Consider the following 57,671-nt stretch of genomic DNA (forward strand, 5'->3'; position numbering starts at 1 on the left):
CCGGCCGCCACGCCGGCCCCGACCGCCACCGGCGACCCGGCCGCCACGCCGGTCCCCGCCGCGCCGGAAACGATCGCCGGCCTGCGCGGCCAGACCGCGAACCAACAGACCTGCTCGATCGCCTACAACTACTGACCTGACGATTGATCCGCCCTGGCCCGACCAGACCGGGTTCGGACGGAACTTTTCACGACTCCCCTCCGGTGCTATCGTCAACTAGCTAGGCTAATTGACTATCAGGAGGATGAGATGAAGCAGGGCAGCGACCTTCTCCGCCAAAGCATCGTGCTTGTCAGCGCGGTCCTGGCCATCATCGGCTCATTCATCGGTTCGGGCGCTGCGGGCGGTACGCCGATCCAGAACGCGTCGGGCGGTGCGCTCGCCGCCGACGCGACGCCGATCGCCCCCGCCGTTCCGGCCTTCGGCATCTGGACCCCGATCTACGTGGGCCTGATCGCCTACGCCATCTGGCAATTCCTGCCCACGCAGAAGACGGATGCCCGCCAGCGACGCCTCGGCTACCCCATTGCCGGATCGCTCCTGCTGAACGCGGCGTGGATCCTGAGTGTGCAGTTCGACCAGCTCTGGCTGAGCGTGCCGGTGATCGTGCTCCTGCTGGCCGTGCTGGTGCTGGCGTTCCGGATCACCCTGGCCTCCCGGCCGAAGAACCTGATTGAGACCGTCCTCGTCGACGGCACCATCGGCCTCTACCTCGGCTGGGTCTGCGTGGCCACCGCCGCGAACGTGACCGCGGCCCTGGTCGCGGCAGGCTTCGACGGCTTCGGCGCCTCGGCCGACCTGTGGGCGGTTGGCGTCGTTGTCGTCGCCGGACTCGTCGGCGTGCTGATCGCCGTCGCCGGCCGGGGGCGGCTCACTCCCGCCCTGTCCCTGTCCTGGGGGTTGGCCTGGCTGGCTGTCGCCCGGCTCACCGGCAGCCCGCTCTCCACCCCCGCCGCGGTCGCGGCCCTCGTCTCCGTCGCCGTCATCGTCACTCTCACCCTCTCCCTGCGCCTGCGCAGTGCGAAATCCGTCCCTCCTCGATTGGCCACCGCATGACCATCCCCACGTCAGACCGTGCAGCGCGATCCGCCCAGGTGACGGGGTCTCCCCGTCGCCGATGGGCCGGCCTGGTCTTCATCAGCGTCGCCGTCGCGCTGATCATCGTCGATTCCACGATCATCAACGTGGCCATCCCCTCGATCGTCGCCGACCTCGCCATCACCTCCACCCAGGTGCAGTGGGTGCAGGAGAGCTACACGCTCGTGTTCGCGGCGCTGCTGCTGGTGTTCGGTACCCTCGCTGACCGCTACGGGCGCCGCCGCATCCTGTTGCTCGGCGTCGTCGTCTTCGCCGCGGCATCCGTGCTCGCCGCATTCGCGGGATCGGGCGACCTGCTGATCGGCGCGCGACTGGTGCAGGGAGTCGGTGGGGCGATGGTGCTGCCGACCACGCTGTCGCTGATCAATGCCACCTTCCGCGGTCGCGACCGCGGCATCGCGTTCGCCATCTGGGGCTCCACCATCGGTGGCATGGTCGCCGTCGGACCGCTGCTCGGCGGCTGGCTCACCACCTATTTCTCCTGGCGCTGGGCCTTCGGAATCAACGTGCCGCTCGGGATCATCATCGTCATCGGCGTGCTCACCTTCGTGGTCGAATCCAAGGATGCCGGCGAGCCGCGCCGGGTCGACGTTGTCGGGGCGGTGCTCTCCGTGCTCACCAGCGCGTCGCTCGTCTTCGGGCTGATCGAGGGGCGCAGCTATGGCTGGTGGCTGACCAACAAGGCGATGGTGGTCGGCGACTGGACCTGGCCGTTCGAGCTGTCGCCGATCCCGTTCGCGTTCGCGATCACGCTCGTCGCCGGGGCGGCGTTCGTCGCCTGGGGGCTCTACCGTCAGCGCACGGGCCGCACCACGCTGCTCGCCTTCTCGCTCTTCCGGATCGCCTCGTTCCGCAACGGCAACATCGCGGCCATGATCGTTTCGCTCGGCGAGTTCGGGATCATCCTGTCCCTGCCGCTCTGGCTGCAGAACGTACTCGGCTACGACGCCCTGCAGACCGGGTTCGTGCTGCTCGCCCTTGCCCTCGGCTCCTTCGTGGCGAGTGGGCTCGCCGGCGCGTTCGGCAACAAGATCTCGCCGGAGACCATCGTGCGGCTCGGCATCGTCGCGGAGATCATCGGCGTCACCGGTCTCGGGTTCGTCATCTCGAAGGATGCCACCTGGCTGTCGGTCGTTCCGTTTCTCTTCGTCTACGGCATCGGCGTCGGCCTCGCGACAGCGCAGCTCACCGGGGTCGTGCTCAAGGACGTACCGGTCGAGAAGAGCGGCCAGGGCTCCGGCACCTCGAGCACCGCCAGGCAGATCGGCTCCGCTCTGGGCATCGCCGTTCTCGGCACCGTGTTGTTCACCTCGGTCGGTGCATCGCTCGACGCGAAACTTGCCGACGTCCCGGGCCTCCCGGCGGCCGCGCAGTCTCAGGTCGTCGACGCCGTCGTGGACAGTGCGGGTGCGGCGATCCCCGCGCTCGAAGCCCGGAGCCCGGCCCTCGCAGATGCTGCACGCGACGCGTTCAGCGAGGGCACCCGGTATTCCGCATTCGCTGCCGCCGGGTTTCTCGTGCTTGGCTTCCTCGCCACGCTGAGGCTGTCCGGTACGGCTCCGCACCAGGCGCCCCGAGAAATGGATGCCGCGTCGACCGGAGTCGGCTCTCCCGCGTAGGAGCGTCGGTCGGCGCGGCTCCGCGGTATCCGGCGCGGCGCGGCGCGGCGGTATCCGTCGCGGCGCAGCTCCGGGAAGCCGGCGCACGAAGTAACGTGCGCCGGCTTCCTCTGGGTGCGCCGCGAGCGGTGCGGCCGCCTAGATCTCGGAATCGTCCAGTCGCCCACCGAGATCGGGGTGCGGGTCGGGATTCCGCGGAGCTGTACTCTGGCCGGGACTGGTGGGTCCGGCGCGCTCCGGTCGGGCCGTGGGGCGGCGGGTGGGCTGCGGCCTCTGGAGGGAGAGCTCGCCGCCGAGCCGACCGCCGAACGGTCGACCGTGATCGGCGTACTCCTCCCGGAAGAAGGCCATCCGCCACGGTCCCATTTCGATCCGGGCACCGGTGCGCAGAACCTGTCCGCCGCCGTGCGGCTGGCCCATCCGAACCTCCCGCTTCGCGCCTCCGGCCACCGGGCCGAGGGGGAACAGGACGTATTCGTCGTCCCGATCGTGCCGGATTTCCGCGTGCAGCGGTTGCAGACCGTCCAGCCGGAGGTCGGAGTCCGGCCCGGACCCGATCGTGGTGACTCCGGGCAGCAGGTCGAATTCTCGCGGTGGCTGTCCGTTCCAATTCTCCGAGCCGACGACGAACACCAGCCGAGGTCGTCCGGCGCCCGGCGTGTAGTGCGTCGTCGTGATCCGGCGGCGGATCCGCCGGTCGAACGTCGGTGCCAGGGGAAACATGGTCGACGGCGGCAACGGCACGGTGGGGAGCGGTGGCGCCCCCCGGCGTCGGGACCTCCGCCGGAGCAGCGGCGCGAGTGCGGCCCTGCTGCCGAGGACGATATGAGACGACCCCGTCAGGACCCGCTGGAGTGGGGGCGGCGCCACCGCCCCCACACGAACGATGAGGCCATTCGGTCCGCTGACCGATACCGTCAGGCCGCGCTCGGCAAGATCCGACGCGATGCTCCGAAGGTCTTTCAGCCTCACCGCCCGGGAAACGAACAGCTCGGGCTGGCTGGCGAAGATCTCCACGTCCAGGCCGGCGGCCGTGACCGTGCCGGACATCGCCTCGACGGTCGGGCTCGGCTGGACCAGGGAGAAGGCCAGGTCGATGTCCAGCCGGGTGGTCGCGGTCATGGCTACTGGGGGAGGGATTCGGCGCCGGCGTTCTCGCTCGTGGTGACGCGCAGGGTCCCGTTCAGCTTCCAGGTCGCCCGTGGTGCATCCGGGCCGATGTCCCGAGGCACCTCCACGGTCATGTCGATGAAGCTGTAGTTGATGACGGCACTCTTGCCGGTGAGATAGGACCACATCTCCTTGCCGAGGTCGGTCCAGTCCTGGATGCTGTGGGCATCCGGAGCCTTCGTGTTGGTGCCGGCGGGGGAGGTCTGGTCTGTGGTCGAATCGTCGGTCACGGTGCACTCTCTTTCGGTTTCACCGGGATCAGCGTGGGTCAGTCAGAGGCAGAACCGTCCCGGATTCGGTTCCGTCTGCTCCGGCAACCAGCTGCGCTCCTGACTGCCGACAGGCTCAGGCTAGTTGAGGCCGGACCACCCGGAGCGAATACACAGCAGGCTCTCAGGGCGACACAGTCGGAGGGTTCGGTTAGCCTCGGGGGAGCACCCCTGGAGGCCACCGTGTTCCTGCTCGATTCCGGCACCATCGTCTATTCCGCGAGCGACCTCAGCGCAGCGGCCGGCTGCGAGTGGGCGTTGATGCGCAGGCTCGACGCGAAGCTCGGGCGGATCGGCCCGATCGCGGAGACCACCGACGCCATGCTCACGCGCACCGCCGAACTGGGCGACGCTCACGAACTGCGGATGCTCACCCGCCTGCGGAGGACTCGCCGGGTCGTCGAGATCGAACGCCCGGCCCTCGCCGAGATAGGCTCCGCCGTGCGGGCGAGCGAGGCCGCGCTCACCGGCGGCGCCGAAGTGGTGTTCCAAGCCGCATTCTTCGACGGCCGATTCCTCGGCTACGCGGACTTCATCATCCGGTCCGACGACGGCTCGACCTACGAGGTGTACGACACGAAACTGGCGCGCAAGGCGAAGATCACCGCGCTGCTGCAGCTCGCGGCATACAGCGACCAGCTCGAACGGATGGGCATCGCCACGGGGGAGCAGGTGCATCTCCTGCTCGGCGACGGACGCACGAGTTCGCATCGGCTGCGGGACATCCTGCCCGTCTTCCGCACTCGCCGGGCCAGGCTGGAACGCCTCGTCGACGAAAGACTCGCCGACACCGGGCCGACCGAGTGGGGCGACTCGCGCTACACCGCCTGCGGGCGGTGCGACGTCTGCGACGAACAGGTGCAGCGGCACCGCGACGTGCTGCTCGTGGCCAACCTGCGGCTCAGCCAGCGCGCGAAGCTGCGCGCCGCCGGCATGGCGACGATCGAGCATTTGGCGGCGGCGGCCGGCCCGGTCCCCGGCCTCTCGGATGCCACGCTGCACACGCTCAGCGAGCAGGCCAGGCTCCAGATCACGCAGCCGGACGCCGACCGGCCCGTGAACTGGGAGGTGATCAACCCGCTCGCACTTGCCGCGCTGCCTGCCCCCGACCCGGGCGACATCTTCTTCGATTTCGAGGGCGACCCGCTGTACCAGGAGGACACGGGGGGCGGCGAGGCCGGCCCGGCCGGCGTCGCCTGGGGGCTGGACTACCTCTTCGGCCTGGTCGAACCGGACGACACCTTCCGCTCCTTCTGGGCGCACAACCATGCCGAGGAGCGCCTGGCCCTGGTCGAGTTCCTGGACTACCTGCGGGAGCGGCGAGAGCGGCATCCGGGGATGCACATCTACCACTACGCGCCCTATGAACGCACCCACCTGCTCACCCTCGCGGCCAGGCACGGAGTGGGCGAGGACGCCGTCGACGGCCTGCTCAGGGACCACGTGCTCGTCGACCTTTACCCGGTCGTGCGGCAGGGCCTGCGCGTCGGCAGCCGCAGCTACTCACTGAAGAAGCTCGAGCCGCTCTACATGGGCAGTGACGAACGCGAGGGCGTCGCCAACGCCGCCGACTCGATCGCCGAATACGTGCGGTCCCGGGAACTGCTGGCGGACGGTGACCACGCCGCCGCGGCGGGCGTGCTCGCCGATATCGCCCGTTACAACGCCTACGACTGCCGGTCCACCCTGCGGCTGCGCGACTGGCTGCTGCGCCGCGCCGCCGAGAACCGGGTTCCGGCGGCGTCGACCGTGGACCTGGCCTTCGACCTTCCGGTGCGCGAGCCTGACCCCGTCTACCTCGAGCTTGCCGCCCTCCTCGCCGCGGTGGCACCCGCCGACCGCAACGCCGACCAGACCGCCCTCGCCCTGGCCGCCGCCGCGATCGACTATCACCGGCGGGAGCAGAAATCGTTCTGGTGGGACCACTATTCACGCCTCGGCTCACCCGTCGACGAGTGGGCGGACACCCGGGATGTGCTCATCGTCGACTCCGCCACCGTACAGACGGGCTGGCACCGGGAGGGCCGGCAACTGCTCGACCGGCGCCTGCTACGGCTGTCGGGTTCGCTGGCGCCGGGCAGCTCGCTCAAGGTCGGGCAGAAGCCGTTTCTGCTCTACGACCCGCCGTATCCGCCGATCCGGCAGAGCGCCGAGCCGGGCGCGCGCACCGCGCACGACAGGGCCACCATCGTCGAGGTGATCGACGAGTCGGTGTTCCTCGTCGAGGAGATCCTCGAGCGGGACGCACCAACCCACCACGAACTGCCGATCGCGCTGACCCCCGGCACCCCGCCGCCGGCCGGGAGCCAGGTGGGTGCGATCTCGGAGTGGGGCAGGGCCGTGCTCGGCGTCTGGCCGGTGCCGTTGCCGGATGCCGCGTTCGACCTTTTGCGGCGCCGGCCGCCGCGGCTCCGGCCGTCGTGGCGTCTGGCCGGCACGAGCGACGCACCCGGAGGCGACTCGGAGCCCGGCCTGGCCCGGCCGCGAGACGGCGACGTGCAGACGGCCATCCTGGACGGACTGCTCCGCCTGGACCATTCCTACCTCGCGGTGCAGGGCCCGCCGGGCACCGGCAAGACCTACGTCGGGTCGAGGGTGATCGTCGACCTCGTCGTCAAGCACGGCTGGACCGTCGGAGTTGTCGCCCAGTCCCACGCCGCAGTGGAGAACATGCTCCGCGCGGTGCTCGCCGCCGGCGTTGAAGTCGGCCTCAACCCCGACCGGGTGGGCAAGAAGGCCAGGCAGGGCGAAGAGAACAAGCCCGTTCCCTGGACCCTTCTCGACACGAAAACCTTCGGCACGTTCACCGACCGCCCCGGCGGCTGGGTGGTCGGCGGCACCGCCTGGGACTTCAGCAACGCCGACCGGTTGCCGCGCGGGTCCCTCGACCTGCTGGTCGTCGACGAGGCCGGTCAGTTCTCCCTGGCCGGCACGATCGCCGCAGCCGTCTCAGCGGAGCGGCTGCTGCTCCTGGGAGACCCACAGCAGCTGCCGCAGGTGAGCCAGGGCACCCACCCCGAGCCCGTCGACGAATCCGCCCTCGGCTGGCTCAGCGACGGGCACCGGGTGCTCCCGGCCGTATACGGCTACTTCCTCGCCACCAGCTGGCGGATGCACCCCGCTGTCTGCGCTCCGGTCTCGGCCCTGTCCTACGAAGGCAAGCTGCTCTCGCACCCGTCGGACCGCAGCCTGGCCGGGGTGGACCCCGGGCTGCACCCCCGGCCGGTGGCGCATTCCGCGAACGCCACCTCATCAGTCGAGGAGGCGGAGGAGGTGGTCGGGCTCGTGGCGGACCTGCTGGGGCGACCCTGGACATCCGCCGGTGTCACTGCCCCGCTCGGCCAGGAAGACGTCATCGTCGTGGCGCCGTACAACGCCCAGGTGGAACTTCTCCGCAGCCGGTTGACGGCCGCCGGCTTCGGCCTGGTGCCGGTCGGAACAGTGGACAAGTTCCAGGGCCGGGAGGCAGCGGTCGCGATCGTGTCGCTCGCGGCCTCGGCCGCCGAGGACGTGCCGAGAGGACTCGAATTCCTGCTTCTCGCGAACCGACTGAACGTCGCCATCTCCCGGGCACAGTGGGCGGCCTGGCTGGTCTATTCGCCGGCGTTGACCGAGTCCCTGCCGACCAGCATCGAGGTGCTTACCCAGCTGAGCGCGTTCATCACTCTGGTGACACCCGTCGCGGGCAGCGCCGGGAGGCCGACTCTGTCTGGCCTGGCCCGGCCTGCCGACTGACCGGGGTTGCCGACTGACCGGCCTGACGACTGACCGGGGTTGCCGCTTGACCGGGCTTGCAGCTCAACGGAGCGAGCACCGTCGTTCTGACAACGACGGTGCTTGTTCCGGGCCGGGTCGGGCCGGCCGAGGTCGGCGCGACCCGGCTGACCGGTGCGGTCTTACTCGGCGTCCAGGTCGGTTTCGAGGATCTTGACGAGGGCTTCGAGGGCCTCGACGGCGCCATCGCCTTCGGCGCGGAGCACAACCACGTCGCCGTTGGCGGCGCCGAGGCTCATCAGGCTCAGGATGCTCGAGGCATCCATCGCGTCTTCGACCGGGGAGGTCTCGAGGGCGATGGTGACCTCGATCGGGAGTTCACCGACGGCCGCGGCGAAGATGGACGCAGGGCGGGCGTGCAGGCCGACCCGGCTGGCGATGGTGGCTTTACGTTCGGACATGGTTCCTCCTATTTGGTGCTCGCCGGGCTGTGCCCGGCGACGGTGGTGCGCCGCGACGCGACGCGAAATGGTGCGTCGGGGCTCAGAGGCCCAGTTGCTCGAGGATCGGCAGTTCGGCGCGCACGCGGGTGCGCGCTTCGCCTGCGTTCCGGGCGGAGAGAGCCAGCTCGGCCAGGCGCTTCGCTTCGTCGAGGGTGACGCTCTTGAGCACCGCGCCGACGGCGGAGAGCGAACGGGCGGTCATCGAGAGGGACGCGACGCCGAGGCCGACGAGCACCACGGCGAGCACCGGGTCGGCCGCGGCTTCGCCGCAGACGCCGACGGGCTTGTTCTTGCCCTGCGCGATGGAACCGGCGACGGTCAGTTTGATCAGGTGAAGCACGGCCGGCTGCCAGGGCGAGTTCAGTGCGGCAAGAGTGCCGAGCTGGCGGTCGGCGGCCATCGTGTACTGGGTGAGGTCGTTCGTGCCGAGGCTGACGAAGTCGACCTCGCCGAGGATCCGGTCGGCGAGCAGTGCCGCGGAGGGCACCTCCACCATCACCCCGGGGATCTTGAGTCCGGCGACCCGGCACATCGCCGCGAAGTCGGCGGCCTCGTCGACGGTCGCGATCATCGGCGCCATCACCCACACCTCGGCGGGGGAGTCGGCTGCCGCGGTGGCGATCGCGGTGAGCTGGCGCTTGAGCACGCCGGGGGTGGTCAGATCAGTCCGGAAGCCACGCACGCCCAGGGACGGGTTGGGTTCGGTGCTGTCGGTCAGGAACGGGAGGGGCTTGTCGGCGCCGGCGTCCAGGGTGCGCACGACGACCTTCTTGCCCGGGAACGCGTCGAACACGCCTCGGTAGGCGACAACCTGCTCGTCGATCGTCGGTTCGGTGTCGCGCTCGAGGAAGCAGAACTCGGTGCGGAGCAGGCCGACGCCCTGGGCGCCGAGTTCGGCGGCCTTGACCGCGTCCACCGCGCCGCCCACATTGGCAAGCAGGGGCACGAGGTGACCGTCGGCGGTGCTGCCGGTGCCGCCAAACACGGCGAGGGTCTCCGCGGCGAGCAACCAGGCCGCGACCTGCGCCTGCTCGTCGGTGCCGGGGTCGACGCTGACGGTGCCGGCGGCCCCGTCGACATAGACCTCGGTGCCGTCGACGAGCTCGTCGACGCCGGGGGCGGCCACCACGGCCGGCAGGCCGAGGGCGCGGGCGATGATGGCGGTGTGCGACTGCGGACCACCGCCGGAGGTGACCAGGGCCAGGACCTTCGCCGGGTCGAGGGTGGCGGTGTCGGCGGGGGCGAGGTCCTCGGCGACAAGGATGAACGGTTCGGTGGACTGCGGAATGCCGGGCGCGGGCACCCCGCGGAGCTCGGCCACGATGCGCGCACGAACGTCGAGGACATCCGTGGCCCGGTCGGCCATGTAGCCGCCGAGGTTGTGCAGCATCTCGGCGACGGAGGCGCCGGACTCCCAGATGGCCCGTTCCGCCGAGGTACCGGTCGCGATGAGTTTAATTGCTGCCTTGATCAGCATCGGGTCCGCCGCCATCAGCGCCGTGGCCTCGAGGACTGCCTTGCTGGCTCCCGTTGCAGCGGCGGCGCGACCCTGGAGTTCGGCCTGCACGACCTTCGAGGCCGCGCGCAGGCCGGCCGTGGCCTCGTCCACTGTCGCTGACGACGCCAGCCGTTCACCTAATGGGGGTTCGCTGACCGGTTTCGGCATCTGTCGGACGGATCCGATGATCCGTCCTGGGCTGACGCCAACTCCAGAGTAATTCTGCACGGGATAACCTCATTTTCTTGCGCAGCGATCTGCCCGCGCTATTTCATGCTACGCGTCGGCCGCCATGCGTGTGACACGGCGGCCGACCCTTGATCAGGCGTTGACGAGTGCGGGGGTTTCCGCGTCGACGCTGGACTTCCTGACTGCATAGCGCTTGAGCACGATCACGACGAGCGCCGCGACGACGGTGCCGATCGCGATCGCGAGGGCCCACAGCGGGAAACTGTCGATGGCGAAGAAGACGAAGATGCCACCGTGCGGCGCCTTCGACGTCACTCCCCAGGCCATTGACAGGGCACCGGTGACGCCGGCGCCGATCATGCTGGCCGGGATGACCCGGAACACGTCGGCCGCGGCGAACGGGATGGCACCTTCGGAGATGAAGGATGCTCCGAGCAGCCAGGCCGCCTTGCCGTTCTCACGTTCGACCAGGCTGAACAGTCTCTTGTCGACCACCGTGGCCAGGGCCATCGCGAGCGGCGGGACCATGCCGGCGGCCATGACGGCGGCCATGATCTGCCACGGAGCCTGGTTGGCGATGGTTGCGGTGCCGAGTCCCGCGACGGCGAAGGCGTAGGCAACCTTGTTGACCGGGCCGCCGAGGTCGAAGCCCATCATCAGGCCGAGGATGAGGCCGAGGATGATCGCCGCGACGCCGCTCATGCCCGTGAGCCACGTGTTGAGCACCGATGTGAGCCACGCGATCGGTCCGCCGAGCACCAGGAACATCAGGCCGGAGGCGACGATCGAGGCCACCAGCGGGATGATGACAACGGGCATCAGGCTGCGGAGCCAGCGTGGAACGTTGAGCCTGCCGAAGCTCGCGGCAGCGACACCGGCGAGGAGGCCGCCGGCGATGCCGCCGAGGAAGCCCGCACCCATGAAGCCCGCGACGGCACCGGCGACGAAGCCGGGGGCGATCCCGGGACGGTCGGCGATCGCATACGCGATGTAGCCGCCGAGCGCGGGGACCAGGAAGCCCATTGACAGGGCGCCGATCTTGAAGAAGACGGCGCCGAGGTAGATCAGCAGGCCACCCTCCGGGAGATTGAACAGGCTGTTCTGCAGCACGACGACGTCGGCGACCTTGGTGATCTCGTAGCCGCCGAGCAGGAAGCCGAGGGCGATGAGGAGACCTCCACCGGCGACGAACGGGATCATGTAGCTGACACCGGTGAGCAGGGCACGTTTGACCTTCTGGCCGAAGTGCTCGTTCTTGGTGTCGGTCTCGACGACGCCGACATTGCCTCCCACGCGACGCGAGTTCGGGTTCTTGGCCGCGGCCAGCGCATCCTGGATGAGTTTGGCCGGTTCGTCGATGCCCCGCTTGACGGGAGCCTGGATGACCGGTTTGCCGGCGAAGCGCTCGCGTCCGCGCACGTCGACGTCAACGGCGAAGATGACGGCGTCCGCGGCGGCGATGACGGCCGGGTCGAGCATGGTCAGGCCGGCGGAGCCCTGGGTTTCGACCTGGAGGTCGACGCCGGCGGCCTTGGCCGCCGCGACAAGGGAATCGGCAGCCATATAGGTGTGCGCGATTCCGGTGGGGCAGGCGGTGACGGCGACGATGCGCTTGACCGCGGTCGAGGTGGAGGTGGACCTGGTACCGGCGTTGGCGTTCTCCGCCGCATCCGCACCCGTACCGACGGTGACCGGGGTGATGACGTTGCTGACGAGTTCGACGATGTCGACCGGCGACTTCGCGTCGCGCAGGGCGGCGGTGAAGTCGCTCTTCAACAGGGAACGGGCGAGCTTGGCCAGGATCTTAAGGTGTTCCTGGTCGGCCCCCTCCGGTGCGGCGATCAGGAAGACGAGGTCGGCGGGGCCGTCCTTGGCTCCAAAATCGACGGGCGAGGTCAACCGGGCCAACGCCAGCGTCGGCTCGGTGACCGCGGAGGAACGGCAATGCGGGATGGCGAGGCCGCCCGGGATACCGGTGGCCGTCTTCGCCTCGCGGGCGAGGGCATCCGCATAGAGGCCCTCGATCTCGGTGGCCCGGCCGGCGCCGACGATCAGCTCGGCAAGATGCCGGATTACGCTCGAAGGAGCGGCTCCGAGATTTTTATCCAGAGCAACAAGCTCCGGCGTGATCAGTGCACTCACTGGACATCCTCCTTTGGATGGGTAACAAGCGTCGTCACGGTGACGTCGCCCGGTCTGGTTTGGTTCACTGCCGGCACGGTCGAGCCCGGCAAGGACGCGGCGGCCGCCCCATGGGCGGCGGCCTGACGAAGGGAGTCGGGTGCGGACGCCCCGGCAATGGTGCTGAGCAGGAATCCGGCCAGCGAGGAGTCGCCGGCACCGACGGTGCTGGTGGCGATCATCGGCGGTGTCCGGGCGAGCCAGGCGCCGGCATCGGTCACCAGCACGGCGCCCTGGGCGCCGAGGGTGGCCAGCACGGCGCCGACCCCGGCGGCGACGAGGCGTTCAGAGGCCCTGGCGACCAGGGCCGGGTCTGCCTCGAGCGCGTCGGCGTCGGGGATGCCGGTGAGTTCGGCCAGTTCCTCGCCGTTGGGCTTGATCAGGTCGGGGCCCGCGGTCACGGCGGCGGCAAGCGGTGCGCCCGACGAATCGACGGCGACCTTCGGGGCGGCGGCGCCATATCGGGCCCGCAGCCGGCGGGTGATGTCGGCGTAGAAGTCCACCGGTACCCCCGGGGGCAGGGATCCGGCCAGCACGAGCCAGTCGGCACCGTCGGCCTGCTCCAGCACAAGCTCGATCAGCGCGTGCTGCTGTTCGGTGCTGAGCACCGGTCCGGGCACGTTGACCTTGGTCGTGGTGCCATCGGGTTCCGTGATCGCGACGTTGCTCCGAATCGCCGCGCCGATCGGCATGCCCAGGTGGGGTATTCGGGCCGTGCGCAGCCCCTGCAGCACAGGGTCCGACTCGTCGCCGGGCAGGATGGCGAGACTCGGCAGGCCGGACGCCTCGAGGGCGCGGCAGATGTTGACGCCCTTACCGCCCGGTTCCTCGTGTGAGGAGACGGCCCGCTGCACCTCGCCGCGGGCGAGCGGCCCGCTCAGCGCGATCGTGCGGTCCAGGCTCGGATTGGGGGTCAACGTGATGATCACGCGATCACAACCTCAACGTCGGCCGCAGCGAGGGCCGCGGCAAGTTCCAGTGATGGTGGGGCGTCCGTGATCAGCACGTCGATTTCGCCGAGGGCCGCGAAGCGGAGCAGGGTTTCCTTGTCGAGCTTGGAGGAATCGGCCAAGGCGACGACGCGCCGGGCCGAACGGACGATGGCTGTCTTCACGGCTGACTCGACCGCATCCGGTGTGCTGAAACCGAACTCGGCGTGCACTCCGTTCGCGCCGACGAAGCCGATGTCGGGGCGCAGGGCGTCGAGCTGGGCGATGGTGCTCGGCCCGACGACGGCCCGGGTGAGACCGCGCACGCGACCGCCGAGGATGTACAACTGGATGTCCTCGTTGCCGGCCAGCTTCGTGGCGATCGGGACGGCGTTGGTGATGACGAGGAGCTCGTCTCCCTGGTCGGCCGGGGCCCAGTCGACGAGGAGGTCGGCGAGGAGTTCCGTGGTCGTCCCGGCGTCGAGCAGGATCGAGCCGGTCTGGCTGGCGGGGATCAGGGTGAAGGCGGCGGCGGCGATCCTTACCTTCTGATCGTGGTGCTGGGTCTGCCGTTCCTCGAGGCTCAGCTCTGACATGCTCAGCCGGTCCAGGGCCACCGCGCCGCCGTGTACCCGGCGCAACTGGCGCGCGCCTTCGAGGGTGTCCAGGTCCCGCCGCACGGTCTCCGGGGTGATGTCGAAACGGGTCGCGAGTTCGCTGACCGTGACCCGACTCGAACTGGAGACCAGATTGATGATCAGGGCCTGACGCTCTTCCGCGAACATGAGACCTCCGGGGCGTTGAGTGACCGTGGCCACTGGTATGAATAATATTCACGCTACCTGTGTTTGGTTTTGTTTGTCAAGACAAACACAGACAAACAAAGAATAGATCTGGATGGCGGAGGAGCGATTTCACCGTCGTCGGCGGCCGCGAGGGCGATTCCCCGGAGGGATGTCTGCGGTCGCACGTAGCGTGGGGACCATGAAGATCCTGCACACCTCGGACTGGCATATCGGGCGCACCTTCCACACGCATTCCACCCTGGCGCACCTGGGCGCGGTGTTCGCGGCGCTGGTCGAGGTGGTGCGGGACCGGCAGGTGGATGTCGTCGTCGTCGCCGGTGACGTCTTCGACTCCGCGATGCCGTCGGCCGACAGCTACTCGCTCCTGGCCAGGGTGTTGCGAGAGCTCAGGGCGGCCGGCGCCGTGGTCGTGATGACCAGCGGCAATCACGACTCGGCCACGCGCCTCGGCTTCCAGTCGGAGTGGGCCGGCCTGGCCGGCATTCACGTCATCACCAGGCCCGACCAGTTCCTCGAACCCGTCACCATCGGCGACGCGAACGGCCCCGTGCACTTCTATGGCATTCCCTACCTGGAACCGGCGATGATCCGGCACCTGTTCCCTGGGGAGACGCTGCGAAACCATGAGCAGGTGCTCACCTTCGCGATGCGCCGGATCCGCGAGGACCTCGCCTTGCGCGGCGGACGCTCTGTGGTGCTGGCGCACTGCTTCGCGGCCGGGGTGACGCCGGCTGCCGAAGCGACCGAGGTCGAGCGGGACATCACCGCCGGAGGCCTCGACCTGGTGCCGGTCGCTGTCTTCGGCCCGGCCGACGACCCGCAGAGCGACGGGCCCGACTATGTCGCGCTCGGTCACATCCACGGCCGGGCCACGCTCACGGACCGGGTGCGCTACTCCGGGGCGCCCCTGCACTACTCCTTCTCTGAGGCAGGCAAGCCCCGCGGTGCCTGGCTCGTCGACCTCCGTGCCGACCGAGCTGCCGAGGTCCAATGGGTCGGGCTCCCCGTTCCCCGCAGGCTCTCCGTGCTCACCGGTGAGATCGAGGAGGTACTCACGGCCGACGAGTTCTCACGGTTCGAGTCCGACTGGGTGTCGGCCGTGATCACCGACCAGGTGCGTCCCCTCGACGGAATGCGCCGCCTGCAGAAACGGTTCCCACACTGCGTCACCGTCGAACACCGGCCTTCGGTCACCGTTGAAACGGATGCCGCCAGCTACGGCGAGCGTCTGCACCAGCAGAACGACCATGAGATTGTTGCCGGGTTCCTCGAGTTCGTGCGCAACGGGGTCGGCCAGACCGAGTTCGAACGCGACCTGGTCGCCGAATTGCTTGCGGCCAACACTCTGGGGGAGATCACGGCATGAAGATCAAACGACTGAGGATCGCCGGGTTCGGACCGTACAAAAACGAGCAGACCATCGACTTCGAGCGCTTCGACGACGATGGGATCTTCTTGATCACCGGCAAGACCGGGGCCGGCAAGTCCAGCATCCTGGATGCCATCTGTTTCGCGCTCTACGGCAACGTTCCCCGCTTCGAGGGCACGGAGTCCCAGTTGCGCAGCGACTATTGCGAGCCGGAGGACCCGACCTTCGTCGAACTCGACTTCGGGCTGGGCGAGCAGGACTACCGCCTCTATCGCACCCCGCGGTACGAGAAGGCCAAGAAGCGCGGCGCCGGCACGACCATGGCGCAGCCGGATGCCCGGCTCGATCGCCGCGGCAGTGAGGGCTGGCGCACCATCGCCACCCGGCCGGTCGATGTGGGCCATGAGCTGACCGGCATCCTGCCGCTCAAACAGGACCAGTTCCTCCAGGTGATCCTGCTCGCCCAGAACCGGTTCCAGAGATTCCTGCTGGCCAAGACGGACGACCGTCGAGCCGTGCTGCGGACCCTGTTCGGCACCATTAGGTTCGAACAGTTGGAGACCGGACTGATCGACCGGCGCAAGTCCCTCGATGACGAGCTGGCCGCCGTAGTGCTGCGTCTGGCCGGGCTGGCGGCGGCCGTGGCCGGCCAAGCGCAGTTCCAAGCGGCGGAGGGAACCGCCGACCGCGACTGGTTCGACCGGGCCCAACAGTGGCTCGACGGAAAATTCGACCTGGCGATCGACGCCGCCGAACAGGCCGACACCGTTGTGACCGCTGCCACCCTGCACCATCAGGTGCAGGAAGACCTGCGACGGCGTCAGGACAGGCGGGACACGGCGGCCGCGGAGGCGGCGGCCCTGGCCGGCCGGAGGGATTCCGTCGACGTCGACCGCGTTGCCGTGCAGGCCGCTACGCGGGCGGCGCGGGTGTGGCCGCTCCTCACGGCACGGCGACAGGCCGAGGAGGTTCTCGCCACGGCCCTCGCCGTTGAAACGGATGCCCGCCATCGGTGGTGCGCCCTCGCCGAGGAGGAACCGTGCGACGGTCCGGCCGACGTCGGAGCCGCCGGTACCGCATCGCATGAGGCCCTCGGTACGGTCATCGACGACCTGCTCGGGCGGCTCGGTTCCCTCAACGATGTGCTCGTCGCCGAACATATGCTGCCTGGCCTCGAGCGCGAGCTGGCCGAGGTGCGGGCCAGGCTCGCCCTGCACTTCGAGGCCCTCAATGCCGCCGCGGCCAGGGTCGAGCGGCTGCCCGGACAGATCGACACCGTCGACCGGGACCGCTCTGTTGCGGCCCTCGCCGCCGCTCGCGAGGCGGAGACGCGCGCCACGTTATCCCGGCTGGAGGCCGCCAGGGCCGCAACGGAAGTCGTGAGTGCGTGCGGCGTGGAGCTCGAAGGGGCTTTCCAGGCCGATATCGAGGCGGCCGCCGAGAACACCGCCGCCGCCGTTCACTTCCAAGTGCTGGTCGACCGCCGGCTCGCCGGCCACGCCGGCGAACTGGCTGAACAGCTCGTCGAGGGGAAGGCGTGCGAGGTGTGCGGCTCGACCGTCCACCCGGCCAGGGCAATCAGCAGGGGCGAACCGGTCACCGAAACCGACATCGAGGAGGCCCGGTTGCAGATGGTGGCAGGCCAGGCCGCGCTCGAACAGACCCGCGCCCGGATCCAGGAGATCAATCTGCGTCTGACCGAGGCCCGCACCCGGGCGGGCGACAGTGGCGTCGACGAGTTGGAGGCAGACGTCGCGGCCGCGGTCGGAGACCTAACGGCCGCGCGCGAGGCGGGAGCGCGTGAGGCCGCTCTGAAGACCGAGAAGGCTCGCCTGCGCGCCGAACTCGAGGAGGCCGGTCGGGCGCTGACAGAGGCGCGGCAGGCCAAAGAGCAGGACGCCACCCGGCTCACCGAACGCGAGAGCCAGCAGGCCGGGATCCTCGAACGGGTCACCGCGCAGCGCGGCCGGTGCGCATCCGTCACCGAACTCGTCGCCCGGTTACAGGGGGAGCTCGACGCGGCACGCACCCTCGACGACGCCCTCGACCGCAGCCGCGAGCACGCTGTGGTCTGCGACGCCGCGGCCGCAATGGCGCAGACCCAAATGGTTGCCGAAGGCTTTGCCGACGAAGCGGCCGCGGTCGCCGCCCGGCTCACCGAGGCGGCCCTGTTCCAGGTGGAGGCGCGCATCCGGCGCCACGACGGTGAGACGGCCGCCGCGCTCGCTGTGCTCGCCGAGCCGGAACTCGGCGGCCTTCCCGACGAACCCGTCGATCCGGCGCCGGCACGGCGAGACCTGGCCGCCGCCGCGGCCCTCCGCGACACGGCGATCGCCGACCGCGCCTCCCTGGCCGAGCGGGTGACCGTGACGACGGGCCTCCTCGGCGAGGCTCGGTCGTGCTTCGACGCGTCGGTTGAACTGCTGGCCACCCAGGCCCAGGTGCGGGCGCTTGCCGCGGTCGTGCACGGGGAGGAACCGAACATGAAACGAATGCGCCTGGAAACCTATGTGCTCGCCGCGAAGCTCGAGCAGATCATCGCCTCGGCGAACGGCCGGCTGGGCATCATGACCGGGGGCCGTTACGCACTCGAACACGACGATTCGCTGCAGTATCGGGGTAGCCAGTCGGGGCTGGGCCTGGCGATCAGGGACGAGCACACCGGGCGTGCTCGCCCGACCCAGTCGCTCTCCGGCGGCGAGACCTTCCTGGCCTCGCTGGCCCTGGCGCTCGGGCTGGCCGAGGTGGTCTCGAACCAGGCCGGTGGAATCGCCCTCGACACCCTCTTCGTCGACGAGGGATTCGGTTCGCTCGACAGCGCCACCCTGGAGACGGCGATGAGCACCCTCGCCGGGTTGCGGGCGGGCGGCCGCACCATCGGGCTGATCAGCCACGTCGACTCGATGAAGGAACAGATCCCCGCGAAACTGTCGATCATCGTGACCGACCAGGGCTGCAGTGAGATCGAACCCGCGCTGGTCCCCGTGTAACGGCGAGGGCATACTGGCCCCATGACCAAACACTGGACACCGCTCGCGCTCGTCTACCTGGCCCTGAGCCTTGCGGGGCTGGTCGGCACCTGGACGTTCAACGTCCTCGCGATCGTCGGGCTGCGGGACTTCATCGGCGACTGGGTGGGCAGTGGCCCGGCGGTCTCCTCCCTGACGGTCGACCTGCTCGTCGCCGCGGTGGCCGGCAGTATCCTGATCCTTGTCGAGGCACGCCGGCTCGGGATGAGGTGGGGCTGGGTGTACGTGGTGCTGTCGGGACTGACCGCGTTCGCGTTCACTTTCCCAATGTTCCTCGCGATGCGGGAACGCACTCTTCAGGCCGGCCGCGTCGCCGCGGCCAGACGCCCGCCCGGTGCCCGTTTCGGCGCCGGCTCACGGTGATTTCCCAGCCGCGGCATCACTGCTGGATGTTCCCCTCTCCGCCTGGTTGATCGTCTGTGGCGCCATCGCCGCGATGCTCGCCATCGACCTGTTCGCCCACCGCAACGCGCAGGTGATCGGGGTGCGCGAGACTGCTGCCTGGTCGGCGGCCTGGGTGCTCGTCGCGATCGGCTTCGGTATCTGGGTCGTCATCGGAGCCGAATTCGGCCAGCAGTATTTCACCGGCTCGTCTCGTGATCCGCCGCGGCGGAGTGCTCCTGGCCACCCCCTTGCTGGCCGTGCTGGTGCTGGTGCTGGTGCTGGTGCTGGTGCTGGTGCTGGTGCTGGTACTGGTGCTGGTCGAGGTGACCGACGTGGTCTTCGCGGTCGACTCGATCCCGGCCATCTTCGCGGTCACCAGCGAGCCGTTCATCGTTTTCGCCGCGGATGCGTTCGCAATCCTCGGCCTGCGAGCGATGTCCTTCCTCCTCGCCGACCTCATGCACCGGTTCGTCTACCCGAAGATCGGGCTCGCGCTGGTGCTGGTCTGGGTGGGCTTCAAGATGCTGCTGCTCGACCTGTTCCACGTCCCGACCGCGCTGTCGTTGTTCGTCGTCGCGTCGATCATCGCTGTCTCGGTTGTGCTCAGCCTCCGTGTGACGGCTCTCGACCGATCTGGGGAGCAGACTCACGCCGATCGCACACCAGGCGATCGCGACGGTGAACGCCTGGCGGCGCCGGCCCTAGAACGGGAACAGCAGCCGGTGCAGGAACTGGCGGGTGCGCTCCTGGGTGGGATTGCGCAGCAGCTGCTTCGGGTCGCCGTGCTCGACGATGGTTCCGCCGTCGACGAAGGCGACCTCGGTGGCGACCTCCCTGGCGAACTCCAGCTCGTGCGTGACGATCACCATGGTCCAGCCCTCGACCGCAAGTTCCTTGATCAGTCGCAGCACGTCGCCGACGAGTTCGGGATCGAGCGACGACGTCGGCTCGTCGAAGAGCAGCAGCTGTGGGCGCAGCGCGAGGGCGCGGACGATCCCGACCCGCTGCTGCTGGCCACCGGAGAGCTCGAACGGGTACGCACCCTGCTTCTCGGCCAGGCCGACCCGGTCGAGCAGGGTGAGTGCCTGCTCCGTGGCTTCCGCGCGTGGCCGGCCCTGCACGATGATGGGACCCTCGATCACGTTCTCGAGCACGGTCTTGTGCGGGAAGAGATTGTAGTTCTGGAAGACCATGGCCGAGCGGTCGCGCAGCGCGGTGAGTTCCTTCCGCACCGGTGCGGTGCCGAAATCGACGGAGACCTCCCCGCCGATTGTGATGGTGCCGCCATCGGCAAGCTCGAGACCGTTGAGGCAACGGAGGATGGTGGTCTTCCCCGAGCCGGACGGCCCGATCAGGGCGAGAACCTGGCCGCGGCCCACGGTGAGGTCGATCGATTCGAGCACCAGGCTCGAGCCGAAGCTCTTGCGCAGGCCCCGCACGGTCAGCAGCGGTTGGACTGCAGGAGCATCGGCGGGCGCCGCATCCGTCGGCAGGTCAGTGGGCGACATAGCGGTCCAATCGCTTCTCGAGCAGGCCCTGCACCGAAGAGAGGGCAAGGCAGATCACCCAGTAGACCAGGGCGGCCTCGAGGTAGAGCAGCATGAACTCCTGGCTGAAGGCGGCCACCTGCTGCGCCTGGCGGAAGAGCTCGGTGACCAGGATCAGCGAGGCAAGGGAGGTGTCCTTGACCAGACTGATGAAAGTGTTCGACAGGGGAGGGACGGACACCCGGGCCGCCTGGGGCAGGATGATTCGGGTCAGGGCGCGACGGTGGGACATGCCGATCATGTACGCGGCCTCCCACTGGCCCTTGGGCACGGACAGGATCGCAGCGCGAATCACTTCTGCGGCATAGCCGCCGACATTGATCGAGAAGGCGATCACCGCACTCGGCCAGGGGTCGATCAGCACTCCCAACGACGGCAGTCCGTAGAAGATCACGAACAACTGGACCAGGAGCGGGGTGCCGCGCACGATCGAGATGTACCCCCGGGCGATCGAGGAGAGCCACCGTCGCCGGGACAGCCGCATCAGCGCGAGCAGAAGGGCGAGGGCGAGGCCCACGGCGAACGACACCAGGGCCAGCGGGATCGTTCCGGTGACGGCACCCATGATGATCGGCCCGAGGGAGCTCAGGAACAGGTCCCAGGTGGATTGGTTCATGCGGAGAGGTCCAGGATCTTGCTCGAGGCTGACGGTGGGCGGCGCAGACTCAGGCTACTTTGAGACGTCGGCCCCGAAGTACTTGTCGGAGATCGTCGCCAGGGTACCGTCGGTGCGGAGCTCCTCGAGGGCTTTGTCGACGGCGCCGGCCAGCTTGGTGCCGCCCTTCGCGAACGCGAACGCGCTCTCGGACTGGTCCTTGGTGGTCGCGGCGACCTTGAGTCCGGCCGCGCCGGTCTGCTTCTTGTAGTCGAGGTAGGTGAGCGTGTCGTTCACCGTGGCATCCACCCGGCCCTGTTCGACGAGGGCAACCGACTGGGCCCAGCCCTCGACCGCCTGCACGTTCGCGCCGCTCTTCGTGGCGAGTGCGTTCCAGTTGCTGGTCAGCGACTGGGCGCTGGTCTTGCCGGCCAGCGTGGCGAACGAGGTGATCGAGGTGTTGTCCGATTTCACGACGATGACGCCAGTGGAATAGGTGTACGGCGTCGAGAACTCGTACTTCGCGGTGCGCTCCGGCGTGATCGAGACCTGGTTGGCGATGACGTCGAACCGGCCGGCTTCGAGCCCGGCGAAGATGCCGTCCCACTGGGTCTCTTCGAACCTGGCCTTGACGCCCAGCTTCGCGGCGACCTCCTGCACGACCTCGACGTCGTACCCGGTGAGTGATCCGGAGCCCTCGGCGTGGAACGAGAACGGGCGGTAAGTGCCCTCAGTGCCCACGGTGAGGGTGCCGGCCTTCTGCACGGACGACAGCGAGGTGTCGTTGCCCGTCGCGGCCGTCTTGCCCTGGCCTGCCCCGCCGGCGGAGCAGCCGGCCAGTGAAACGGCGACCGCTGTGAGAAGAACCGCCGACATGATCTTGAGCTTCATTATTTCTGGCCTAACCGGGATGCGGGTGGGAACGCCTGGGTGGCGACGGTCCCGAGTGACGAAATCGCAGGGTGCTGGATCTCCGTGGTGCGCCCGAAGACGACGTCCGAAGACTAACAAGCGTCCTGCTGCCGCGCATATTCCCGTGACGCACGGTTACGTGCACGGATCCGGGTCTGCAGTCAACGCCTTGCCGGTCGTTCCAAGCCGAAGTAGGCTGCGCCCGTCGACTCAACCCGAAGGAGTCCCCTGATGCTCACGCCTGCCCAACACGATCGATCGGCCGCTGTGCTCCTCGGCCTTGCCTGCGGGGATGCCCTCGGCGCAGGGTACGAATTCGCCGGCCCGCTTCCGGCGAACACCCCGGTCAGCATGCGTGGAGGCGGCGGCTTCCACTGGACTCTCGGGGAATGGACGGACTACACGGCCATGGCCGTGCCAATCGCGACCGCTGCCTCCAAGGACCGGAACCTCGCCGCCGATGCCGTACTCGATGAGATCGTGGCCGAATGGGCGGTCTGGGCAAGGTCCGCGCCATACACCGGGATCCAGCTCGGCGCGGTGCTCTCCGGCACCGAACCGACGGCGGCGGGGATCCGGCGGATGGCCAGGGAGCAGCACGACCGTACCGGGCGCAGCGCCGGCAGCGGCTCCCTCCTCCGCACCGCCCCGGTGGCACTGGCCTGCCTGGACGACCCGGCCGCGCTCGCCGAGGTCGCCCGCCTGATCAGCGAGCTGACCCATGTCGAGTCGGATGCCGGCGACGCCTGCGTGCTCTTCGGACTCGCCCTCCGGCACGCGGTGCTCGAGGGGGAGATCGACCTCCGAATCGGACTTGACCTGCTTCCGCCTGCCCGCAGGGACGTGTGGGCGGCGCGGCTGGCCGAGGCCGCCCAGAAGCGGCCCGCCGATTTCCCCCGGAACGGCTGGGTGGTGCAAACCCTGCAGGCTGCCTGGTCGGCGATCAGCCACACCGAGGCGGATGCCGGCCAGCTGCGGCGAGGCGTGGAGGCGGCCGTCCGCGGGGGCGGTGACACCGATGCGGTGGCGGCGGCGGCCGGTGCGCTCCTGGCCGCGCGCTGGGGGCTCGCGGCCGTGCCGGAGTCCTGGCGGCGCCTGGTCAAGGGCTGGCCTGGGCTCCGAGGGCCGGATCTGGTGAGCCTGGCCGTGCTCAGCGCCCACGGCCGCCGGTTCGGCGAGGACACCGAGCCCCTGCCGTTCCGGCTGCACGTGGTCCGTTAGGCGGAAGGCGTCGCCTGAGCAGACGGCGTCATCGCGGAAATGATCTCGTAGGCCACGTGGGAGGCTGCGACGGCGGTTATCTGTGCGTGGTCGTAGGCCGGGGCAACCTCGACGACGTCGGCACCGACCAGGTTGACGCCGCGCAGGGCGCGGATCATCGCCAGAAGCTCCCGGCTGGTCATGCCGCCGGCCTCCGGCGTGCCGGTGCCGGGCGCGTGCGCCGGGTCGAGCACGTCGATGTCGATGGACAGGTAGACGGGACGGTCGCCGAGCCGGGCGAGCATCCGCTCGATGGCGCGGGGGAGACCCTCGGTCTCGAACTCGTGGCTCGCGATGATCGCGAAGCCGAGACGTTCGTCGTTACGGAGGTCGTCGCGGGAGTAGAGCGGGCCGCGGATGCCGACGTGCAGGCTCGCGGTGAGGTCGATCAGGCCCTCCTCGGAGGCCCGGCGGAACGGGGTGCCATGGGTGACCGGGGCGCCGAAGTAGGTGTCCCAGGTGTCGAGGTGCGCGTCGAAGTGCAGCACCGCCACCGGGCCGTGCCGCTCGGCCACGACCCGCAGCAGCGGAAGTGCGATCGTGTGGTCGCCGCCGATGACGACGAGCCGTTTGCCGTCGGCGGAGAGCTCGGCCGCGGCGGCCTGGATCTGGGCGACGGCCTCGGTGATGTTGAACGGGTTGGCGGCGATGTCGCCGGCGTCCACGACCTGCTGGCTGGAGAACGGCTCGACGTCCTGCACCGGGTTGTACGGGCGGAGCAGGCGGGACGCCTCGCGCACGTGCGCCGGGCCGAAGCGGGCGCCCGGGCGATAGCTGACCCCGGAGTCGAAGGGCACGCCGACCACGGCGATATCGGCGCGCTTCACGTCTTCGAGGCGGGGGAGCCGGGCGAAGGTGGCGATCCCCGCGTAGCGCGGGACGAGGCTGGCGTCGACCGGACCGAGGGGTGCGTCTCCATTGACCATGGCGGTTCCTTGCTTATCAGTCGAGTGGTGGCACTGTGACGCATTTAAAAGTGTCTCAGAGGCAATATTGGTGTGGATCGAGTCTGCGGGCAAGCCTGCCCGTTGTCAAGGTAGTGCCGGCGCCAGGTCAGGAACGCAGGGCCAGCGCGAACGGGAGTACCGCGGCCACGCCGTGGCGGCGGAGCAGACGACCGGCCACCGTGAGGGTCCAGCGGCTGTCGGCGAGGTCGTCGACGAGCAGAACGGGCCGCCCGGCGAAGGGCGCGAGCGCCTCGGCGAGTGCCGGCCCGACCGCGAGCCGGTCCCAGACCGACGACAGCCGGTACGCGCTGTTGCCGCCCGGCGCGCCGATCGGGCCGCCGCCGACCAGGTCCAGCGCACCGAGCCAGGGCAACCGGCCGGCGTCGGCGAACGCCCGGGCGACCGAGTCGACCAGCAGCGGATGCCGCCGCGACGGGAGGCTGACCACCGCGGCCGGGCGTTCGTCCCAGTCCCAGTCGGCCAGCACCCGGAAACACGCGGCCGTCATGGCCGCGCTCGCCGGGGCATCCGGAGCGTCGACCGCGAACAGGTCGCGCAGCGGGCCACCCCAGCCGAGGTCGGTCAGCCGGGCCAGGGCCCGGCCGGTCGTCAGGCGTTCGCCGACCGGGATGTTGCCGCGCACGTCCACGCCGAGGCTCGCCACCCCGGTGGGCCACTGGGCCCGGGCCTCGAGGGCGACGCCGACCCGGTCGAGCGACGCCGCGGCCGCAGCTGTGGCCTCGTCGGCGACATCCGATGGGTACCAGGCTGCCGTGCAGCTGTCGCAGCGGCCGCAGGCCACGGCGGTGTCGTCGTCGAGGGCACGCTGCAGGAACTCCATCCGGCAGCCCGTGGTGCGTTCGTACTCGATCATCGCCTGTTGCTCGCTCAGCCGGGCCGCCGCGATGCGCTCGTACCGGTCCTCGTCGTAGACCCACGGCTGCCCGGTCGTGACCCAGCCGCCCGTGACCCGGCGCACGGCGCCGTCCACGTCGAGCACCTTGAGCAGCAGTTCGAGCGGGGAGCGTTTGAGGTCGACCCGTGCCTCCAGCGCCGGAGTGGAGAGCGGGGCATCGCCGTGGGCAGCGAGTGCGCTGAGCACGGCCTCCGCCTTGTGCCGGCTCGGCATCGACGAGGTGGCGAAATACTGCCAGATGGCCTCATCTTCGACCCCGGGCAGCAGGAGCACGTCTGCGTTCGCGGTGGCACGGCCCGCACGGCCGACCTGCTGGTAATAGGCCACCGGGGAGCTGGGCGCGCCGAGATGCAGCACGAAACCGAGGTCGGGCTTGTCGAAGCCCATCCCGAGGGCGCTGGTGGCAACGAGGGCCTTGACCTCGTTGCGCTTGAGCATGCCCTCGGACTCCTCCCGCTCTGCCGTGTCGGTCTGCCCGGTGTAGGCGCGCACCGGATGCCCGGCCTCCCGCAGCATCCGGGCGGTGTCCTCGGCCGCGGAGACGGTGAGCGTGTAGATGATGCCGCTGCCGGGCAGCTCGACCAGGTGGCTGAGCAGCCAGGCCAGCCGGGCGCGGGAGTCGGGGAGCCGGAGCACGCCCAGGCGGAGCGAGGCCCGGGCAAGCGGGCCACGGATGGTGACGACCTCCGTGCCCCCGCCGGTGGAACCCCCGCCGGTGGACGACCCGGTCGAGACCCCGGCTCCGACCTGCTCGGCGACATCCGTCACGACGCGGCTGTTGGCGGTCGCCGTGGTGGCCAGCACCGGCACGCCGGCCGGCATCTCGGCGATCAAGTCGCGCAGGCGCCGGTAGTCGGGGCGGAAGTCGTGGCCCCAGTCGGAGATGCAGTGTGCCTCATCGACCACGAGCAGTCCGACCCGGGCGATCAACGCGGGCAGTTGCTCGTCGCGGAACGACGGGTTGTTCAGTCGTTCCGGCGACACCAGCAGCACGTCGACCTCGTCGTCGTGGAGCTTCTGCAGCACCTCGCTCCACTCGTGGGCGTTGGACGAGTTGATCGATACCGCGCGCACCCCGGCACGGGCGGCCGCGGCCACCTGGTCGCGCATCAGGGCGAGCAGCGGCGAGACCAGGATGGTGGGTCCGGCTCCCTGGCGACGAAGCAGCAAGGTCGCCACGAAGTAGACGGCCGATTTTCCCCAGCCGGTGCGCTGCACCACCAGCGCACGTTTGCGCGCGTCGACCAGCGTCTCGATCGCCTCGAACTGCCCATCATGGAAGTCGGCGTCGTCGCGACCGACCAGGCTGCGCAGGATCTCGAGGGCGGCGGTGCGGGTGTCGGTCATCGGACCAGCCTTGCAGACGCAGGTGACAGTGCGCCCAACGCGCCCGGCGCCCCCAGCCCTGTGGGCGCCTGAACTGGGAGTGGCGGCGACGAGGATTCCCGCCGTAGCGTAAAGACCCGCGCAGTGTAGATTGTGCTTTCAACATTCGGGGGAATGATGCGTTCAATGCCGATCGCCGCGTTGGTGCGGACCGCCGCGGGGACCGCTTCGGCCACTGAACTTCCGTGCCGAGCACGGCCGCTGTGACGCGTCGTCGGAGGATGTTCACCTCGAACACGGTCATGGTGATGTACTCGACCCCGCGCCGGGGAACGCTGAGCTATGTGGGGCTGCTCATCTACATCGCCGGAACGACGATCTGCTGGGACCGCCTCGCGTTCTGGCCGTGGGTCGCGATGACCGGCGCTGCCGCTGTGGTGCTCTTCATTATGGGCACATTGTGGATCGCCCAGGACGACCGCGAAGCGCGGATGCGGCCCACAGACCGCTAGAGCGCGTCGAAGCGGGCGGCCACGTCAGCCGGGAAGCCGCCGGTGCCGATCGGGCTCCACCTTGTGGGCGTGACGCGGATCAGGGACTTGTCCTGCAGCGTCATGGCCGCGCGGTACTCAGCCCAGTCCGAGTGCTCGCCGGCGATGCAACGGAAGTACTCGACCAGGCCATGGCCGCCTCCGGCATGTGCAGCACCTCGGCGTCCCCGTCGACCTGGATCCAGCCTCCGTCCCAGTCGTCCGAGAGCACGAGAACGGATGCGCGCACGTCCCGTTCGGCGTTGCGGGTCTTGGCCCTGGCCGGGTAGGAGGAGATCACGATCCGGCCGGCCGGGTCGACCCCACCGGACACGGGCGAGATCTGCGGGCGGCCGTCGGCGCGCGTGGTCGCGAGCAACATCCGGTGCCGGGGTCGCACGAAATCGAGCATTCCGTCCAGGTCGACGACGGTGGTGGTTGCGATGCTTCTGGCCATGCACCGAGGCTACGGGAGGAACCCGTGCGCCGCCGGGGAGTCGCGCTGTCCCCTCGCCGGGCGTCGCTAGGCTCGCAGAGTGAAGGTGATTCAGGAACTCGAGACCCGCATGCACCCGGATGCCATCGCCGGCTTCCGCCTGGTGGTCGCCGAGGCCCGCGTTCCCGACTCGATCCTGCTCCCCGAGCGGGCGATGGCCCGGATGCTCGGCCAGGTGCAGTGGATCCTGCGCCGGGTCGGGGCCGACGGCATCCGCCTCACCAAGGCCGGCCACCTGCCGCCCGCCGTCGTGGTCCAGGCATCGACCGAATTCGACTGGGACTGGCCGACCGGGGCGAACCGGGAGTCGAACCTGCTCCCGCTGGCCGAACTGCGCGCCCACCTTCGGGCCGTCGGGCTGCTCCGGGTGAGCAAGGGCGTGCTGCTGCTGACCAGCCGGGGCCGGGCGCTCGCCGAGGCACCGAGGCAGCTGTGGTGGCATCTCGCGCGGACCATCCACCTCAGCCGGAAACCGGCCGACAGCGACGCGATCAACCTGCTGCTCGTGCTCATCGCCCGGCGCGGCTTCGACGAGGCGGAACTGTTCACCCAGATGCTCGCCCTCGGCCTCGAGACCCTGGGCTGGGTGGCCCCCGACGGCGCCCGGCTCTCGAGCCACGTGGCCATGGCCCTCGTCGCACCCAAGTGGCGGTTGCTCAACCAGCTCGGCGTTTTCGCACGCACCCCGAACGACTACCGGCACTGGACCATCACTCCCGGCGGGGCCGCATTCGCCCGCGCCGCACTGCAGACCGACGTCGAGTCCAGGGACGACGACTAGCCGGGGGTCGACGCGGCCGGGCACTCCCGATGGATCCCGTCAGTCGCCGAGCGGGAAATCCCGGGTCTCGCCCGGCGAGAGCACGGCCTCCCGTCCCTCCACCCGCACCACGATCGGCGCCGCCCCGCCCGCCCGCAGCCGAAGTCGCAGGGTGGTCCGCGTGAGTTCGAGCCGGATCGGCTGGTCGCGGTAGTTGATGCTGAAGGCCACCTGGTCCAGCTCGGCGGGGAGCACCGGGTGGAGCCAGAGCACGTCATCCCTGATCTCCAGGCCGCTGTAACAGCGCAACACCATGTCGACTGAGCCGGCCATCGCTCCGAGATGGATGCCCTCGTGGGTGGTGTCGCCCTGGATATCGGCGAGGTCGCTTGCCAACGCCCGGCCGAGGAATTGCCAGGACCGTTCCCGATCGCGACGCGCCTCCACCCACGAGTGCACCACGTTGCTCAGCGTCGACCCGTGGGTGGAGCGGGCGCCGTAGAAGTCCACCGTGCGAACGACGGCCTCCGGCGACAACTCATAGCCGAGCGCCTCGAGCTGTTCGCGCAGTTCCTCGGCGGAGAACAGGTAGAGCAGCATGAGCACGTCGGCCTGTTTCGAGAGCCGGTAGTTGTTGGTGCTGTCGCCCTCGGCCTCCAGGATCAGGTCCAGGCGGCCGATGTCGCCGTAGCGCTCCCGGTAGCCGGCCCAGTCGAACTCCGGGAGGTCCTCGTAGCCGTCGAACTGGCTGGGCACCCCGTCGGAGTGGAAGACCACCCGCATCCGTCGGCTGATCCGCTCCCAGCCGTCCACCTCGTCCGGCCGCAGCCGGAGCCGATTCCAGAGCGGTCGGCAGTTGCGCCCGGCCAGCAGGGCCACCGTCTCGACCGCCCGGCCGAGCACCCAGGCCGTCAGCACATTCGTGTAGGTGTTGTTGCGCAGTCCCGCACCTGGCACCCCGGGCGGGCCGTCGTGGAACTCGTCCGGGCCCATCACCTCGTCGATGTCGTAGCGGTCTGCAGCCTGGTCGTGGATAGCGAGGGAGGCGAAGAAGCGGGCGATCTCGAGGATGAGCTCCGCGCCCTGGTGCACGAGGAAGTCGGCGTCGCCTGTGGCCTGGTAGTACTTCCAGACGCTGTACGCGATGGCCAGTCCGACGTGCCGTTGCCGGTAGGAGTTGTCCGGCAGCCAGCGGCCTGACCGCGGGTTGAACAGCTCCGCCGGGGTCACTTCCCGCCCGTCGATGCCGCTCTGCCAGGGAAACATCGCGCCGGTGCGCCCGGCCGCCCGTGCCGCGGCGCGCGCCTCGTTCAGGCGGCGGTAGCGGTAGCCGAGCAGTGCCCGGCTCAGGTCGGGCCGGCGGAGGGTGAGTATGGGGTAGACGAACGCCTCATCCCAGAACACGTGCCCGCGGTAGCCCTCCCCGCTGAGGCCCCTCGCCGGCACCCCCGCATCAAGGTCCGCGTCGACGCCCGCGAGGGTCTGCAACACGTGGAACGTGTTCAGGTTGAGCGCGAGGGCCTGGTGGTCGCCGCTCTGGAGGCTGACCGCGAACTCGTCCCAGAGCCCCTCCCATTCCCGTTCGTGCGCGGCGAGGAGCTCGGCCGGGTCACCCGCCCGCTCCAGCCAGGTCGTGACGGCGGCCGGGGCGGACAACACGGCCCGGTCCCGGGAGGTGCTCACCGCAACGGTCTTCTCCACCCGCACCGGATGCCCCGGCTCCAGCGGCAGGTCGAATTCCTGCGCGACCCAGCCGGCCGGGTCGCGCTCGAACCGACGCTCGGGGGTGAGCGGCCGGTCGCCCGCGTAGGCGCGGGTGCGGGCGGCCATCGCGATGTGCACGCCGGAGCGGGTGGTCTCCATCTGCAGCAGCACGGTATCGATGGTGACCTGCTCGGTGCTGCGGGTGACGAGGTGGCCGGCGGCCAGCAGCGCATCGGCGACCACATTCCGATTGGCGACCCGGCCGTCGACGCCGGAGCGCACGGTGACCGTTCCGCTCCAGTCCACCGCCTCGAACGTGGTCTCGAGCACCGCCAGGTGCGGCGCGGCCTGGGAGACGAACCGGCGTGAGGTGACCATGCTGGTGCGCCCGGCCAGGTCTCGAATCCGGACGAACCGGGTGAGCACGCCGCGCCGCAGGTCGAGCTCCTGCCGGTAGTCCAGGACGTCGGGGCTGCCCGGCCGGAACCACTCGCCGCCGGCAATCCGGAAGCCCAGCGGCAGCCAGTTCGGGGCGTTCACCATGTGCTCATCGTCGCGGGAATGCTCGCCCAGGTCGGTGTGCAGCGGATTGTAGACGCCGGCGAGGTATGTGCCGGGGTAGTGCACGGCATCCGCGGCGCACTCCGGGGCCGCGCCGCGGGTTCCCCAATAGCCGTTTCCGAGCGTGCACAAGGCTTCGCGGCGACCCTCGGTCTCCGGGTCGAAGCCGTCGAAGCCGAGTAGCCAGGCCTCGTCGCCGTCTGCGCGGGCGCGGCCCTCGACGTCGGCCTCTCGCTCGGCGTCCGCCCGGCTCGCCCTCGCGTCCATGCCCGTCCCTTCGCTCGAGGTGCGGCCACCGTGCCGGTCCGCGGGTGGTTGGATTGACCCATGACCTCCACAGCACCCATGGACACAGCGGCCATGGACACAGCGGCCTCGACCACAGCGTACATCGACGACTTCGCCCGGTTCATCGCGGCGTCGCCGTCGTCCTACCATGCGGCGGCGGAGGCAGCCCGCCGTCTGGACGAGGGTGGGTTCACCCGGCTCATCGAGTCAGCGGAGTGGCCGGTGGAGCCCGGTCGGCGTTATGTGGTGCGCGACGGCGCCGTGGTCGCCTGGGTGCAGCCCGACGGCGCCGGGCCGACGACGCCGTTCCGGATCCTGGGTGCGCACACCGACTCGCCGGGTTTCACGCTCAAGCCCAAGCCGACGGTCGGCTCCCACGGCTGGTTGCAGGCGGGCGTCGAGGTCTACGGCGGCCCGCTGCTGAACTCCTGGCTCGACCGCGAGCTGGAGCTCGCCGGCCGCCTCGTCACCCGTGACGGCACCCCGCATCTCGTGCGCACCGGTCCGTTCCTGCGGATCCCGCAGCTCGCGATCCATCTCGACCGGAACGTGAACGCCGGTCTCACCCTCGACCGCCAGCGCCACCTGAGCCCGGTCTTCGGCGTCGGTGACCTCGCCCAGGCCGACCTGGTCGGGCACCTGGCCGGCCTGGCCGGGCTGGCAGGGGCGGATGTCGCCGGGTACGACCTACTCACCGCCGACACCCAGGCTCCGGCCCGGTTCGGCCAGGACCTGGCCCTGTTCGCCGCCGGACGGATGGACAACCTGTCCTCCGTGCACGCCGGCCTCGTCGCCCTCCTGGCGGCCGGCGACTCCGCAGAGATCAGCGTGCTGGCAGCGTTCGACCACGAGGAACTCGGCTCCCAAACCCGCTCGGGGGCGAGCGGGCCGCTGCTCGACGACATCCTGACCCGGATCGGGGCCGGGCTCGGGGCATCCGTCAGCCAGCGGTTGCGGGCGTATGCCGACTCGTGGTGTGTGTCGGCGGATGCCGGCCACTCCGTGCATCCGAACTACCCGGAGAAGCACGACCCGGCAAACACCCCTCTTGCCGGGAGCGGGCCGCTGCTCAAGATCAACGGGACTCAGCGCTACGCCACGGATGCCGCCGGCGCCTCGCTCTGGGCCCGTACCTGTGCAGGGGCCGGGGTTGAGTACCAGGAGTTCGTGTCGAACAATACGGTGCCGTGCGGCTCGACCATCGGTCCGCTGACGGCCACCAGGCTCGGTATCCGCACCGTGGACGTCGGCATCCCCCTCCTGTCGATGCATTCGGCTCGCGAGCTGTGCCACGTGAACGACCCGGTCGCCCTGTCGGCGGCGATCGGCGCGTTCTTCGCCCCCGCTGCCTAACCCGTTTCTCTCTGCCTCTCTGCCTCTCTGCCCGGTGGCTAACTCCGGCAATCCGCGAGGTCAGCCCGGTCAGCGGCCAGATTTCAGCCGGATGCCGAAGGATTGCAGGAGTTAGCCACGCGGCAGGCGGAAGAAGTTATAGACAGTGAAGCTATCCGTTAGTTACACTATCCATCATGAAGATGGCTCAGCTCAGCGCGGAGAGTGATACCCCGGTCGCGACGATCAAGTTCTACCTGCGCGAGAACCTGCTCGCGGGCGGGGAACGCACCAGTCCCAACCAGGCCAGCTACAACACGGGACACCTGCGGCGGATCCGTCTCGTGCGCGGGCTGATCGACGTCGGCGGGCTGAGCGTGGCGGCGGCCCGCCGGGTGATCGAGGCGATCGACTCCGAGCTGCCCCTGCCGGAGACGTTCGAGATCGCGCAGCGGTCGGTCTCGGACGAGCTGGACCCGACCGCCATCGACTCCAGCGCCCTCGCCAGGGTCGACGGGCTGATGGCCGGCTGGCACGTGTCGGCGAACAACCCGGGACGGCTGGCCGCAGCGAGCGTGCTCGAGACCTTTGATCAGATCGGGCACGTCGACCACCGTGGCTGGTTCGCCGGCTATGCCGCCGCGGCGCTGCTCGTTGCCGACGCCGATCTCGACGAGGTCGACGCCTTGCCCGACCGGGAGGCCAAGGCCGAAATGGTCGTGGTGGGCACGGTCCTCGGCGACGCCCTGTTCTCCGGGCTGCGCCGCGCCGCCCAGGAACACATCTCGTTGCTGCGCTACCCGTACCCGAACCACGAAATCACCGAACCGACCAAGGAGTGAGAATGTCCGTTCCGTCGTCCAACCTGTCCAACCTGTCTTGGCCGGGTCCCCGCGCCGTCACCTGGCACCGCCCGCTGCTCTGGCTGGCCGTGGCAATGGCCGGGGTCACCGTGATCGGCGCCGTCGGCCTCCTCGTCGACCCGCGCATCCTCACCGGCGCGCCGCTCTGGGCGAAGCCGCTCAAGTTCGCGATCTCGATCCTGGTCTATTCGCTCACGCTGTCTTGGCTGCTGGGCATGCTGCGGCGCGGACGACGCCTCGCCTGGTGGGCCGGAACGATCACCGCCGTTTTCCTGGTCGTGGAGATGATCGTCATCGTCGGTGCCGCAGCGGCCGGCTTGACCAGCCATTTCAATGTGACGACCCCGTTCCATGCCGCGCTGTGGAGCATGATGGCCGTGTCGATCGTGATCGTCTGGGCGAGCGCGCTGCTCGTTGCGGTGCTGCTCTTCCGCGCCGACCTCGGCGATCCGGCCCGGTCGCTCGCCATCCGGGCAGGCGCCCTGGTCGCCGTGGCCGGGATGGGGCTCGCGTTCCTGATGACCGGGCCGACGGCGGCGCAGCTCGAGCGATTCCAGGGCATCGCCGGCGCCCACACAGTCGGCGTGCCCGACGGCGGCCAGGGGCTCCCTCTGCTCGGCTGGAGCACCGTGGCCGGGGACCTGCGCATCCCGCACTTCGTCGGGATGCACGCCCTGCAGCTCATTCCGCTGGCGGCGCTCCTGCTCGAACTCCTGGCCGGGCGCATCCCGGCGCTCACCGAGCCGCGCACCCGGTTCCGCCTGCTCTGGGTGGTGATCGGCCTCTATCTCGGGGTGCTGGCGCTCCTGACCGGCCAGGCGCTCGCCGGGCAGTCGATCGTGCGGCCCGACCTTCTCGTCACCGGGGTCGCCGCCGCGCTGCTGTCGGGGGCCGTGGTTGCCTCCGCCGGCATCCTCCTGACCGGGTCCCGGAACCGCGGGACGGCCGTGCAGCCGCAGGTCGTGGGACGCCGCACCCAGAACGGCTAGGCGGAGGCGGCGAGCCGGGCGATCCGGGCCCGGGCTGCGTCCTCGGAGGTTGAAGACCGGCCGAGCAGGAACCGCACCATGCCGAGCACGGTGCCGGTGCCCCAGACCACCGGGAGCATCGAGCGCCGCACACCGAGCAGGTCGCGGTACTCGCGGGGGATCGAGGCAACGGCGCCGGCGAACATGATCCGGTAGAAGGGCATCATCGCGGGTCGGAGCGGGGGATTACGGATGAAGCGCACCGCCTCGGCGACGCGTTCGTCACTCTTGAGGGTGCCGGCATCCCGGAACGCGTCGAGTTGCCGCTGCAACTCCTGGCTCGACCTGGGCGGGTTGCGCACACCGACGAGCTCGCCAGCCTTGGCCCACTCGCAGACGTAGCCGTCCGCGCCGCCGGGGATCGGTCCGCCCCAGATGGTGTGCGACTGGAGGAACGCGTCAGTGAAAACGATGTGCACCCAGGCCAGCAGGTCGGGGTCGCCGGCCGCATACGGGCGCTCGATGCCCTGGGCGTCGCGGTAGGTTCCCGTGACCCGGTCGTGGAACCGCCCCACTCGCGAAGACTCGAGTTCGGCCAGCGCGGTGTCGCCGAATGTGACCGTGACGAGCCACTGGATGGTGCCGGAGAGCCGGCCGAGCGGGTCCTCCTTGTACCGTGACCAGTCGTGCACACCGGCCATGGCGCCCGGGTGCAGGGTCTGCATGAGCAGGGCACGGATGCCGGCCACCATCGTCGCCGTCCCACCGTGCACGGCCCAGGCCGCGGAGCCGGGACCGAAAAAGCCGACGTCGTCGCCGAGTTCGATCTTCTCGACCCACTGCGGCCTGCCCTCACCGTTGCCGGAAAACGTCACCAGGAGATGTGACCGCCAGCTGTCCACGAACCTTCCCATGCACAGAGGCTAACCCGGGCTGGCTGGGCATCGGCCCGGAACCCGGCCGGTGCCGGAGTACAACAGCAGAGACGGGTCATCGTCGGGGTCGTGGTCGACGCCGTGGCGCCGGTCGCGCTCAGTCGAACTCGGCCACGCGGAGGCTGAGCCACAGGACGAGGGTGTCGTCCGGGTTGCCGAGGTCGACGCCGAACAGCTCGCGGGCCCGGCGAAGCCGATACCGGAGCGTGTTCTGGTGCACCGAGAGCAGGCCGGCCGTCACGGCGGAATCCCGGGAACAGTCGAGGTACGTGCGCAGTGTGTGCGCGTATTCCGTGCCCGTGCCGGCATCGAATTCGAGGATGCGCCCGGCCACGGGCGAGACCAGCCTCGGCGTGTCCCGGAAGACCTGGGCCAGCTCCAGCAGAGTCAACTGGCTGCGGGCATCCCGCGCGCTCGCCACCCGGTCGGTGCCGGGCCGGCCGACGACCAGGAGCAGCACCAGGTCGGCGTCGTGGCGCGACCGGGCGATGCCGCCCAGGGTGGGCACCGGTGATCCGACCGAGGCACGTACCGTGATCCCGAACGCGGATCCGGCCCGCGCCACCACCCGCTCGGCCACCGCCTCGACGCCGGCCGATGCGGACCCGGCCTGCCCGCCGAACAGCGCGTAGACCGTGCTGCCGATGACGACACATTCCGAGCCCGACTGGTGAGCCTCGCACTGGATGGCGATCAGGTCGATCAGCCGCAACAGGCGGATCTCGTCACCGGCCCCGGCGAGTTCCGGCTGGAAGGCGACCACCACGAACGGTCCGGCCGGGTCGAGGCCGAGCTGGGTGGCCAGGAGGCGCGAGTCGTCGCCGCCCTCGAGCAGGCGCCGCAGAAGTTCGGCGCGCTGCTGGCGTGCCAGGTCGGCCGTGCTCCGGGCTCGGAGAAGATGCAGGGCGGCCATGTCGGCGGCGCGTTCCAACGCTCGCTCGGCATCCGCGTCCAGGTCGCCGGCCGCGTCGACGACCCAGATCGACCCGAGCGGCTGCGCGCCGGCGCGAACGGCGACGGCGAGACGGTCAAGGCCCGGCGCGAGCCCCGGCACCCGCACGGCGCCGGGTGTGCGGAACACACTCGCGTACTGGGCCGCGTTCTCCGGCAGGTCCGGCACCCGGCGGCCGAGGATCCCCTCGCGCCGGTCGGCGTCGATGATCTGCCCAGGCACGGTCGAGTAGGCCAGGATATGAGTCTGGAGGTCTTCGATCGCGGTGGCACCGCCGATCATCGCGGCGATCGCGTTCGCCAGCGCGAACAGGTCGCCCACCGGGGTCGCCGACAGGGAGCTGTCGGCTTCGCTCGCACTGGTCAGAGCGGAGTTGACCAGGGCGTCCACCTGGCGCCAGTCGAGTTCGTCGTCCACCACCAATAGGGCCATGCCCTCGGCGTCCGCCACGGCCGCGAGGGTGTCAACGCCCAGGCCGAGCGACTTCACGATGACCGCGCCGAACCCCCGGCGGGCGGCGTCGCGCACGATCTGGGGCGAGTCGGCGTCGGTTGGGTGCACCCCGATACCCAGCAGGATGCCGCCGCGGGGGCCGCGCGAGACGCTCAACCGGTCGAACAGGGTCGGGCTGGTCAGGGGCAACCGGAGCGCATTCGCCCGGGACGCCAGCCGCAGCCCCGACCCGTCGAGCACCGCCAGCAGCTCGGCGACACCGATGCCGCCCGCCGGGGAATCCAGGGCGTCGGCCGGCGCGTCGGCCGGGGTGTCGGCGGGCGCGTCGGCCTCGGCCTCAGCCGTGGCGTGCGGTGTCCGGGATGGTCGCATATCGATCACCGTAGTAGACGATTGTGCCGTACGACAATGAAAGAACCCGTTCTTCATGCTGCACGACGACGACACGGGCGTTCCCGGTGGCCACACTGGAACAATGTTGCAGAGTCTCGAAGCCAGCCCCGTCGTCCGCCAGGCGCTGGGCGCCGAGGCACGTGCCGCGGCGCTCGCCGGGGTGCGGGTGGTCGACGAGTCCGAGCTGGGGCGCCTCCGTGAGGTCGAGGCCCTGCTGGTCACGGTGTGGGGCACCGCGCAGCACAGCGCCCCGATCCCGACCGACCTGCTGCGGAGCATCAGTCATGCCGGGTGCAACGTCACGGCGGCGTACACCGACGGAGGTGTGCTCTGTGGCGCCGCCGTGGCGATCGTGTCGCCGGGTGCCGCCGGGATGTACTCGCTCATCGCCGGGGTCCTGCCGGGCCTGGGCGACGCCGGCGTCGGTTTCGCGCTCAAGCAGCACCAGAGGGCCTGGGCGCTCGCCCGCGGAATCGACACGATGACCTGGACCTTCGACCCGCTCGTGAGCAGGAACGCCCGGTTCAACCTGACGAAACTGGGCGCGCATGCGGAGGACTACCTCGAGGACTTCTACGGCCCCATGGCGGATGAGATCAACGCGAACGACGAGAGCGACCGGCTCGTGGCGATCTGGCCCCTGACGAGCACGGAGTCGGTCGCCTGCAGCGAGGGCTTCCCCGTCGTCACGGAACTGCCGGCCATCACCCCGGACCAGGTGCGCGGCACGGGCCCGGACGGCCACCCCAACACGGTCGAGGCTGCCGGGTCGACCTGGTGCCGCGTGCCGACCGACATCGTCGCGCTCCGGGTCGGGGACCCCGACGAGGCCGACGCCTGGCGGGCCGCAACCCGAACACTGCTCACAACGGCATTCGCCTCAGGGCTCGCCGCTCACGGGGTCACCCGATCCGGCTGGTACCGGCTCGCAACCAAGGGACAGCAATGAGAATCGAAAACATCGAACTGCGCCGAGTCACGCTCCCGCTGGTGAGCCCGTTCCGCACGTCGTTCGGTACGGCGACGGAACGCGAGACCACCCTCGTGCGGGTCAGCACCGCCAACGCGGAGGGCTGGGCGGAATGCGCCGCCGAACCTGACCCGCTCTACAGTTCCGAGTTCCTCGACGGGGCCGACCTGGTCATCCGTGACCACCTCGTGCCGCGGCTGCAGGCGCTCGGCGATGCGCTCACCGCCGAACACGTCGCCACCGCACTCGCCCCGGTCAAGGGACACCCGATGTCCAAGGCTGTGCTCGAGACGGCCGTTCTCGACGCCCAGCTCAAGGAGACCGGAGTGTCTTTCGGCCGGTACCTCGGCGCCGTGCACGACACGGTGCCGGCCGGTGTCTCGGTGGGCATCATGGATTCGTTGGACGAACTGCTCGACGCGGTCGCCGGTTACCTCGCCGAGGGTTACCTGCGGATCAAGCTGAAGATCGAACCGGGCTGGGACCTTTTGCCCGTTCGCGCCGTGCGTGAGCGCTTCGGCGACGAGATTCTGTTACAGGTCGACGCCAACACCGCCTACAGCCTCGCGGATGCCCGACACCTCGCCCGCCTCGACCCCTTCGACCTGCTCCTGATGGAACAGCCGCTGAAGGAGGACGATATCCTCGGCCACGCCGCCCTCGCCCGGCTGATCAGGACCCCCATCTGCCTCGACGAATCGATCGAGTCCGCCCGCGACGCGGCGGCCGCGATCACTCTCGGCGCGTGCAGCATCATCAACGTGAAGCCGGCCCGGGTCGGCGGCTACCTCGAGGCCAGGCGCATCCACGACGTCGCGGCGGCCCACGGGGTACCGGTCTGGTGCGGCGGCATGCTCGAAACAGGCATCGGGCGGGCCGCGAACGTCGCACTCGCCGGCCTGCCGAACTTCGTGTTGCCGGGGGACACCTCCGCCTCCAACCGCTACTACGCGCAGGACCTCACCGCCCCGTTCGTGCTCGAGGACGGTCACCTGCGGGTGCCCACCGGCCCCGGCATCGGCGTCGACGTTCTCCCCGACGTGCTCGCCGACGTCACGACCGCCAGGACCGACATCCGGTTCTAGCAGGTCGGCCGGTTCGCCACCCAACTGCTTCACCCGCATCAGTTTCGCCCTACCCCGCGCCACCCCAGTCAGGAGAGCACGAATGAACATTGACAAACGAACCGGCCGGTCCGTTCTGCTGACAGCCTCGATCGGGGTTACCGCGGCGCTCGTGCTGGCGGCGTGTTCCGCCGCCGGCACGTCCCCAGCAGCGAAGGCGCCGTCCCCCTCCGCCGCGGAGGTCGACGCTACTGCGGCGGCGGCGCTGCCGGCGAAGTACAAGGATGCGGGCACCATCAAGGTCGCCTCCGACATCCCGTTCCCGCCGATGGAGATGTTCGACGACAACCAGGTTCTCACCGGGTTCGACTACGACCTCGCCCAGGCCATCGGCGCCAAGCTCGGCGTGACGATGGAACTGCAGACCCAGGCCTTCGACAGCATCATCCCCTCGCTCCAGTCCGGTAAGCACGACGTGATCATGTCCGGGATGAATGACACCCCGGAGCGACAGAAGACGATCGACTTCGTCGACTACTTCCACGCCGGGTTCTCCATCCTCGTGCCCGCGGGCAACCCCGGCAGGATCGCCACGGTACTCGACCTCTGCGGCAAGGACGTCGCGGTTCAGAAGGCAACCGTGCAGGCCGAGATCCTGCACGGCTACGACGCCGACTGCACGGCGGCCGGTCCCGGCCCAATGAAGATCGCCGAGCTCCCGTTGGAGACGGACGTGCAAACGGCGGTTCGCTCCGGGAAGGCCATCGCCGACGTCGTCGATTCGGCCGTCGCCTCCTACGCAGCCCAGACCGCGGGCGGCGGGAAGATGTTCGAGGTCGTGCGCGACCCGGCCAACCCGGCAGGCTACAACCCGGTCTTCACCGGCATCGGCGTGCTCAAGAAGGACTCGGGGCTGAGCCAGGCCCTGCTGCTGGCGTTGCAGGCGGTCGTGGCAGACGGCTCCTACGCGGAAATCCTGAAGAAGTACGACATGGGCGACTACGCCGTCGACGCCGCCGGCCTCAACCTCGGGTCGTGACCGGATGCCGCAGGCAACCCTGACCGGCCAGGGCCGGGCAGCTGCCGGTCTCGCGCTCGAGATCGACCCAGATGACATCGTCGCCGTGCCGCTGCGGCATCCGTGGCGGTGGATCCTGGCCGTCTTTCTGCTGATCGGATTCGTGAGCCTCGGCATCTCGCTCTGGCAGAACGAGAACATCAACCACCCCACCATCACCGAGTTCATCTTCAACCCCCGGATCCTCAGCGGAGTCCTGCTCACCATCATGCTCACGGTCGTCGCCATGCTGGTGTCCTCCGTGCTCGGGGTGCTGCTTGCCGTGATGCGACTCTCGAACAACCCGGTGATGAACACCCTCGCCTGGCTCTACGTCTGGGCGTTCCGCGGCACCCCCCTGCTGATCCAGATCGTTTTCTGGGGCTATCTCGGGCTGCTCTACTCGCAAATCTCGATGGGCATCCCGTTCACCGATTTCACGATCTTCTCGATCGACACGAACACGCTGATCCCGGCCCTCACCGCCGGGCTCCTCGCCCTCACCCTCAACCAGGCCGCCTACTCGGCGGAGATCGTGCGCTCCGGCATGCTCTCGGTCGACGAGGGCCAGTACGAGGCCGCCTATTCGGTCGGGATGAGCCCGGTCTTCACCCTGTTCAAGGTGGTCCTGCCGCAGGCGATGCGGGTGATCATCCCGCCGATGGGCAACGAGACGATCTCGATGCTCAAGAACACCTCCCTGCTGTCGGTCATCGCGGTGCTCGAGCTCTACACGGTCGCCACCCAGATCTCCTCGCAGAACCTACGCCAGGTCGAACTGCTCCTCGTCGTCAGCTGCTGGTACCTGTTCCTCACCTCCGTGCTGTCCATCCCGCAGTACTACCTCGAGCGTTTCTACGGCCGCGGCAAGGCCAGGAGCCTGCCTCCCACCCCGTTCGAACGTCTCAGCGCGGTCCTTCGGCGCACCCCGATCAATACCCACCGCACCGACAGTCAGGACGTCTCATGACCGGAGCAACCCCAGGCACCTCCAACGCGACCTCACGGGCGACAACCGCCACTCCCGCGACCGGGCTGGATGTGCGGGGGGTTACGGTCGAACCGCTGCTCAACGCAGTCAAGGTGCGCAAGAGCTACGGCGGGACCCCGGTTCTGAAGGGCATCTCGCTTGCCGTTAACCCAGGCCAGGTCACGTGCCTCCTCGGTCCGTCCGGTTCGGGAAAGTCCACGTTCCTGCGCTGCATCAACCACCTCGAGCGCATCGACGGCGGCCGGATCTCGGTCGGCGGTGAGCTCGTCGGCTACGCCCAGCGCAAAGATCGCATCTTCGAGATGAACCCCCGCGAGGTTGCCAGGCAGCGTCGGGGGATCGGCATGGTCTTTCAGCGATTCAACCTGTTCCCGCACATGACCGCCCTCGAGAACATCACGGCCGCACCGATAGGCGTGCGCCGGATCTCCAAGCAGAAGGCAAAGGATCGCGGCCTCGAACTGCTCGACCGCGTGGGCCTGGCCAGCCTGGCCCAGTCGTATCCGGCCCAACTCTCCGGCGGGCAGCAGCAGCGCGTCGCGATTGCCAGAGCGCTCGCAATGGATCCCCAGCTGCTCCTCTTCGATGAGCCGACCAGCGCCCTGGATCCCGAACTCGTCGGCGACGTGCTGGACGTGATGCGTACCCTCGCCGCGGACGGAATGACCATGGTCGTCGTGACCCACGAAATCGGTTTCGCCAGGGGCGCCGCCGACGTGGTGGTCTTCATGGACGGTGGGGTCGTCGTCGAATCGGGGCCGCCGGCGGCCGTCCTCGACGACCCGCAGAGTCCGCGAACGAGGGCATTCCTGGACAGCGTGATGTAGAGAGGGTCGACCTCGAACCCTCCCCGGAGTACCGTGACACTGGGTGCGGGCTCACCGTGGCCAGAAGACGGAGTCGTCATGTCGTCACTGACAAACTACGGCCAGGCGATCGCATCGACCACCATCGCGCTCCAGGAGCTCCTGGCCTCTCCGCCGGTCGGCTTGCAGGCCACCGCTCGGGCGCCCGGCGAGGCCAGGTCCGGTGTGACCGGGGCGTCGGTGAACCTGTTCCTCTACAGCGACAGTCTGATCAGCTACCGCGAGGGCAGCGCCCAGCACGGCCCGAGCCGGGTCATCGCCGAGTTGCATTACCTGGTCAGCTCCTTCCCATCGGAGGACGGAGACACGGATGCCGCCAGCCACCGGGCCTTCGGCACCGCCAGGGCCGCGATCGAGCGGCACCCGGTGCTCACGGTCCCGGTCGGGTCGGCGGACAGTCTCCAGGTCTGGCTCACCCCATCGCCCCTGACCACCGAGGTGCTCACCGCACTCTGGCAGGCCTCCGGGGCGCCGTTGCGGTTGTCTTTCGCGGTGATGGCCTCCTTCACCCTCGACGCCGCCGAGCGGGTCGCCGTGGTCGGCACCGTGCACGACGTCGTGCAGCTCGCCGGGGCGGGAGCGATCGCCGTGTTCAGCGGCACGGATGCGGCGGCGAAGGCGGCCGCAGCGGCATCCGTGGCGCACGAGTTGGGCAAGCCCCTCGTGACCGTGCCGCTCGACTCCATCGTTGGCCACGACATGGACGAAACCGAGCGCAAGCTCACCGAACTGTTCGAGCAGCCCGAGCACCGCGGGGCGGTGCTCCTGATCGACGGTGCCGAGGACCTGTTCGGCGTGCGGCCGGAGGTGCTCGACCTGGACGACCCATACTCCGAGGTCGAGATCGGCCAGGTGCTCGACCTGCTCGGCCAGGCCCCGAGCGTCGTGATCATCGCGGTGCGGGATTCGGCCGGCGACGAGCTCGCCGACAGGACCAGGGTCGAGGTGCGTTTTCCGTCCGAGGGGCAGGCCGACTCCGCAGCGGCCGGTTGAGCCTCCGCCGGCGCCCCGAGTGTTGATGCCCGTTGCCGGGCCGCGCTTCAGCGCGCCCGGCGCTGTTGCGGCCTGGCCGGTGCGATGATCGTGGGCCGGTGCCCGTCGGCGGACGCCTGGTCGCCGGCGCCGAGCACCTGGCTCCGCTCGACGCCGTGGTGCCACCAGAGCGACGCGGTCCAGGCGCTGACCAGGGCGTCGATCAGGTCTTCCCGGTGCTTGTATGCCCGGTCGAGCAGCGGGGAATGGCTGGTGACCAGTGAATCTGACACCGGGTGGGTGGACAGGTCCAGAGGCGGCATCGCGGTCTGGAGCCGCCAGAGCCGTTGGATGAGGTCGTCGCAGACGATCGCCCTGGCGGCGCGGCGCTGGTCGGGAGGGAGGGACGACCCCATCCGCTTGTAGCGGGGCCGTTTATCGTCGTAGCCGAACTCCTCGGCGCCGACGAGGGTCGTGTATGGGTAGCACTCGAAGAAACTGGCAGTGCCGGGGTCCACCGGCGACAGGCCGTCGGTGTAGGTCCAGCCGGAGGCCTCGAGCCCGCGGCGGATCGACACTCCGCCCTGCCAGGGGCGGGCGAGGTTGGAGGCGTTCGCGGAGACGAACCAGCCGCCGTAGCGATTGCCGGTCTCCCGCTCGCACAGCCGCATTCCGGCGGGGTTGTTGACCACCAGCGGAGCGTCGATCGCAAGCACGGCGCCCGGCTCCCACATCGAGTCGATCCACGCGAGAACGGCGTGGGTGCCTCTGGCCCAGCCGGCGTCGAGGACGTGGCCGTCTTCGTCGATGCAGGCCAGGCCGGTTTCGTTGGCCGGTTTGGTGGCCGTTCCTTCGGCCCAGGCTAGATCAACTCCGAGGAATCGCGTCATGCGTCATGACTAGCACAACCCGCTGACACCCGAAGTGGGCCTTCCGCCAGGGTCCCTGCTTCCGCTAGCATTTGCGGATTTTTCCGGCGGACACCGCCGGGCGTAGCCTCGGGAGGTTGTCAAACAGAAACCGAGGGCCCGCGTGATGAACCAGAAACTACAACCGTCGACGAACGGAAAGGTCATCGCGCTCGCTGTCGCGGGGGCCTTCGGAGGATTCCTCTTCGGGTTCGACGCGTCGGTGATCAATGGCGCCGTCAATGCCATTCAGGATGAGTACGCCCTCAACGCGACCCTGACGGGCCTGGCCGTGGCGAGCGCGCTACTCGGCGCCGCGGCCGGGGCGTACCTCGGCGGAAGCGTGGGCGACCGGTTCGGTCGCATCCCCGTCATGCTGCTCGGCTCTATTATGTTCTTCATTAGCTCGGTGGGATCGGCCTTCGCATTCGGCGTCTTCGACCTTGTACTCTGGCGGATCGTCGGCGGGCTCGGAATCGGACTCGCATCCGTGGTTGCTCCCGCGTACATCGCGGAAATCTCGCCCAGGCAGATGCGCGGCCGGCTGGGATCGCTCCAGCAGCTCGCCATCACCGTCGGAATCTTCTCGGCGCTGCTCTCCGACGCGGTCTTCGCCAACTCCGCCGGCGGCGCCAGCGAACCGTCCCTGTTCGGGCTCGACGCCTGGCGGTGGATGTTCCTCGCCTGCGCCCTTCCCGCCGCCGTGTACTTCGTGATCGCCAGGGTCTTGCCGGAGTCGCCGCGTTTCCTCGTGCTGAAGGAGCGCGAGGACGAGGCCCGCACCGTGTTCGAGAAGCTCTGGCCGAACGGCGACGTGGACCGCGAGATCCGCGATATCAGGGCGTCGATCGCGGTCGACAAGCGCGCGACCCGCTCCGGTTCGCTCCGCGGCTCGGCGATGGGCCTTCGACCGATCGTCTGGGTTGGCATCGGCTTGTCGGTCTTCCAGCAGTTCGTCGGCATCAACGTGATCTTCTTCTACTCGACCACTCTGTGGAAGGCGGTCGGCTTCGAGGAGTCCAGCTCCCTGACCATCTCCGTGTTCACCGGGCTCACCAACATCCTGGTCACCTTCATCGCGATCGCCCTGATCGACCGGATCGGCCGCCGGCCGATCCTGATGACTGGATCGATCGGGATGACCCTGTCGCTGACCACCATGGCCGTCGCGTTCAGCCAGGCCGTCACCGTGAACGGCGACCTCAGCCTGCCCGGCGCCTGGGGTCCGATCGCTCTTGTCGCCGCGAACGTGTTCGTCATCGCCTTCGGCGCATCGTGGGGTCCGGTGGTCTGGGTACTGCTCGGCGAAATCTTCCCGAACACCATCCGGGTGAGGGCGCTCGGAATCGCGGCCGCGGCCCAGTGGGTTGCCAACTTCCTGGTTGCCGTCACCTTCCCGCTGTTGGCGGCGGTGTCGCTGCCGTTGACCTACGGCATGTACGCACTGTTCGCGGCCTTGTCGTTCGTCTTCGTGCTGACCAAGATCCCGGAAACGAACGGGATGTCACTCGACGAGGCGAACACGCTGCTGCCGCCGAAGAACGCGGCGAAGAAGGCGGCGGCGAGGCTCGCTGCGGAGAAGGTGCCGGTCAGGACCTGACCTTAGATCAGGCCGCGCAGCAGTTCCTCCGAGCTCACCCCGAGGCGGTCGGCACGTTCGGCCAGGCGCGCGTGCTCGTCGACGGAGAGCGCCAGCGAGATCGTGCGACCAGGTGCGGCAGCCGGCTCGGTGGCGGCGGAGTCGAAGGAGAAGAGTTCGGGATGTACCGAGCGGGCGGCGGGCTCCGAGGCCGGAGGCGGGGCAGCGGGCGAGGCCGTCGATCCTCGGCGCGGGGGCGCGCTGCGAACGACGACGGATGAGGCCTCGGTGGCCGGCAGCAGAGCGCCGGTTCGCACCCACCCTGGGCCGGGCTTGAACGGGACCTTGCTCTGGAACGCCTCAGAGACGGCGCGGGCGCGGCTGTCCGCGGCCTCGTTCAGCGGATGATTCGCGTGCCCCTTGACCCATTCGAACCGGTACCGGCGGCCGACGAGCGCGGCGTCGATCTCCTGGAGCAGCTCGAGGTTCAGCACGGGTCTACCGTCGGCCTTGCGCCAGCCCTTGGCCTTCCAGCCGCGCATCCACTTCGTCACCGAGTTGATCACATACTGGCTGTCGCAGAGCACCAGAAGGTCGTCATCAAGGTGCGCGGTCGCCCGGAACAGCTCCAGCACAGCCCTGAGCTCGCCCTGGTTGTTGGTGGCGTGCGCCCACCCGCCTGCCCCCCAGCAGAAGTCGCTGACGTACCACGCCCATCCGGCCGGGCCGGGGTTGCCGAGGGCGGAGCCGTCGGCGGCGGCGATGATGGTCATGGCTGGCCTTTCGTCTGGTCCCGGAACGGGGACCTGTCTATTTTGCCACCGGGACGAGGGTGACCCCGCAGGAACGGCCGCTAGCCCTGGATACAGTCCCCGGAGGAGACCGGGGCCGACAGTGCCGCCGCCTGGGAGGCGACCGGGTCGACTTCCTCCATCGCGAGCGCATAACCAAGATTGCTCGTGACGGTGGACTTGGCGAAGATGACCCCGGCCACCTGGCCGGCGTCGCTCAGGAGCGGCCCCCCGGATTCGCCGTGCTGCACGTCCGCGGCGAGGGTGTAGAGCTGCCGCTGCGCCGGTTCCCGGCCGTAGATGTCGGCGACGAGCGCCGGTGCCACGGCGACGACCTGGGCCGGCCCGGAGTCGAACGGGCCGCCGTACGGGTACCCGTCGCTGACGGCCCGGCTCCCCGGGGCGAGGTTGGGGCCGAGCTCGAGGGCCGGGACTGAGAGGCCGCTCACGGCGATGACCGCCAGGTCGACGACCGGGTCGAAGTAGACGACCTGGCCCGGCCTGGCGTTGCCGCCCGGCGTCACGACGACGGGTTCGGTCACGCCGGCGACGACGTGGGCGTTGGTGAGCACGCGGTCCGGGGCGATGACGAAACCGCTGCCGGACTGGTTCTGGCCGCAGGCGTACGCGGTTCCGGTGATCTTCATCACGGACTGCCGGGCCGACAGGAGTGCGGGGCTCTCGGAAGAGATGAGCGGGATCGTCGGGACCGGCCCGTTGAAGGCCTCGACCACCCGGGGGAGCGCTTCGCTGACGACGACGGAGCGCAGCTGGGCGAGGAACGACTTCAGGGGGTCGGGCGTCAGGGAGTCGATCGACCTGATCACGCCGGAGGAGGCGATGGCGGGAGAGAGCAGCGGCACGCCCAGCCCGCCGATGCTGAACGCGAGCATCGACACGACGAGGGCTGATGCGACGACGGCGGCGCCGGCGCCGAGCATCCGGTCGGCCAGTCGGAGCTTTGTGCGGGCGCTGTGCGGGCGCAGGGACCGGCCGATCGAGCTGCCGAGGGAAAGGCCGCCGACCAGGAGCACCCCGGCCGCTGCGAGGGTGGCGGCCGTTCGCCATTCGGCGGCGGGAACCCAGGTGCCGACCAGCGGGACGAGGAAATAGGCAGCGATGCCACCGATGACGAGTCCGGCGATGCTGCTGAGGCTGCCGATCAGGCCGCTGCGGAAGCCCGAGGCGAGATAGCTGACCAGCAGCAGGACCAGGAGGATGTCAACAATCGTTGAACCCGGCATTCGTGGACCCTGCGCTTTCGTCGGTGTCGTGCGTTTCCCCACCGGCCGCATCTCTTGAACAAGAGTACGGTGCCGCGGTGGTAACGCACCAACCGCGGGAGTCATCCACAGGCACTCGGGAGGTCGGGTTCTCCACCGACTGCATCGCCGGGGGATCGCCGCTGCGGGAAAAAGGCGAGGGTTACCGCATGAACAATACAATCGTCAAGACCAAGCAGGCGCATGACTTCCTCGCGCTCGTGCCCCAGCTCGTCGGATTCCAGCCGGAACGGAGCATGGTCCTCGTGGCGTTCCGTGGCAACCGGACCTGCGGGGCCATGCGCTTCAATCTGCCGGCGGCCGGCGCATCCCGCACACTGCTGCAGAGAATCGCGTCCACCCTGGTCGGCACACTGTGCCGGATTCCCGGGGTGGACGCTGTCGTGCCCGTCGTCTACACGGAGCTGACGTTCGCGTCGGCGGCCGGGCTGCCTGCGAAGCGATTCGCCGAGACCGTGTGTGCGCGGGCGGAACTCTCCGGCTTCCTGGTGCTCGACGCGCTCTGCGTCGCGCCGGACGGCTGGGGATCCTACCTTGACCCGTCCTGCCCGGCCGGTGGGCATCCGTTGGCGGATATCGCCGGATCGGAGGTGCAGCGGGCCATCCCGGCAGAGGCCCGCCGGCACCTGGCCAGCCTGCGCAGCCGCGCCGACCTGCCCCAGGTCGACCTCGCGGCCCGGGAGAGGATCGGCCGCCGGCTGGCTCGCTACCGAAAACTCGGTGGGAAGGCTGAGACCGTTCCGGAGCTGCTCGCCATGGTCGGCGACATCTTCGATCCCGTGGCCACGGCGGAGGCGGCCCTGGACTGGGATCCGGGCGTCCTCGATCCTGATGACGTGGCGGCCCTGCTCTTCCTCCTGCAGGGCCCCGCCTGCCGTGACCAGATGATGCTGCAGTTCGCGTTCGGCGAGGCGGTCGGCGCACGCACCCACGCACTCAACCTGCGGTACGCGGCCATCCAGAGCGCCACTGGCGCGAGCATGGACGACATCGTGCGGGGCGAGCGGCAGCGGAACGGCGACGACGAACCCGACGCGAAACAGACGAGCGACCTGATGCTCGGGCTGACGACCGAGCGGCCAGACCCCGATCGGATCGAACGGGCCGTGCGGCTGCTGCTGACCGTGGTCGCCCTGGCCCCTCGCAGCGCCAGGCCGGCCCCGTACTGCATGCTCGCCTGGTTGTCCTGGGCGATGGGTCGCGGTTCGGTGGCCGGCATCTTCATCGACCGCGCTCTGGCCGTCGACCCGCGCTACGGCATGGCAGACCTGCTGGACACGCTCATCTCTTCAGGGCACCTGCCGGACTGGGCGTTCGCTGTGCCGTTCGACGAGGAACGACGGCTTGGCGACGACGAGTCCGGCCGGAGCCTTAAATGAGGGCCGGCCTGCCCGGCCGGGCTAGAGGTACTTCGGCGCCTCCGACAACACCCCGTGCAGGATCTCGCCGATCTCGCGGAACTCGGCCGGTCCGATGGTCAGCGGGGGAGCGAGCTGCACCACCGGGTCGCCTCGGTCGTCGGCCCGGCAATACAGGCCGGCCTCGAACAGCGCCTTGGACAGGTAGCCGCGCAGCAGCCTCTCCGACTCGGCGTCGGTGAAGGTCTCCTTGGTGGCCTTGTCCTTGACCAGCTCGATGCCGAAGAAGTAGCCCTCGCCGCGCACATCGCCCACGATCGGCAGATCGAGGAGCTTCTCGAGCTCGGCACGGAAGACGGGCGAGTTCTCTCGCACGTTCTCGTTGAGCTTCTCCTCCTCGAAAATGTCAAGGTTGGCCAGTGCCACCGCCGAGGACACCGGGTGGCCGCCGAAAGTGTAGCCATGATAGAAAGTGGTGTCGCCGTGCTTGAACGGCTCGTAGATGCGGTCGCTCACGATGGTCGCGCCGATCGGCGAGTACCCGCTCGTCATGCCTTTGGCGCAGGTGATCATGTCTGGCTCGATCCCGAAGGTGGTGGAGGCGAACATGTTTCCGATCCGGCCGAAGGCGGTGATGACCTCGTCCGCGACGAGCAGTACGTCGTACTGGTCGCAGATTTCACGGACCCGCTTGAAATAGCCGGGGGGTGGCGGGAAGCATCCGCCCGAGTTCTGCACGGGCTCCAGGAACACGGCGGCGACCGTCTCCGGGCCCTCGAACTGGATCATTTCCTCGATCCGGTTTGCGGCCCAGAGGCCGAACTTCTCCACGTCGTCGCCGAAGCCGGAGCCCATCTCGTCCGCGCGGTAGAAGTTGGTGTTCGGCACCCGGAAACCGCCGGGGGTGACCGGTTCGAACATTTCCTTCATGGCCGGGATCCCGGTGATTGCCAGGGCACCCTGCGGCGTGCCGTGGTAGGCGACGTTGCGGGAAATGACCTTGTGCTTGGTCGGCCGGCCCTGCAATTTCCAGTAGTACTTGGCCAGTTTGAAGGCGGTCTCGACCGCTTCGCCGCCACCGGTGGAGTAAAACACGCGGTTGAGGTCGCCGGGCGCGTAGGACGCCAGTCGATCGGCCAATTCGATCGCGCTCGGGTGCGCGTAGGACCAGACCGGGAAGAAGGCCAGTTCCTCCGCCTGCCTGGCCGCTACCTCGGCGAGGCGCTTCCGGCCGTGGCCCGCATTCACGGTGAACAGGCCACTCAGACCGTCGATGTACTTCTTGCCGTGCGAGTCCCAGATGTGGTGGCCGAGGCCCTTCGTGATGATCGGTACCCCGGCGCCGGACTCCAGCACGGACTGGCGGGAGAAATGCATCCAGAGGTGGTCTTTCGCCTTCTGCTGCATCGCCGCGTTCTCGGCCGCTGTGAAGACGGGAGGCGATGCTTCGGCGGGCGCTGTTTCGATGGTGTCAGGCGCAGTGATAGTCATTTTTTACCGTGTTCCCCAGTTGTAGAGCTGTTTGTGGAGTTTGAGATAGACAAAGGTCTCGGTCGAGTTGACGCCCTCCAGGCCGCGGATCTGCGAGTTGAGCAGGGCGATGAGCTCGTCGTCGTCTTCGCAGACGACCTCGGCGAGGATGTCGAAGGAGCCGGCGGTGAGTACGACGTAATCGACGGCCGGGATGGCCGCCAGCTTGTCGGCCAGGATCCGGGTGTCGCCGCTGGCACGGATGCCGATCATGGCCTGGCGGTAGAAGCCCAGCTGCATCGGGTCGGTCACGGCCACCACCTGCATGACGCCGGCCTCGGTGAGTTTCTGCACCCGCTGCCGCACCGCCGCTTCGCTCAGGCCGACTGCTTTCCCGATTTCCGCATACGAGCGTCGCCCGTCGACCTGCAGCTGCTCGATGATCTTCTTGGACACCTCGTCCAGGTGGGTCGGCTTCGCTGCCGCACCGCGTCCGTTTCCGCTCATTCAGCGATTATGCCAGTGAGATTGCCATTCGGCAAGGGATTCCGTAGCGAAAAGGGTGTAAAACTGCGGAATCCAGAGTTGAGTCCGGATTGCCAGTCGCCCTGCCGCCTTCGACAGGATGCCGGTCAAGGAGACGTGCCGGAGAATGAGACGTGCCGGACACCGAGTCGGGTCCGAGAATGAGACGGGTCGGACACTGAGTCGGGTCCGACACTGAACGGAAGGCCGGTTCCATGGCACGTGTTGGGTACCTGGTGGCGCCGGGGGAAGAGGCCGAGTGGTCCTTCGTCGTCGGGCGCGCATTCCTGGCCGCCCTTCCGGCGGCCACTCCGGCCGTGGTCGTTGCCGCGCTGGATGCCCTCACCGGCGCACCGACAGTCGAGGCCGAGGCGCTCGTTGCGCTCCTGCCACTCGGCGGCGATCGCGCGGTCGACAGCTTCGCCGTGATCGTGCAGCGGGAGCCCACCGACGAGGACGGCGTGCCGGTGTCGGTGATAGTCCGGGGCGAGATCGCGGTCGACGTGTTTTCGGTGGGTGGGTCACGGCGCTTCGCGGCCGGCGACATCCGCCCGTGGTTGCTGGCCGATTTTCGGGCCGTGACCGGCCTCGTGATAGGCGGCCCGGCGCGCGCAGTCGTGCCGGCCGGGCTGCTCGACTCCGGACGACCGTTTCTCGGCGGCACCGTCTCGGCGAGCCGCCTGTTCTGGACGCTCGTGGATCAGCCCGAGAGCATGGAGGCGACGATCATCCGGGCCCCGCGCCCTCCGGCCGTCGACGCGGACACCGTGCTCCGCCTGCCGAGGATGCAGGAGGACACGGTGATCCTGCCGCCTCAGGGCTCCCGGCGGCGGCGGCCTGCGCCCGTTCCGGCCGAAGCGGCCGCCGAGGCAGGACAGGCAGGACGGGCGGGCGCTCCCGAGCGCGCGTTTTATGGACTGCGACTGCCGGACAGAACGGAGGTGAGGCTCGACACGGCGTGCCGGCTGGGCCGGCACCCGCGTCCGGCCCGGGTGGCCGAAGTGCCGCCGCCGCGGCTGTTCGAGATTGCTTCGCCGACGTCGGGCGTGTCAGGAACTCATCTCGACATCCGCCAGGTCGGCGACTCGGTGGTGGTCACCGACCTCGGATCCACGAACGGCACCATCGTCACGCTTGCCGGCCGACGCCCGCAACGGCTGGGTTCCGGGCAGTCCCTCGCCGTGCTCCCCGGTACGAGACTGGACATCGGGGACGGTAATATCATCGAGATCCTCCCCGCGAGCGGCGACTAGCCGGCTGCGTGTCCACGCTCCAATTTTGGAAGGCACAATCGTGACCAAGATTGGTCAAGGCTCCACCGGCTTCACGCTCGAGCTCCCGTCGGTGCACAGGACGGTCACGCTGGCCTGGGCGGCGATGACCGACACCGGGCACCGTCGGGAGGTCAACGAGGACAGCCTGCTCTCCGAGCCGCCGATCTTCGCCGTCGCCGACGGCATGGGCGGACACTCGGCCGGCGACGTCGCCAGTGCCGCGGTCGTCACCCGGTTGGCCGAATTCGCCGGGCGCGACCACCTCGATCCCGAAGCGATCAACGGGGCGCTCAGCCTCGCCGTCGCCGACATGGCAACGGGCGAAGGCGTCACCGACCTCGGGACCGGCACGACGGTGACCGGAGCCGCTGTCGCTGTCGTCTCCGGCGCGCCCCAGTGGATCGTCTTCAACATCGGCGATTCCCGGGTCTACCAGCTCACCTCCGGAGTTCTCGAACAGGTCACCACCGACCACTCCGTGGTGCAGGAACTCGTCGACGCCGGGCGCATCACCCGCGATGAAGCGGACGTGCACCCGCACGGCAACATCATCACCCGGGCCGTAGGATTCCACGAGCCGCCGATTCCCGACTACCGGGTACTCCCGATCCAGCCGGGCATGCGGCTGCTGGTCTGCTCCGACGGCCTCACCAAGGAACTCACGGCGTACGGCATCCGTCATTTTCTGATCTCCAACCCTCGGGCAGCCGACGCGGCGAAGTCCCTCGTCGACGCCGCACTCGAGAACGGCGGGCGTGACAACGTCACCGTGATCGTGCTGGACGTGCTCGATGTCGGGGACCTCTCACCTTCAGCCGTACCCCCAGAGTTGGGGTAGTCGCTTCCGGCTGTGCGGCCTGACCGTTGCCTAGACTTATCAGACGCTCGTCGTTTACCCGTTCGGCCCGCGTTCACCGCACGCTCGACACGCACCGTTACACGGGGAGGCGAACATGGCTCGACGATTGCCCTCGACGCCCCCGAATCTCCCGGGGTTCTCCTACCTCAGGGTGCTCGGATCCGGTGGCTTCGCCGACGTGTTCCTGTACGAGCAGAACATGCCCAGGCGCCAGGTGGCCGTCAAGGTGCTGCTCGCTGAAATCGTGAACGACCACGTGCGCCAGCTGTTCCAGGCCGAGGCCAACCTGATGGCGCAGCTCAGCTCGCACCCGTCGATCCTGACGGTGTTCCAGGCCAGTGTGTCCGCCGACGGCCGGCCGTACCTGGTGATGGAGTACTGCTCCTCCACGCTCAGCCAACGCTTCCGGGTCGAAGCCCTCCCGGTGCCCGAGGTGCTGCGGATCGGTATCAAGGTCGCCAGCGCAGTGGAGACCGCCCACCAGAGCGGGGTGCTGCACCGGGACCTGAAACCGTCGAACATCCTGGTCACGGCTTACGGTCATCCTGTCCTGTCTGACTTCGGAATCGCGGCCACCCTCGGCGAGGTGGAGAACTCCGAAGCAATCGGCCTGTCGATCCCGTGGTCTGCCCCCGAGGTGCTCCTCGACGAGGTTTCCGGCTCGATCGCCTCCGAGGTGTGGTCGCTGGGTGCGACCCTGTACTCTCTGCTGGCCGGACGGTCGCCGTTCGAACTGCCGGGCGAGGAGAACAGTTCAGCCCAGATCATGGCCAGGATCAACAAGGCCAGGATTCCGGCTCTGGATCGGGCGGATGTGCCGGCCCGGCTCGAACTCATCCTCGCGAAGACCATGTCCCGGCGGCCGGAACTGCGGCAGCGCAGCGTGCTCGAGCTCATCCGCGAGTTGCAATCGGTTGAAGCGGAACTCGGCCTGGCGCAGACCCCGCTCGAGGTGGTGATGGACGGATGGGCGACGGACACCGTCGCCGACCAGTCCGACAAGACCCGGATCACCGGTGTGAACTCGGTCGACGCCTACGCCGGCCGGCGCCGGCGCCGCAGGCCCGAGGCATCGAAGAGCTTGCCGCGTTCGGCGACCCGGCCGCCCAGCCTGACCGGCGGCGAGTCCGTGACGACCGCACACCGACCCCGGCGGCGAAGCCTCACCCTCTGGGCGCTCATCGCGGCCGCGGTGATCATCGTCGGCCTCGCGGGCACCTCGGCGACGATCCTCGTGCGCCAGGTCGGCTCCGGCATCCCCACGGTCAGCGACGTGTCTGGCGAGCTCCGCAACGGCACGGTGCGCTTCAGCTGGGCCGACCCCGGGGTGAGGGACGGTGACAGCTACGTCGTGGCACTGCGCACCGGCGAGAGCAGCATCCAGCGCGGAACGGAATTCAGTGTCGACCCCAAGGGGCAGCCGCGGGTCTGCGTGACCGTGACCGTCAACCGCGACGGAAAAGGCGGGACGCCCAGCGGGGAGAAGTGCGTCGACACCGCCGGTGAGGGCCCATGATCCGCCGGTGGCTCTCCGCCCACCGGACGCTGTTCACCACGACGCTGGCCGGCACCGTCATCGTAGCGGTCATTGCCACCGTGGCGATTGTGTCGGGCGGCTACACCGCCCAGCGGCTCGATCTCGGCGATGCCGCAGTCTGGGTGACGAACGAGGCCCGCCAGGTGGTCGGACGAGCCAACACGGCCGTCTTCGAACTCAACACGGTCGTCGAAGCAGGGAGCTCCCGACTCGACGTCGTGCAGCAGGGAGCCACCGTCCTGGTGCTCGACCGTGGCAGCAACTCCGTCGACATCATCGACCCGGCAACGGCGAAGGTCACGAAGAGCGTGGCACTTCCGCCCAAGGCGCCGGGCATCTTCCTCGCCGGCGATCGTGCCGTCGTCGTCTCGAACGGCGACGTCTGGAATCTGGCGGCCGACCGGCTCGCCGGCTTCGACAGCACCGCCCCACCGGCGCTTGCCTTCGGCGCCGGGTCCGTGGTCAGCATGGACGCCGACGGGATGCTGTCTGCGTTCACACCGGCAACCGGCTCCCTGTCGCTCGTCGATCCGACCTACCCCGACTCGATCTCGTCCGCCGTGACTATGTCCGCGGGCGGTCCCGAAGACAGCTACCAGCTGACCAGTGTCGGCGGCCAGTGGGCGCTGTTCAACGCGTCGACCCGGCACCTGTTCCTCCCCGGCGGCGAGGTCGACCTCTCACGGGACATTCGTGCCGGTGACGGACCGCTGTTGCAGGAGCCCAGCGTTCGCGGGGACCGGGTACTGGTCGCGCACCGCGGCGGCCTCGAGGCGGTTCCCCTGGCCGGGGGACGCCCGTCGACGTTGGTCAGCGGACGGGCCGGACCGGCCGTCGCCCCGGCCTCGGACGCCGACTGCTCCTATGCAGCATGGGGAGACGGCACCGTATGGCGCGATTGCGCCGGCGACCCGGCGAACGGCAGGTCCAAGACCCTCACCGGCCTCGCGGGCGACGCCCGGCTCGCCTTCCGCCGGAACGGCACGGGGATGGTGCTCAACGACGCGCTCAACGGGGGATCCTGGGCTGTGCAGCGCGGGAATGAGCTCATCGACAACTGGGCCGAGCTGATCGACACCAACAGGGACCAGCAGAGGGTTGTGGAGAACAACAACGACACCCCGCCGGAGTTCGACAAGGCGCAGGTCCCTCCGGTCGCCGTCGACGACGATTTCGGCGCGCGACCGGGGCGCACCGTGATCCTGCCCGTGCTGCTGAACGATTTCGACCCGAACGGCGATGTCCTGGTGATCGACTCACTCACCACCCTCCCATCCGGGACCGGCCGACTCGACCTGATCGGGAACACCCAGCAGGTGGAATTGACGCTGGCACCGACCGCGACGGGCACGGTGAGCTTCGGTTACACCATCAATGACGGCCGGGGCGGCAAAGCCTCGGCAACGGTCACGGTCACCGTCCGAGGTCCGGAGGAGAACTCCGCCCCGGTGCAGGCGCGCGGCACTCACACGACGGTGAGGTCCGGCGGCCGGGTGACCAGCCAGGTGCTCGGCGACTGGGTCGACCCGGACGGCGACCCGATCTACCTGACCGAGGCGACCGCGATCGCGCCGGACCAGATCAGCTTCACCCCCGGCGGCGCCGTCGTCTACACGGATGCCGGCGGCGGCTCTGACGCGAAGTCCATCCGCCTCAGTGTGTCCGACGGCCGGGCGAGCGGCAGCGGGACGCTCTCGGTGGCGGTCCGTCCATCCGGATCGGTGCCGATCGTCGCCGAGGCCTTCGTCGTGCTCGCCACGGCCGGCGCCGAGGTGACGGTGTCTCCGCTCGAGCATGTCCGCGGCGGATCGGCGCCCCTCCGGCTCAGCAGCGTGCCGGCGAAACCGGATGTGACCATCACCCCGGACTTCGACGGCGGACGCTTCCGTTTCGCCAGCAACGCGGTTGGAGTGCACGAGATCGAATACGCGGTGACGGACGGGGCGCTCACTGCGACCGGTCGCATCCGCGTCAACGTGTCTGCGGCACCCGACGTCAACAGCACACCCATCACCGTTCCGCACACGACGTTCCTGCGCGGCCAGCAAGCCACCCTCGTGGACGTGCTCGCGACCGATATCGACCCGGCCGGTGGCGTACTACTGGTCACCGGCACAACGAACGTGACGCCCGCCAGCGGGCTGAGGGTCGAGATCCTCGACCAGCGCATCATCCGGGTGACGCTCACGAAGCCCCTCGAGAACGGCTCGGTCGCGTTCGGCTACCGGATCAGCAATGGTCTGGCCGACGCCGAGGGAACGGTGACGGTGATCGAGATCCCGCCACCAGCCCGGAAGCAGGCCCCCCTCGCCGTGACCGACACTGTCTCCGTGCGGGTCGGAGATGCCATCGACGTGCCGGTCCTGGCGAACGATGAACACCCCGATGGCGACACCCTCACACTCGATCCCACTCTTGCCACCGGGCTCCCGGCCGGAGCGGGCCTGCTCTTCGCCTCGGGCACCGTGCTGCGCTACCTTGCCCCGAACTCGACCGGCAACTTCACCGCGGTCTACCGGGTGAACGCGCCGGACGGCCAGTTCGCCAACGCCGAGGTGCGCATTTCGGTGCGGGAAGCCGACTCCAAGTCGAACAATCCGCCCGTGCCGAAGTCGGTGACCGCGCGAGTGCTCGCCGGCGACACCGTGCGGATCCCCATCCCGCTGTCGGGAATTGACCCCGACGGCGACTCGGTGCAGCTGGTCGGCCAGGAGACCAACCCGAACAAGGGCTCGGTGACGATCGGAAGCTCCGACTCGATCAACTACACCGCGGGGGAGTATTCGACCGGCACGGACACCTTCACCTACTCGGTCGTCGATGCACTGGGCGCCCGCGCCGTCGGCACCGTGCGGGTGGGAATCAGCCCGCGGCTGGACGGCGCCCGCAACCCGGTCGCCGCGCCGGATGAGGTCATCGTGCGCCCGGGCAGCACGGTCAGGGTACGCGTGCTCGGGAACGACTCGGACCCCGACGGCGGCGCCCTGACCATTGCCGGTGTCGAACCGACCGGCACCGGCGGCTCACAGGGCACGGCCGTTGTCGTCGGTGATGCCGTCTCCGTGCACGCGCCCGCCACGGAAGGACGCTACGGGTTCATCTATGACATTCAGAACGACCGCGGCGGTTCGAGCTCCACCTTCCTCACCGTTGTCGTGCGGGCAGATGCCCCGCGTTCCCGACCCGACGCCCGCGACACCCATCTGGCGCTCTCCGATGTGCTCGACCGGCGCACGATAGACGTTGACGTGCTGGCCAACGTGTTCTTCGCCGACGGGCCCGCCGCCAGCCTTGAGCTGTCCGTCCCGGCCGGCTTCTCGAGCGTCGCCGAGGTGACCGGTAATCACCGCGTCAAGGTGAGCGTCGGGGAGAGCAGCCAGATAATCCCCTTCGAAGTTGCAAACCCGGACGATAAGAGCATTGTGTCGTATGCGTTCATCTGGGTTCCCGGCTCGAACGACGCCCTGCCACAACTGCGGAAGGGGATGGCCCCGCTCAAGGTCCAGAGCGAATCGACCCTGACGATCGACGTCAACGATTACGTCGTCGCGGTCGGTGGCCGGCGACTGCGCCTCACCGACCGGAGCCTGGTGCAGGCGACCCGTTCGAACGGCGCCGACCTGGTCTCCTCCGACACTCGTCTCGCCTTCACCAGCAGCGACAAGTATTAC

Annotated in this window: 45 protein-coding genes and 2 pseudogenes (1 of these 47 running past the window's edge); 25 read left to right on the plus strand and 22 right to left on the minus strand. The window is 69.2% G+C overall.

Annotation, left to right across the window (positions count from 1 at the left end):
* The first annotated feature begins 249 nt into the window (after positions 1–249).
* Both E3O19_RS00190 and E3O19_RS00195 read left to right on the plus strand, forming a co-directional pair.
* Positions 250–1,056: a tryptophan-rich sensory protein gene (locus E3O19_RS00190; protein ID WP_134564626.1), complete on the plus strand. Its 807-nt coding sequence runs from the start codon at positions 250–252 to the stop codon at positions 1,054–1,056.
* Positions 1,053–2,717 carry a DHA2 family efflux MFS transporter permease subunit gene (locus E3O19_RS00195; protein WP_134564627.1) on the plus strand — a complete coding sequence of 555 codons (1,665 nt, stop codon included), beginning with the start codon at positions 1,053–1,055 and terminating at the stop codon, positions 2,715–2,717. The genes E3O19_RS00190 and E3O19_RS00195 overlap by 4 nt, the downstream gene beginning before the upstream one ends.
* A 138-nt stretch (positions 2,718–2,855) precedes the next feature.
* Here E3O19_RS00195 and E3O19_RS00200 read toward each other — a convergent pair whose 3' ends face one another.
* On the minus strand, positions 2,856–3,839 hold the full coding sequence (locus E3O19_RS00200) for an FHA domain-containing protein (protein WP_174776864.1): 984 nt from the start codon (positions 3,837–3,839) through the stop codon (positions 2,856–2,858).
* Between the two features lie 2 nt (positions 3,840–3,841).
* Positions 3,842–4,117 (minus strand): hypothetical protein, encoded by a 276-nt coding sequence (locus E3O19_RS00205; RefSeq protein WP_134564628.1) that lies wholly within the window; start codon positions 4,115–4,117, stop codon positions 3,842–3,844.
* A gap of 222 nt (positions 4,118–4,339) precedes the next feature.
* Between E3O19_RS00205 and E3O19_RS00210 the strand changes: the two genes are divergently transcribed.
* Positions 4,340–7,891 carry a TM0106 family RecB-like putative nuclease gene (locus E3O19_RS00210; protein ID WP_134564629.1) on the plus strand — a complete coding sequence of 1,184 codons (3,552 nt, stop codon included), beginning with the start codon at positions 4,340–4,342 and terminating at the stop codon, positions 7,889–7,891.
* 161 nt (positions 7,892–8,052) lie between these two features.
* Here E3O19_RS00210 and E3O19_RS00215 read toward each other — a convergent pair whose 3' ends face one another.
* The 5 genes from E3O19_RS00215 to E3O19_RS00235 all read right to left on the minus strand — a co-directional run bounded on the left by E3O19_RS00215 (position 8,053) and on the right by E3O19_RS00235 (position 13,955).
* The gene (locus tag E3O19_RS00215; RefSeq protein WP_134564630.1) at positions 8,053–8,331 is read right to left on the minus strand and encodes an HPr family phosphocarrier protein; all 279 of its coding nucleotides are present in this window, start codon (positions 8,329–8,331) and stop codon (positions 8,053–8,055) included.
* Between the two features lie 82 nt (positions 8,332–8,413).
* Positions 8,414–10,099, minus strand: coding sequence for a phosphoenolpyruvate--protein phosphotransferase (ptsP, locus tag E3O19_RS00220; RefSeq protein ID WP_134564631.1), 1,686 nt, complete (start codon positions 10,097–10,099; stop codon positions 8,414–8,416).
* Between the two features lie 93 nt (positions 10,100–10,192).
* Positions 10,193–12,202, minus strand: coding sequence for a PTS fructose transporter subunit IIABC (locus E3O19_RS00225; protein ID WP_134564632.1), 2,010 nt, complete (start codon positions 12,200–12,202; stop codon positions 10,193–10,195).
* Complete coding sequence (locus tag E3O19_RS00230; protein ID WP_134564633.1) at positions 12,199–13,170, minus strand: 1-phosphofructokinase family hexose kinase; 972 nt, start codon at positions 13,168–13,170, stop codon at positions 12,199–12,201. Before E3O19_RS00230 ends, E3O19_RS00225 begins: the two co-directional genes overlap by 4 nt.
* Positions 13,167–13,955 carry a DeoR/GlpR family DNA-binding transcription regulator gene (locus E3O19_RS00235; RefSeq protein WP_134564634.1) on the minus strand — a complete coding sequence of 263 codons (789 nt, stop codon included), beginning with the start codon at positions 13,953–13,955 and terminating at the stop codon, positions 13,167–13,169. The genes E3O19_RS00230 and E3O19_RS00235 overlap by 4 nt, the downstream gene beginning before the upstream one ends.
* A gap of 199 nt (positions 13,956–14,154) precedes the next feature.
* On the opposite strand from E3O19_RS00235, the gene E3O19_RS00240 reads away from it, so the two are divergent.
* The 3 genes from E3O19_RS00240 to E3O19_RS00250 are packed head-to-tail and all read left to right on the plus strand — an operon-like array spanning position 14,155 to position 18,737.
* The gene (locus E3O19_RS00240; RefSeq protein ID WP_134564635.1) at positions 14,155–15,342 is read left to right on the plus strand and encodes an exonuclease SbcCD subunit D; all 1,188 of its coding nucleotides are present in this window, start codon (positions 14,155–14,157) and stop codon (positions 15,340–15,342) included.
* A complete protein-coding gene (locus E3O19_RS00245) occupies positions 15,339–18,335 on the plus strand; it encodes an AAA family ATPase (RefSeq protein ID WP_134564636.1) in 2,997 nt (998 codons plus the stop codon). Before E3O19_RS00240 ends, E3O19_RS00245 begins: the two co-directional genes overlap by 4 nt.
* Positions 18,336–18,356: 21 nt before the next feature.
* Positions 18,357–18,737, plus strand: a complete 381-nt coding sequence (locus E3O19_RS00250) for a DUF2834 domain-containing protein (RefSeq protein ID WP_134564637.1) — start codon at positions 18,357–18,359, stop codon at positions 18,735–18,737.
* Here E3O19_RS00250 and E3O19_RS18730 read toward each other — a convergent pair.
* Entirely contained in the window at positions 18,729–18,929 is a 201-nt protein-coding gene (locus tag E3O19_RS18730) for a hypothetical protein (protein WP_420898568.1), read from the minus strand. The two genes, E3O19_RS00250 and E3O19_RS18730, sit on opposite strands and share 9 nt — an antisense overlap.
* A 161-nt stretch (positions 18,930–19,090) precedes the next feature.
* Between E3O19_RS18730 and E3O19_RS18735 the strand changes: the two are divergent.
* A pseudogene (locus E3O19_RS18735) lies at positions 19,091–19,228 on the plus strand (TerC family protein); the annotation flags it as partial.
* A 231-nt stretch (positions 19,229–19,459) separates the two neighbouring features.
* Here E3O19_RS18735 and E3O19_RS00260 read toward each other — a convergent pair.
* From E3O19_RS00260 to E3O19_RS17980, 3 genes are read right to left on the minus strand one after another with little or no spacing between them, the layout of a single operon-like run.
* Positions 19,460–20,266 (minus strand): amino acid ABC transporter ATP-binding protein, encoded by an 807-nt coding sequence (locus tag E3O19_RS00260; RefSeq protein WP_134564638.1) that lies wholly within the window; start codon positions 20,264–20,266, stop codon positions 19,460–19,462.
* Entirely contained in the window at positions 20,253–20,921 is a 669-nt protein-coding gene (locus E3O19_RS17975; RefSeq protein WP_134564639.1) for an amino acid ABC transporter permease, read from the minus strand. The genes E3O19_RS00260 and E3O19_RS17975 overlap by 14 nt, the downstream gene beginning before the upstream one ends.
* Before the next feature lie 54 nt (positions 20,922–20,975).
* The gene (locus E3O19_RS17980; protein ID WP_134564640.1) at positions 20,976–21,791 is read right to left on the minus strand and encodes an amino acid ABC transporter substrate-binding protein; all 816 of its coding nucleotides are present in this window, start codon (positions 21,789–21,791) and stop codon (positions 20,976–20,978) included.
* A gap of 252 nt (positions 21,792–22,043) precedes the next feature.
* On the opposite strand from E3O19_RS17980, the gene E3O19_RS00275 reads away from it, so the two are divergent.
* The gene (locus tag E3O19_RS00275) at positions 22,044–23,033 is read left to right on the plus strand and encodes an ADP-ribosylglycohydrolase family protein (RefSeq protein ID WP_134564641.1); all 990 of its coding nucleotides are present in this window, start codon (positions 22,044–22,046) and stop codon (positions 23,031–23,033) included.
* On the opposite strand, the gene speB is transcribed toward E3O19_RS00275, so the two are convergent.
* Both speB and E3O19_RS00285 read right to left on the minus strand, forming a co-directional pair.
* Entirely contained in the window at positions 23,030–23,998 is a 969-nt protein-coding gene (gene speB, locus E3O19_RS00280) for an agmatinase (protein WP_134564642.1), read from the minus strand. The two genes, E3O19_RS00275 and speB, sit on opposite strands and share 4 nt — an antisense overlap.
* 127 nt (positions 23,999–24,125) lie before the next feature.
* Positions 24,126–26,282: a RecQ family ATP-dependent DNA helicase gene (locus tag E3O19_RS00285; protein WP_134564643.1), complete on the minus strand. Its 2,157-nt coding sequence runs from the start codon at positions 26,280–26,282 to the stop codon at positions 24,126–24,128.
* A 260-nt stretch (positions 26,283–26,542) separates the two neighbouring features.
* Here E3O19_RS00285 and E3O19_RS00290 point away from each other — a divergent pair, with 260 nt between their 5' ends.
* A complete protein-coding gene (locus E3O19_RS00290; protein WP_134564644.1) occupies positions 26,543–26,773 on the plus strand; it encodes a hypothetical protein in 231 nt (76 codons plus the stop codon).
* Here E3O19_RS00290 and E3O19_RS00295 read toward each other — a convergent pair.
* Positions 26,770–27,248, minus strand: a pseudogene (locus tag E3O19_RS00295) (PPOX class F420-dependent oxidoreductase). The gene E3O19_RS00290 and the pseudogene E3O19_RS00295 overlap by 4 nt on opposite strands.
* A 79-nt stretch (positions 27,249–27,327) precedes the next feature.
* Between E3O19_RS00295 and E3O19_RS00300 the strand changes: the two are divergent.
* Complete coding sequence (locus E3O19_RS00300) at positions 27,328–28,068, plus strand: hypothetical protein (protein WP_134564645.1); 741 nt, start codon at positions 27,328–27,330, stop codon at positions 28,066–28,068.
* Between the two features lie 39 nt (positions 28,069–28,107).
* On the opposite strand, the gene E3O19_RS00305 is transcribed toward E3O19_RS00300, so the two are convergent.
* Positions 28,108–30,579, minus strand: a complete 2,472-nt coding sequence (locus E3O19_RS00305) for a glycoside hydrolase family 65 protein (RefSeq protein WP_241981102.1) — start codon at positions 30,577–30,579, stop codon at positions 28,108–28,110.
* Positions 30,580–30,672: 93 nt separating this feature from the next.
* Between E3O19_RS00305 and E3O19_RS00310 the strand changes: the two genes are divergently transcribed.
* The 3 genes from E3O19_RS00310 (at position 30,673) to E3O19_RS00320 (ending at position 33,784) form a co-directional block, all read left to right on the plus strand.
* Complete coding sequence (locus E3O19_RS00310; RefSeq protein ID WP_134564647.1) at positions 30,673–31,953, plus strand: M18 family aminopeptidase; 1,281 nt, start codon at positions 30,673–30,675, stop codon at positions 31,951–31,953.
* A gap of 176 nt (positions 31,954–32,129) precedes the next feature.
* A complete protein-coding gene (locus E3O19_RS00315; RefSeq protein WP_134564648.1) occupies positions 32,130–32,774 on the plus strand; it encodes a MerR family transcriptional regulator in 645 nt (214 codons plus the stop codon).
* 2 nt (positions 32,775–32,776) lie between these two features.
* The gene (locus E3O19_RS00320) at positions 32,777–33,784 is read left to right on the plus strand and encodes a hypothetical protein (protein ID WP_198413828.1); all 1,008 of its coding nucleotides are present in this window, start codon (positions 32,777–32,779) and stop codon (positions 33,782–33,784) included.
* On the opposite strand, the gene E3O19_RS00325 is transcribed toward E3O19_RS00320, so the two are convergent.
* A complete protein-coding gene (locus E3O19_RS00325; protein WP_174776865.1) occupies positions 33,781–34,677 on the minus strand; it encodes an oxygenase MpaB family protein in 897 nt (298 codons plus the stop codon). The genes E3O19_RS00320 and E3O19_RS00325 overlap by 4 nt on opposite strands.
* Before the next feature lie 118 nt (positions 34,678–34,795).
* Positions 34,796–36,475 carry a PucR family transcriptional regulator gene (locus tag E3O19_RS00330; protein WP_134564650.1) on the minus strand — a complete coding sequence of 560 codons (1,680 nt, stop codon included), beginning with the start codon at positions 36,473–36,475 and terminating at the stop codon, positions 34,796–34,798.
* Between the two features lie 103 nt (positions 36,476–36,578).
* Between E3O19_RS00330 and E3O19_RS17565 the strand changes: the two genes are divergently transcribed.
* The 6 genes from E3O19_RS17565 to E3O19_RS00360 all read left to right on the plus strand — a co-directional run bounded on the left by E3O19_RS17565 (position 36,579) and on the right by E3O19_RS00360 (position 42,437).
* A complete protein-coding gene (locus E3O19_RS17565; RefSeq protein ID WP_166804397.1) occupies positions 36,579–37,445 on the plus strand; it encodes a hypothetical protein in 867 nt (288 codons plus the stop codon).
* Positions 37,442–38,551, plus strand: coding sequence for an o-succinylbenzoate synthase (menC, locus tag E3O19_RS00340; RefSeq protein ID WP_134564651.1), 1,110 nt, complete (start codon positions 37,442–37,444; stop codon positions 38,549–38,551). Before E3O19_RS17565 ends, menC begins: the two co-directional genes overlap by 4 nt.
* An 82-nt stretch (positions 38,552–38,633) precedes the next feature.
* Positions 38,634–39,569 (plus strand): ABC transporter substrate-binding protein, encoded by a 936-nt coding sequence (locus tag E3O19_RS00345; protein WP_134564652.1) that lies wholly within the window; start codon positions 38,634–38,636, stop codon positions 39,567–39,569.
* A 4-nt stretch (positions 39,570–39,573) separates the two neighbouring features.
* Positions 39,574–40,557 (plus strand): amino acid ABC transporter permease, encoded by a 984-nt coding sequence (locus E3O19_RS00350; RefSeq protein ID WP_134564653.1) that lies wholly within the window; start codon positions 39,574–39,576, stop codon positions 40,555–40,557.
* Entirely contained in the window at positions 40,554–41,405 is an 852-nt protein-coding gene (locus E3O19_RS00355) for an amino acid ABC transporter ATP-binding protein (RefSeq protein ID WP_134564654.1), read from the plus strand. Before E3O19_RS00350 ends, E3O19_RS00355 begins: the two co-directional genes overlap by 4 nt.
* A 78-nt stretch (positions 41,406–41,483) precedes the next feature.
* Positions 41,484–42,437, plus strand: coding sequence for a Pvc16 family protein (locus tag E3O19_RS00360; protein ID WP_134564655.1), 954 nt, complete (start codon positions 41,484–41,486; stop codon positions 42,435–42,437).
* 47 nt (positions 42,438–42,484) lie between these two features.
* Here E3O19_RS00360 and E3O19_RS00365 read toward each other — a convergent pair whose 3' ends face one another.
* Positions 42,485–43,306 (minus strand): DUF429 domain-containing protein, encoded by an 822-nt coding sequence (locus E3O19_RS00365; RefSeq protein WP_134564656.1) that lies wholly within the window; start codon positions 43,304–43,306, stop codon positions 42,485–42,487.
* 145 nt (positions 43,307–43,451) lie between these two features.
* Here E3O19_RS00365 and E3O19_RS00370 point away from each other — a divergent pair, with 145 nt between their 5' ends.
* On the plus strand, positions 43,452–44,924 hold the full coding sequence (locus tag E3O19_RS00370; protein ID WP_134564657.1) for a sugar porter family MFS transporter: 1,473 nt from the start codon (positions 43,452–43,454) through the stop codon (positions 44,922–44,924).
* Positions 44,925–44,926: 2 nt separating this feature from the next.
* Here E3O19_RS00370 and E3O19_RS00375 read toward each other — a convergent pair whose 3' ends face one another.
* Positions 44,927–45,676, minus strand: coding sequence for an RNase H family protein (locus E3O19_RS00375; protein ID WP_134564658.1), 750 nt, complete (start codon positions 45,674–45,676; stop codon positions 44,927–44,929).
* Positions 45,677–45,756: 80 nt separating this feature from the next.
* Positions 45,757–46,938, minus strand: coding sequence for a MarP family serine protease (locus E3O19_RS00380; protein WP_134564659.1), 1,182 nt, complete (start codon positions 46,936–46,938; stop codon positions 45,757–45,759).
* A 188-nt stretch (positions 46,939–47,126) separates the two neighbouring features.
* Between E3O19_RS00380 and E3O19_RS00385 the strand changes: the two genes are divergently transcribed.
* Entirely contained in the window at positions 47,127–48,356 is a 1,230-nt protein-coding gene (locus tag E3O19_RS00385; protein ID WP_134564660.1) for a DUF4192 domain-containing protein, read from the plus strand.
* A 21-nt stretch (positions 48,357–48,377) separates the two neighbouring features.
* On the opposite strand, the gene E3O19_RS00390 is transcribed toward E3O19_RS00385, so the two are convergent.
* Positions 48,378–49,826, minus strand: coding sequence for an aspartate aminotransferase family protein (locus E3O19_RS00390; RefSeq protein WP_134564661.1), 1,449 nt, complete (start codon positions 49,824–49,826; stop codon positions 48,378–48,380).
* A gap of 3 nt (positions 49,827–49,829) precedes the next feature.
* Entirely contained in the window at positions 49,830–50,312 is a 483-nt protein-coding gene (locus tag E3O19_RS00395) for an Lrp/AsnC family transcriptional regulator (protein WP_134564662.1), read from the minus strand.
* Between the two features lie 233 nt (positions 50,313–50,545).
* Here E3O19_RS00395 and E3O19_RS00400 point away from each other — a divergent pair, with 233 nt between their 5' ends.
* From E3O19_RS00400 to E3O19_RS00415, 4 genes are all read left to right on the plus strand, one after another.
* Positions 50,546–51,583, plus strand: a complete 1,038-nt coding sequence (locus E3O19_RS00400) for an FHA domain-containing protein (protein WP_134564663.1) — start codon at positions 50,546–50,548, stop codon at positions 51,581–51,583.
* Positions 51,584–51,623: 40 nt separating this feature from the next.
* Positions 51,624–52,442, plus strand: coding sequence for a PP2C family protein-serine/threonine phosphatase (locus tag E3O19_RS00405; protein ID WP_134564664.1), 819 nt, complete (start codon positions 51,624–51,626; stop codon positions 52,440–52,442).
* A 115-nt stretch (positions 52,443–52,557) separates the two neighbouring features.
* Positions 52,558–53,979, plus strand: coding sequence for a serine/threonine-protein kinase (locus tag E3O19_RS00410; protein WP_134564665.1), 1,422 nt, complete (start codon positions 52,558–52,560; stop codon positions 53,977–53,979).
* Positions 53,976–57,671 carry the 5' portion of an Ig-like domain-containing protein gene (locus E3O19_RS00415; RefSeq protein ID WP_134564666.1) on the plus strand. It continues 2,208 nt past the right edge of the window, so 3,696 of the gene's 5,904 nt are visible here — the first part of the coding sequence; it begins with the start codon at positions 53,976–53,978; its stop codon lies beyond the right edge, outside the window. The genes E3O19_RS00410 and E3O19_RS00415 overlap by 4 nt, the downstream gene beginning before the upstream one ends.

This window comes from Cryobacterium algoritolerans (genome assembly GCF_004402785.1).
In the GTDB taxonomy this organism is placed as follows: Bacteria; Actinomycetota; Actinomycetes; order Actinomycetales; family Microbacteriaceae; genus Cryobacterium; species Cryobacterium algoritolerans.

What these genes read in the sequence shown, in the direction of transcription:
- E3O19_RS00305 (WP_241981102.1), bottom strand. Translation starts at nt 30,579, where the DNA reads ATGGACGCGAGGGCGAGCCGGGCGGACGCCGAGCGAGAGGCCGACGTC.
- E3O19_RS00325 (WP_174776865.1), bottom strand. Translation starts at nt 34,677, where the DNA reads ATGGGAAGGTTCGTGGACAGCTGGCGGTCACATCTCCTGGTGACGTTT.
- speB (WP_134564642.1), bottom strand. Translation starts at nt 23,998, where the DNA reads ATGGTCAATGGAGACGCACCCCTCGGTCCGGTCGACGCCAGCCTCGTC.
- E3O19_RS17975 (WP_134564639.1), bottom strand. Translation starts at nt 20,921, where the DNA reads ATGAACCAATCCACCTGGGACCTGTTCCTGAGCTCCCTCGGGCCGATC.
- E3O19_RS00215 (WP_134564630.1), bottom strand. Translation starts at nt 8,331, where the DNA reads ATGTCCGAACGTAAAGCCACCATCGCCAGCCGGGTCGGCCTGCACGCC.
- E3O19_RS00260 (WP_134564638.1), bottom strand. Translation starts at nt 20,266, where the DNA reads ATGTCGCCCACTGACCTGCCGACGGATGCGGCGCCCGCCGATGCTCCT.
- E3O19_RS00320 (WP_198413828.1), top strand. Translation starts at nt 32,777, where the DNA reads ATGTCCGTTCCGTCGTCCAACCTGTCCAACCTGTCTTGGCCGGGTCCC.
- E3O19_RS00195 (WP_134564627.1), top strand. Translation starts at nt 1,053, where the DNA reads ATGACCATCCCCACGTCAGACCGTGCAGCGCGATCCGCCCAGGTGACG.
- E3O19_RS00360 (WP_134564655.1), top strand. Translation starts at nt 41,484, where the DNA reads ATGTCGTCACTGACAAACTACGGCCAGGCGATCGCATCGACCACCATC.
- E3O19_RS00355 (WP_134564654.1), top strand. Translation starts at nt 40,554, where the DNA reads ATGACCGGAGCAACCCCAGGCACCTCCAACGCGACCTCACGGGCGACA.
- E3O19_RS00250 (WP_134564637.1), top strand. Translation starts at nt 18,357, where the DNA reads ATGACCAAACACTGGACACCGCTCGCGCTCGTCTACCTGGCCCTGAGC.
- E3O19_RS00410 (WP_134564665.1), top strand. Translation starts at nt 52,558, where the DNA reads ATGGCTCGACGATTGCCCTCGACGCCCCCGAATCTCCCGGGGTTCTCC.
- E3O19_RS00400 (WP_134564663.1), top strand. Translation starts at nt 50,546, where the DNA reads ATGGCACGTGTTGGGTACCTGGTGGCGCCGGGGGAAGAGGCCGAGTGG.
- E3O19_RS18730 (WP_420898568.1), bottom strand. Translation starts at nt 18,929, where the DNA reads ATGACGACCCAGATACCGAAGCCGATCGCGACGAGCACCCAGGCCGCC.
- E3O19_RS00370 (WP_134564657.1), top strand. Translation starts at nt 43,452, where the DNA reads ATGAACCAGAAACTACAACCGTCGACGAACGGAAAGGTCATCGCGCTC.
- E3O19_RS00350 (WP_134564653.1), top strand. Translation starts at nt 39,574, where the DNA reads ATGCCGCAGGCAACCCTGACCGGCCAGGGCCGGGCAGCTGCCGGTCTC.
- E3O19_RS00395 (WP_134564662.1), bottom strand. Translation starts at nt 50,312, where the DNA reads ATGAGCGGAAACGGACGCGGTGCGGCAGCGAAGCCGACCCACCTGGAC.
- E3O19_RS00285 (WP_134564643.1), bottom strand. Translation starts at nt 26,282, where the DNA reads ATGACCGACACCCGCACCGCCGCCCTCGAGATCCTGCGCAGCCTGGTC.
- E3O19_RS00365 (WP_134564656.1), bottom strand. Translation starts at nt 43,306, where the DNA reads ATGACGCGATTCCTCGGAGTTGATCTAGCCTGGGCCGAAGGAACGGCC.
- E3O19_RS00235 (WP_134564634.1), bottom strand. Translation starts at nt 13,955, where the DNA reads ATGTTCGCGGAAGAGCGTCAGGCCCTGATCATCAATCTGGTCTCCAGT.
- E3O19_RS00245 (WP_134564636.1), top strand. Translation starts at nt 15,339, where the DNA reads ATGAAGATCAAACGACTGAGGATCGCCGGGTTCGGACCGTACAAAAAC.
- E3O19_RS00315 (WP_134564648.1), top strand. Translation starts at nt 32,130, where the DNA reads ATGAAGATGGCTCAGCTCAGCGCGGAGAGTGATACCCCGGTCGCGACG.
- E3O19_RS00385 (WP_134564660.1), top strand. Translation starts at nt 47,127, where the DNA reads ATGAACAATACAATCGTCAAGACCAAGCAGGCGCATGACTTCCTCGCG.
- E3O19_RS00240 (WP_134564635.1), top strand. Translation starts at nt 14,155, where the DNA reads ATGAAGATCCTGCACACCTCGGACTGGCATATCGGGCGCACCTTCCAC.
- E3O19_RS00380 (WP_134564659.1), bottom strand. Translation starts at nt 46,938, where the DNA reads ATGCCGGGTTCAACGATTGTTGACATCCTCCTGGTCCTGCTGCTGGTC.
- E3O19_RS00375 (WP_134564658.1), bottom strand. Translation starts at nt 45,676, where the DNA reads ATGACCATCATCGCCGCCGCCGACGGCTCCGCCCTCGGCAACCCCGGC.
- E3O19_RS17980 (WP_134564640.1), bottom strand. Translation starts at nt 21,791, where the DNA reads ATGAAGCTCAAGATCATGTCGGCGGTTCTTCTCACAGCGGTCGCCGTT.
- menC (WP_134564651.1), top strand. Translation starts at nt 37,442, where the DNA reads ATGAGAATCGAAAACATCGAACTGCGCCGAGTCACGCTCCCGCTGGTG.
- E3O19_RS00310 (WP_134564647.1), top strand. Translation starts at nt 30,673, where the DNA reads ATGGACACAGCGGCCTCGACCACAGCGTACATCGACGACTTCGCCCGG.
- E3O19_RS00290 (WP_134564644.1), top strand. Translation starts at nt 26,543, where the DNA reads ATGTTCACCTCGAACACGGTCATGGTGATGTACTCGACCCCGCGCCGG.
- E3O19_RS00345 (WP_134564652.1), top strand. Translation starts at nt 38,634, where the DNA reads ATGAACATTGACAAACGAACCGGCCGGTCCGTTCTGCTGACAGCCTCG.
- E3O19_RS00190 (WP_134564626.1), top strand. Translation starts at nt 250, where the DNA reads ATGAAGCAGGGCAGCGACCTTCTCCGCCAAAGCATCGTGCTTGTCAGC.
- E3O19_RS00390 (WP_134564661.1), bottom strand. Translation starts at nt 49,826, where the DNA reads ATGACTATCACTGCGCCTGACACCATCGAAACAGCGCCCGCCGAAGCA.
- E3O19_RS00275 (WP_134564641.1), top strand. Translation starts at nt 22,044, where the DNA reads ATGCTCACGCCTGCCCAACACGATCGATCGGCCGCTGTGCTCCTCGGC.
- E3O19_RS00330 (WP_134564650.1), bottom strand. Translation starts at nt 36,475, where the DNA reads ATGCGACCATCCCGGACACCGCACGCCACGGCTGAGGCCGAGGCCGAC.
- E3O19_RS00200 (WP_174776864.1), bottom strand. Translation starts at nt 3,839, where the DNA reads ATGACCGCGACCACCCGGCTGGACATCGACCTGGCCTTCTCCCTGGTC.
- E3O19_RS17565 (WP_166804397.1), top strand. Translation starts at nt 36,579, where the DNA reads ATGTTGCAGAGTCTCGAAGCCAGCCCCGTCGTCCGCCAGGCGCTGGGC.